The following is a 43,770-nucleotide window of genomic DNA, read 5'->3' as shown; positions in this document are numbered from 1 at the left end:
ACCGGTTCCGGTTGCTGAGGGGTGGGGCGCGGACGGTGTTGCCGCGTCAGCAGACGCTGCGGGCGGTGGTCGACTGGTCCTGGGACCTCCTCGACCGGGACGAACGCACCGTCCTGCGCAGACTCTCCGTCTTCGCCGGCGGCTGCGATCCCCTGGCCGCCGAGGCCGTCTGCGGCGCCGGACCCGCCCCCGGAGAACCCGGCCCGTACGCCTCCGACCGGCCCGGCGGCCCGTACGACTCCGACCGCGTCCACGAGCCGTACGCCTCCGACCGGCCCGGTGGCTCGTACGACTCCGGTGTCTCCGGTGTCCCCGACGGCCTCGCCCCGCCGACGGCCGATCCGCTCACCGTCCTCGGCTCCCTGATCGACAAGTCGCTGGTGGTCGCCGAGCCGTGCGAACTCCCCGAAGGCCCGGTGATGCGCTACCGGCTGCTCGAAACCGTCGCCGAGTACGCCGCCGAACGGCTCGCCGAGGCCGGGGAGACCGCCGCCGTCCACCGCCGCCACCTCGTCCACTACCGCGAGCTGGCCCGGACCACCGACCCCATGCTGCGCGGCCCCCACCAGCGCGCCGCCCTCACGGTCTTCGGCGCGGAGTACGAGAATCTGCGGACCGCGCTCCGCCGGGCCGTCGCCGCCCGGGACGAGCACGAGACACTCGTTCTGGTGCTGTCCCTGTCCTGGTACTGGCAGTTGAAGGACCTCAGGACGGAGAGCTACCACTGGAGTACCGCCGCCCGCGAGCTGGGCCCCGACCCCTTCGCCCCCGGTACCGCCCCCGCCGGGCCCGTACCGGAACGGCTGACCGCCGCCCCGCCGCCGCTGCCGCCCGCTCTGCTCGCCGAGGCCCGGCGGGCCAACGACGTCCTGCGGACCGTCAGCGTCCACCGCGACGCCGATGTCTGGACCTCGCCCGAGCAGTCGGCGAGGCTGCGCCGGATCACCGAGGTCTACCGGCCCGGGCTGCCCCAGCTCTGCAACTACCCCGCCAGCCTCTGGTTCTTCGGTGTCCTGCTGACCGGCGATCTGCCCCGGCTGCGGATCGTCTTCGACAGCTATGTCGAGTCGTGCCGGAACTCCGGCGACGAATGGGGGCTGGCCTTCGCCCTCCAGGCCCGGTCCGGGATCGTCGCCAACGGGGCCACCTGGCCCGGGGACGCGCTCGCCGACGCGGACGAGGCGCTGGAGATCTTCGGCCGGATCGGCGACGACTTCGGTACGGCCGAGGCGCTGTCGTCCCGGGCCGAGGCCCGGGAGCGGCGCGGTGATCACACCGGAGCGGCGGAGGACTTCCTGGCCGCCGTCGAGCAGGCCGAACACATTGGCGCCGACGGCCAGGTCGCCCTGCTGCGGGCCCGGTACGGCGCGGCGCTGACGGAGCTGGCGGGGCCCGACGCCGTACGGGGCGAGGCCATCCTCCGCGAGGTCGTGACGGCCCAGGGCGACCGGATCCACGAGGCGACCGCGGTCTCCCGGATTCTGCTGGGGCTCTGGCTGGGGCGCACCGGGCGGCGGGACGAGGCCCGTTCGATGCTGACCGGGGTGGTGGCCCTCTTCGGCGGCAGCATGCTGCTGGTCTTCGAAGGCATGGTCCAGGGGTACATCGCCTGGCTCGACCATCTCGACGGCCGCCACCGGGGGGCGCTCGACGCCGCGGTCGGGGCGCTGCGGGCCGCGGAGCAGCCGCTCTGCGCCACGGTGGCCCCGCAGTTGCGCGCCACCCATGCCGTGACGGTGGCGGGCGCGCTGGCCGCCGTTCACCCGGCCCGTGTCGGGGAGGCCGTACGGCTGCTCGCGGCGGCCGACGCGGCCCGGTCGGCGCAGCCGCTGGCGGGCTGGGAGCGGGACGCCCGGCTGGCCGTGGAGGCGGAGCTGCGGGCCGTCGCGGGGGACGCCGCGTTCACCGCCGGGTACGAGAGCGGCGGCGGCCTCTCCGTGGAGGAGGCCGCCGCCGGGCTGTGACCACCGCCGTCCGGTGGCGGTACCGGGGCCGGTGGTGGGCCGGGTCGCCGCCGGTTCAGCTCTTGGTGCGGAACTTGGCGACGGCGAGCGGCGCGGTCACGGCGGTGATCAGTACGCTCCAGCCGAGGGTCATCAGTACGGCCTCGGCCACCGGATCGCCGTTGATCAGGGCCCGGGCCGCGTCGGCCAGGTTCGACAGCGGGTTGTACTCGGTGAACGACTCCAGCCAGCCGGGCATCGTCTCCGGCGGCGCGAAGATCGACGAGCCGAACTGGAGCGGCATCAGGACGATCATCGCCATGCCCTGGACGGCCTGCGGTGTCTGCATGGCGATGCCCAGCAGGATGAAGATCCACATCAGGGACGCGCCGAACAGCAGGGAGAGCCCCATGGCGGCCACGACTTCCAGTACGGACGTCTTGACCTCCATCCCGAGCAGGAAGCCCATGCCGAGCAGGATCAGCATCGCGATCAGCATCCGGCCGATCTCGACGACGATCTTCGCGATCAGGACCGAGGAGCGGGCGATCGGCATGGACCGGAAGCGGTCCATCACCCCCTTCTTGAAGTCGTCGTTGACGCCGGTTCCGACGGCCATGGCGACGTTCATGCCCATCATGGCCATCAGTCCGGGGACGACGTAGTTGACGTAGTGGTCCTGATTGCCCTTGCCGGAGATCGCGCCGCCGAAGACGTAGACGAAGAGCAGGGTGAAGACGATCGGCATCAGCAGGACGTCGAACATCGACTCCGGATCGTTTCTGATCTGGAGGGCGTTCCGGCGGACCAGGGCGCTGATGTGCCGGAGGTGGGCGCGGAGCGGGATCCGGCCCTCGTCCGCAAGCTTTCCGCCGGGCTGCCGCGCTTTCGGCGCGTTCTGTGCTTTCGGTGGGTTCGGGTTTGTTGTCGCGGGTGCCCGGCCGTCGCCGGTGTCCGGGGTCGTACGGGTACTGGTGCTCATGCCGCCGCCCTGTCTTCGTCGCGGTCGTTGTGGGGTTCCGTGGTCGCGGGCGCCCCGGTGATGGCGAGGAACACCTCGTCCAGGCTGGGGAGCTGGGTGCCGATGTCGGCGAGGTCGAAGCCGCGGTCGGCGAGTACCGCGATCACGGCGGTGAGCTGGGCGTCCGCCAGCAGCGGTACGTGCAGGGCGGTGCCGCCCGCGGCCACGGTGGAGCCGCTGATCCCATCGAGTCCGGTTTCGGCGAGCGCCCGGGCCATCGGCGCGAGGTCCGCCGGGTTCACCGGGGTGATCTCCAGGGTCCGGCCGCCGACCTTGGCCTTCAACTGGCTCACCCCGCCTTGTGCGACGACCCGGCCGCGGTCGATCACGGTCAGTTCATGGGCGAGTTGTTCGGCCTCTTCCATGTACTGGGTCGTCAGCAGCACGGTCGTCCCCTCGCCGACCATGGCCCGTACCTCGTCCCAGACCTCGTTGCGGGTCCGCGGGTCGAGACCGGTGGTGGGTTCGTCGAGATAGAGCACGGTGGGACGGCCCACCATGGAGGCGGCCAGATCGAGCCTGCGCCGCATGCCGCCGGAGTACGTCGCCGTGGCCCGCCGCCCGGCCTCGGTGAGGGAGAACCGCTCCAGGAGTTCGTCGGCGCGCTGCCGCGCGGTGCGGCGGGGCAGATCGAGCAGCCGCCCGATCATGTAGAGGTTCTCCCAGCCGGGCAGCTTCTCGTCCACGGAGGCGTACTGGCCGGTGAGTCCGATCACCCGGCGCAGGGCCCGGGGCTGGCGTACCACGTCGTATCCGGCGACGGTGGCGGTCCCGGAGTCGGGGATCAGCAGGGTGGAGAGGCAGCGGACGAGGGTGGTCTTTCCGGCGCCGTTGGGGCCGAGCACTCCGAGTACGGTGCCTTCGCGGACGTCGAGGTCCACCCCGTCGAGGGCCTTGGTCGTGCCGTAGTGCTTGACCAGCCCCCGCACCTCGACGGCGATTCCCCCGGCGCCCGGGGTCTTGTCGATGAGCGTCATGCCGTCCACGATGACGGGCGCCGCCGACAGGTCACCGACAGCTCACCGACACGGCCGGGGACGGCCCGACGGCCCGCCGGCGGGGGAGGGCCAGCGGGCCGTCGTCTTTACCGCGATGGTCCGAGGGAACCGAGTACCCCCTCAGGGCCCGGCTCCCGGAAAGGACGGGCGAACCTTCTCAAGCCGCGTGCCTCGGGGTGCCTCGTCCTGCCCTCGCGCTGGAGAGGGCGAGTGAGCCGAAGGGGCGCGCGGATTTCAGCAGGGAGAACGCGCGGAGATCGCGAGGTACGAGCGATCGAGCACGATCGACCGATGAAAACCGCTGAAGCGCCCCGGAGGTGAACCGAGCCACTAATGAAACGTGTGTTCTTCCTGGGGGAACGTTCCGCCTGATACGTCGTCCGCGAAGGCTTTGGCCGCGTCGCCGAGGGTGCGGCGGAGGTTGGCGTACTGCTTGGTGAATCGCGGTACTTTGCCGCTCGTGAGGCCCGCCATGTCGGTCCAGACGAGGACTTGTGCGTCGGTGCCGGGTCCGGCGCCGATGCCGATGGTGGGGATGTGGAGTGAGCGGGTGACTTCGGCGGCGAGTTCGGCGGGGACGAGTTCGAGTACGACGGCGAAGGCTCCGGCTTCCTGGGCGGCTTTGGCGTCGCGGAGCAGTCGGTGGGCGGCTTCGTCGCCCCGGCCCTGGACCCGGTATCCCATGGTGTTGACGGATTGTGGGGTGAGGCCGAGGTGGGACATGACGGGGATGCCGGCTTGGACGATCAGTTCGGTCTGGGGGAGGGACCGTTCGCCGCCTTCGAGTTTGACGGCGCCGACTCCGGCTTCTTTGACGAGGCGGGTCGCGTGGCGGAGTGCCTGGACGGGGCCTTCTTGGTAGGAGCCGAAGGGCAGGTCGCCGACGACGAGTGCGCGGGTGGTGCCGCGGACGACGGCGGCGGAGAGCAGCGTCATCTCGTCCATGGTGACGGGTACGGTGGTGTCGTAGCCGAGGTGGGTGTTGCCCATGGAGTCTCCGACGAGGATGACGGGGATGCCCGCTTCGTCGAAGACGGACGCGGTCATCGCGTCGTAGGCGGTGAGCATGGGCCACTTCTCGCCGCGTTCTTTGGCGGTGGCGATGTCGTGGACGGTGATGCGGCGCGTCCTGGTGCCGCCGTACAGCGTTGTGACGTTCTTGACGTCTTTTGTGGTACCGCTGTCGGCGGCGGCCTCGCGGGCAGCCTGAAGCGTCATGACCTACGGCTCCTTATGTCATCTCGTGGCGCCCTGACGGCGTCCCCGGATCACCCCCCATGGTGGCACTTCGTGCCGTGCTCTGGAAAGGGCGGGGCGCGCCGGGCGGTGCGGCGCGCCCGGCCGTCTGGTCGGTGTCCGGTGGGGTGTGCCGGGGGTCGGGTCCGGTGTTCCGTCCCCACCTGGGCGGATATGGGGGAACCGGTGGGCCCGCGTGGGGCGTCGTGGTGGAAGAAGGACCGCCCCGGGGCGGTGGACGAAGTACCGTCATCGCCTAGTGTCAGGGCCGAAGCCCGGTGCGTGACGGCGCGGAGACGCGTGACGGCGCGAATACGCAGTTGCAGTGAGGACGGCGGCGGATGGTTCAGGCGTACGAGACGGATACGGGGAGCGCTGGTCCGGAGGATCCGGGGCAACCGGTCGCCGGATCCGGGTCCCGGTTCCGGCGCCTGCGGACCATCGGCCCGTTCCGGCCGTGGCGGGCGGAGGGTGACGGCGGGAAGGGCCCTTGGCGGCGTGGGCTGGTGATCGCCGGTTGTGCCGTCGCGGTGGCGTTGCTGACGGCGCTGCACGCGCAGATTCCGAACCGGATAGGGAATCTCGGGTCTCTGTCGGAGACGTTTCTGCCGTGGCTGGTGGTGTTCACGGTGCCGCCGCTGCTGGTGGCGGCGTTGTGGCGGCGTTCGGGGACGGCGTTGCTGGCGCTGCTGCTGCCGGTCGTGGTCTGGCTGAATCTCTTCGGCGGGCTGATCGCGGACAAGTCGGCGGGTGGTGGGGATCTGACGGTCGCCAGCCATAACGTCAACGCGGGGAACCCTGATCCGGAGGGCACGGCGCGTGAGGTGGCCGGGGCGGGTGCGGATGTTCTGGCGTTGCAGGAGCTGGCCCACGGCCAGGTGAGTGCGTATCGGAACGCGCTCTCGGGGACGTACAAGTACCACTCGGTCCAGGGCACGGTCGGGCTGTGGAGCAAGTATCCGCTGAAGCAGGTCGCCCCGGTGGACATCCGGATGGGGTGGACCCGGGCGATGCGGGCCACGGTCGCCACCCCGCAGGGCGATGTCGCGGTCTATGTGGCCCATATGCCGTCCGTGCGGGTCAAGATGAACGCCGGGTTCACCGCCAACGAGCGGGACAAGAGCGCGGACGCGCTCGGTGAGGCGATCGCCATGGAGGAGACCGCTCATGTGGTGCTGCTGGGTGATCTCAACGGCACGATGAACGACCGGGCGCTCCGGGCGATCACGTCGCAGATGCGGTCGACGCAGGGCGCGGCGGGTGACGGTTTCGGTTTCAGCTGGCCCGCGTCGTTCCCGATGGCCAGGATCGATCAGATTCTGGTGAAGGGGGCGGAGCCGGTGGGTTCCTGGACGCTGCCGCGTACGGACAGTGACCATCTGCCGATAGCGGCGAGTATCAAGCTGCGCTGACGGGCCGGGCCCGTACGCGTGAGGCCGTCCCGGGACCGTCCGGGGCGGCCTCTTCTTCGCTCCTCGAAGTGAACAAAGTGTTCACAACGTTTCGTTGGCAATAAAGTGTTGACGGGGTGGGGCGCGGCTGCGTACGGTCCGGAGTATGGACGAATCCGCCGGTACGGCCTCCGATGTCTTCAACCCCGCCGCGCCCGCCGCCGCCCGGGCGGCCCGGGAGTTCGCCGCCCTGGCGCGGATCGACGAGCGTCATGCCTCGACCGAGGTGCGCCGCCGTCGGCACGTCGGTCAGCCGATGGTCACCCCGCATGAGGCGGTGGCCCTGACGGTGGCGCTCGCGGCCGGTCCCGGGCTGCTGGAGGAGGGGGAGCCGGAGATCGACCGGAACGATCTCGTGGCCGCCCTCACCCTGGTCGCCAGGGCGCGCGGCGATCTGGACGTGCTGGAGGAGTCGCTGCTCTCGATGGCCCACGGCCGGGGGCTCACCTGGCAGGAGATCGCCTTCGGGCTCGGCCTCGGCAGTACCCAGGCGGCCCGGCAGCGCCATGAGCGCCTCCGGGCGCGGGTGGCGGGCCGGGACTGACCCCGGCCCCCGGTCCCGGCCCCGGTCCCGGCTGGTTCCGGGCGGTACGCCGACGCCCCCGCCGCTCCGGTGACGGAAGCGTACGGGGGCGTACGGCGTGTACGGGGGCGTACGGGACGAGCGCTCGGCCCGGCTGCCGGTGGGCGTCAGGCGTGTTCCCGCCACCGGTTGGTGATGGGCAGCCGCCGGTCCTTGCCGAACCCCTTCGCGGAGATCTTGGTGCCCGGCGGGTACTGCCGCCGCTTGTACTCGGCGGTGTCCACCAGCCGCAGCACCCGGGCGACGAGTTCCTCGTCGTACCCGGCGGCGACGATCTCGGCCCGGCCCCGGTCCCGGTCGACGTACAGCTCCAGGATTCCGTCGAGGACGTCGTAGTCGGGCAGCGAGTCGGTGTCGACCTGGTCCGGGCGCAGCTCGGCGCTGGGCGGCTTGGTGATCGACGCCTCCGGGATCGGCGGGGTCTCACCGCGTTCGGCGGCGACCCGGTTCCGCCACCTGGCCAGCCGGAACACGGTCGACTTGTAGACGTCCTTGATGGGCCCGTACGCGCCGACGGAGTCGCCGTAGAGGGTGGAGTAGCCCACCGCCAGCTCGGACTTGTTGCCCGGGGCGAGGACGATGTGGCCCTCCTGGTTGGAGACCGCCATCAGCAGGGTGCCGCGCAGCCGGGACTGGAGGTTCTCCTCGGCGAGGCCGGTGAGTCCGAGCGCCCCCATATAGGCGTCGAACATCGGCTCGATGGAGACGGTACGGAAGTGCAGCCCGGTCCGGCGGGCCAGCTCCGCCGCGTCGCCCTTGGAGTGGTCCGACGAGTACTTCGACGGCATCGAGATCCCGTGGACGTGCTCGGCGCCCAGCGCGTCCACCGCGATCGCGGCCACCAGCGCCGAGTCGATCCCGCCGGAGAGCCCGATCACCACCGAACGGAATCCGTTCTTCAGGGTGTAGGCGCGCAACCCGGTGACCAGTGCCGCGTACACCTCGGCGTCGTCGTCGAGGCGCTCGGCGCGGGACCCGGCGGCCGGTTCGGGGGCGTAGGGCGCCACCGGCTCGGCCGAGATCGTGACGTGTTCGATCCGCAGCCCGTCGTCGACGGTCCCGGCCGGTACCGGGCCCGCCGCCTCCAGGTCCAGATCCACGATCATCGTGGTCTCCTCGAACTGCGGAGCCCGGGCGATCACCTCGCCCGCCGCGTCCACGACGATGGAGTCCCCGTCGTAGACCAGCTCGTCCTGCCCGCCGATCATGGCGCAGTACGCGACCGGGCAGCCCGCCTCCTGGGCGCGCTTGCGCACCAGTTCGAGCCGGGTGTCGTCCTTGTCGCGCTCGTACGGCGAGGCGTTGATCGAGACCAGCAGCCCGGCCCCGGCGGAACGGGCGGCGGGCACCCGGCCGCCGTCCTGCCAGAGGTCCTCGCAGATCGCCAGCGCCACATCGACGCCCCCGACCCGGATCACCGGCAGCGTGTCGCCGGGCACGAAGTAACGGAACTCGTCGAAGACGCCGTAGTTGGGGAGGTGGTGCTTGGCGAAGGCGAGCACCACCTCGCCGCCGTGCAGTACGGCCGCCGCGTCCCGGGGCGCGCCCGCGGGCTGGCCGTACTTCGGCTGGGCGGTGTCGGAGCGGTCGAGATAGCCGACGATCACCGGTACGCCGCCCAGCCCCTCGTCCGCGAGCCGGGCCGCGAGGGCGCGCAGGGCGTCCCGGGAGGCGTTGACGAAGGACGACCGCAGGGCGAGGTCCTCGACGGGGTAGCCGGTGAGCGTCATCTCCGGGAAGGCCACGAGATGCGCGCCCCGCTCGGCCGCCTGCCGGGTCCGGCGGACGACCGCGTCGGCGTTGCCGCCGAGGTCGCCGACCGTGGAGTCGATCTGATTCAGGGCGAGACGTAGTTGAGGCACGGCCTCAGTCTAATCGTCTTTCTGACGCGATGTCCCGGCCGGGCGGTGTGGGCCGCCCCACGCGGGCGGTACGGGGGCGGGGCGCCGGGCTCGTACGGCGGCGGTCGGCCCCGGGCCCGTACGCGGCCCGTACGGGGTCCCGGTTCGGCGCGGACGGTCCGCCGCCGCGCCCCTCGGCCGGGCGCGCGGACGCCGCCGGGGGCGGGGCGGCCCACCCCCGGCGGCGTTCCGCGGGGGCTGTTACCTCCGGTAGCCCAGGACCGTCATCATGCCCGCCTCCGCGTGGTAGACGTTGTGGCAGTGGATCATCCACAGGCCCGGGTTGTCCGCGTCGAAGTCCGCGGTCAGCGTGCCGTTGGGGAGGATGACCGCGGTGTCCTTCCGGGCCCCGCCCGCCGTGTTCGCCACGGCGAAGGTGTGGCCGTGCAGATGCAGCGGGTGCCACATCTCCGTCGGGTTGCGGAAGACCAGCCGGACCCGTTCGCCCGCGCGGACCTCGTGGCGCTGGTCGGCGGTGTACGGCTTCTTGTCGAACGCCCAGTCGTACATCTCCATCCCGCCGGTCAGCTCGATCCTGATCTCGCGGTCCGGCTTGCGGGCGGGCAGCGCCACCGACGCGTGGGCGCGCAGCTTGTCCCCGGTGAGCACCCGCCGGGTCAGCTCCGCGGGCCGTACGTTCGCCGCCGGGGCCGCGCCGCCGCCGGTCCGCAGCAGCGCCAGCGCTGTGGCGTTCTTGCCCTCGGCCAGCGCCACCAGCGGAAACACCCCGTCGCCCGCCGTCACCAGGACGTCGTACCGCTCGCCCATGCCCAGCAGCAGGGCGTCGGTCTCCCGCTGGACGACGGGGAAGCCGTCCGAGTGGGTCACCGTCATCCGGTGGCCGCCGAGGGCGATCCGGAAGGCGGTGTCACCGCCCGCGTTGATGATCCGCAGCCGGATCCGGGTGCCGGGCTTCGCGGTGAAGGAGGTGGGCGCCTGCGGCGTCCGGCCGTTGATCAGATAGTGGGGGTACGCCACGTCTCCCGCGTCGCCGCCGAGCAGATCGCTCTTGGCGCCCATCATCATCCGCGAAGGACCGTCGCCGGGCCCCGGCGACTTCGTCGCGGCCGTCTTCCGGCCGCCCATCCCGGTCATGCCGTGGCCCTCGTGACCGCCGCCGCCCATGCCCTTGCTCAGCTCGGCGAGTACCGCGTCGGGCGTGGAGCCGTCGATGCCGTCGACCCAGTCGTCGAGGACGACCACCCACTCCTCGTCGTACTTCAGCGGCTCCTTCGGGTCCTCCACGATCAGCGGCGCGTACAGCCCCCGGTCCTGCTGGACGCCCGAGTGGGGGTGGAACCAGTACGTGCCGGGATGCGGCACGGCGAACCGGTAGTCGAAGGTCGCGCCCGCCTTGACCGGCGCCTGGGTCAGCCCCGGCACGCCGTCCATGTCGTTGCGGAGGGCGAGCCCGTGCCAGTGCAGGGACGTCGTGTCGGGCAGATTGTTGGCGAGGGTGAGGGCCAGGGTGTCCCCGGCGGTCACCCGGACCTCCTGGCCGGGCAGCCGGTCGCCGTACGCCCAGGTCCGCACGGACCGGCCGCCAATGTCCAGGGTCGCGGCCGTGGCCGTCAGCCGGACCTTGCGCTCCGGGCCGTTGCCCCGCTTCGCCTCGGCCGCCTTCACCTCGGGGCCGTCCGGCGCCACGAAACCGCCGGGCGCCCCGGCCTGCTTCGGCGCGCCGCCCCGGCCGCCGCCGTTGTGCCCGGCGTGGCCGCCCCCGCCCCCGCCGCCGTCGCCGGAGCAGGCGGCCAGCGCGGCCGAACCGGCCACGGCGAGGGACGCGCCCAGCAGGGCGCGGCGATTGAGGAACTTGTTCGTACTCATGGCAGAAACACCTCGTGCTGTCGGTAATGCGATGACCGGCCCCGGTCCGGGCCGTACGGATCCGTCACACGGGCCACCCCTTCCGGGCGGCCGCGTGCTTCTAGATCCGCAGCACCGACAGCTGTGCGAGACGTATCCGGGGCGGTGGCGGCGGCGGACCCGCCCGGGCCGCGACGGAGGTGACCCCGGCGCGCGGGGCGAGCCCCGCCGTACCGCGTCGCCGGAGCCAGGCCCCGGCGACCACGAGCAGGGCGCAGCCGAAGACCCCGAGGACGGCGAGACAGACCGTGGTCGGGTCCATCGAGCCGGGCCCGGGTACGGCTCCCCGGGCGACGGGCAGCACCACCGGGGGCCGCGCCTCGGCGGCTCCGGGGGCCCATGAGACGGGGGAGGCGTGGGAGACGGCCGAATCGAGGGCCGCGGCCGGGGTGTGTACGTCCCCCTGTGACGTCAGCGGCGGCATCGGCGACGCAGAGGGCGTCGTATGCGCGGCCGGAGTCGTACCCCCGCCGTGTCCCGACGAGGGGTGGCCCACGGTGTGCATGGTGACCACGCCGAAGAGCAGCGCGAGGAAGAGCGTCAGCCGCCCCGCGTGCCTTCCGTGACCCCTCACCATGATCCGCATACTACCCCCACCGGGTATACGGGCGGGGGTCGTCGGGGCCGGTTCGGTCAACTGTGCGGGATCATGGACGGATGATCCCCGCACTCATAGCCGTCGGCGCCCTCGTCTACACCGCCTGGCTCCTCGAAGTCGTCCTGGCGACGGGGCTGGACCCGGTGGGGACGTACGTCAGTGAACTCGCGGCCGAGGACCAGCCCTTCGGTACGTTCTTCCGGAGCGCCGACCTGGCCGCCGGTTCCCTGGTCCTCGCGGGTGCCGTCTGGGCCCTGGTCCGCGCGGTCCGGGGTCCGCGCGAACCCTGGACCCTGATCGGCTGGGCGGGTGTCGCCTTCTTCGGCGCCGCCACCGCCGTCGACTCCCGGCTGCCGCTGAGCTGCACACCCACCGCCGACCCGGAGTGCGCCGCCCGGGAGGCCGCGGGCCTGGTGCCCGCCACCCACACCGCGCACGCCGTCAGCAGCTCGCTCGCCATGACCGGGGCCCTGATCGGCATCGTCGGACTCACCTTCGCGGCCCGCCGCTACGGGCGGCTGCCCGAGGTGGCCCGGTTCGGCCCGGCCCTCGTCGTCCTCGAACTGGCCGCGACCGGCTGGACCCTGGGCTCCATCGCCGCCTTCGAGGCCGGGCACGGGACCTGGGGCCTGGGCGTCGGGCAGCGGTTGCAGGTCCTCTTCGTGGCCGTCTGGCTGGGGCTGCTGGCGCTGTCGCTGGCCCGGGAGACGAAGCCGGACCCGGGGACCGGTCCGGCCCGGGAAGCGGATCCGGGTACCGGGCGGCCGGAGGCGGTGACGGGGTGAGGGACGGGTCGATGTTCGTCCGGGTCGGCGGCATACCGCACCATGTGGCTGTGGCGGGCGAGGGGCCCGTCGTCGTGCTCAGTGCCGGGCTCGGGCTCGGCTGGTTCGACTGGGACCCGGTCGTCCCGCTGCTCACCCCGTACCGCACCGTCGTCCGCTTCGACCGTCCCGGCCACGGGCTCAGCGCCCCGGCGGGCGCCCCGCCCACCGCCGCGGGGGAGGCCCGGCGGATCACCGGGATCCTCGACGCGCTGGGCCTCGGGGACCGCCCGGCCACCGTCGTCGGCCACTCCGTCGCCGGCTTCCACGCCGAGGCGTACGCCCGGCTCCACCCCGGCCGGACCACCGGCATCGTCCTGGTCGACTCCAGCGTCGAGGAACGGGCCGTCGCCCCGGCCGTGCCCGCCCTGCGGACCGCCGCGGCCCGCGCGGTCGGCGGGGCGCTGGGCGCCCTCGGGGTCCCGGCCGCGTTCGGGCCCCCGGTACGGCGGCTCGCGGTCCGCGTCTCCCGTACCGGCGGCGGCGATCCGGCCCCCGCCGAACTGATCCGCGCCGTCTACGGCACCACCCGCGTCCTGCGCGGCGCCCTGCTGGAGAACGCCCACTACACGGCCGTCGCCGCCGAACTCCTCGCCCTGCGCGAGCGCCGCCCGCTGCCGCCGGGCGCGCCCGTGACCGTACTCGCCGCGACCGCCGGGGGGCGGCGCTGGACCGCGCGGCAGCGGGACCTCGCCCTGACCCTGGACGCCCGGTTCCGCGCCATCGGCCCGTCCGGGCATCTGATGATGCTGGACCGCCCGGACGCGGTCGCCCGGGCGGTCCTGGAGTCGGGGCCGCCACCGCCCGGCGGGGGCGCCGGGAGCGGCCGGGGTCAGGAGGACCGGGCGTAGACCCGCTCCGCCCAGCCCGCGAGCTGGTCCTCCGACAGATGCTGCGCCAGATCCGCCTCACTGATCATGCCGACCAGCCGCTTGTCCTCGATCACCGGCAGCCGCCGGATCTGGTGCTCCTCCATCTCGTGCAGTACGTCGTCCACACCCGCGTCCGCCGCGATCCAGCGCGGCGTGCCCCGGGCCATCTCCCCGGCGGTCACCTTCGCCGGGTCGTGCCCGAGCGCCACACAGCCGACGACGATGTCCCGGTCGGTGAGGATGCCGCAGAGCCGTTCGTCGGCGTCGGCGATCGGCAGCGCCCCGACATCCAGCCGGGCCATCAGCTGGGCCGCCCGGTCGAGGGTCTCGTGGGCCGGGATCCACTGGGCCCCGGGGTGCATGATGTCCTTGGCTGTGGTCATGGCGTTCGCGTCTCCTCACGGTCGGCGTGCGACACCGTCCCCCGGGGTCGGCGGGCCGGTGCGCCGGTACGTTCCCCATGGTGGTTCCGCCGTTCGGGTGAGGCGACCGCGCTGAGCCGAACGGGTGACGCCGACGGCGTCCGGCCCGGCCGGGGACCGGAACGGACCGGAGTGGGAACGGACGGCACGAGGAGAGAGGGGGACCGGGAGCGATGCCCCGGCTGACCTTGCGTATCACCGGAGAGGAGCTGCCCGGCACCGACCTGGGCGGCTTCCACCACATCCATGTCGGGGCCCAGCGCCGCCGCGAGCCCGATCAGCTGGTACGGGCCGAAGCGGGTACGACGGCGGTCTTCGAGATCCCCGTGGAGACCGTGACCGGCACCGACGGTGCCACCGACTTCCGGGGGCCGTACGTCCAGGGCCCGCGCGGCGCCCGGTTCGTCTATCTCACCTGGGGCGAACTGCCGCCGGACGGCACCTTCGCGATGTTCCGCCGAGCCAAGATCTTCCTGGCCGATCTCCCGGCGGAGGCGGCGGCCGGAGGGGTCGCCGAGACCTGGGTCGGGCTCACCGACGAGCGGGGGATGCCCCGGTGCGCCGGGCTCAGGCCCCCGCTGATCAGCTGGACGCTGAGCCGGCCCGACGGGGACCGCCGCGAGGCTCCGGGGCCGTAAGGCCGCCCTCTGATACGGGAGGCGTACGGCCCCGGAGCCCGCGCCCGGCTCCACGACGGTCCGGACGGTGCCGTAGCGACGCCCCGGGCGGTGCCGCTACGGCGCGGGCGCGGAGCCGTGACGGCGCGAACGGAGCCGTAGGCCCGGCGCACTACGAACGCGGCCGGGTGCCCCGTTCCTTCAGCAGATCGGCCATCAGATCCAGCTCGGAACGCTGGCCCTGCACCATGCCCTCGGCGAGCTGCCGCTGCGCCCCGGGGGAGCAGAGGTCCACACACCCCTCGGCCATGTCGACGCCGCCCTTGTGGTGGGCGGTCATCAGCTGGAGGTACTCCACCTCGGCCGCCTTCCCCTTCAGGGTGCTCAGCCGCTCCAGCTGTTCGGGCGTGGCCATCCCCGGCATCCGGACGTCATTCGTCTTCGCCGTGTGCCCGTCATGGGCGTCGCTGCCCGACATCCAGGCCATCGGCTCCCGCTCGGGCGCGACCGGCGTGAGCCCCCACTGGTCCAGCCAGCCGAGCATCATGCCCCGCTGATTGGCCTGGGTGTTGATGATGTCGTACGCCAGCCGCCGGATCTCCTCGTTCTCCGTCCGGTCCCGGACGATGAACGACATCTCCACCGCCTGCTGGTGGTGGACCGACATATCGCGGGCGAACCCGGCGTCCGCCGAGTCCGTCGCCGGGGCGGCGGACCCGGACCCGGAATCACCGCCGCCCGCCGACGCCACCGTGGCCGCCCCGGCGAAGATGAGGGCGGCGGCCACGGCCGTGGCCGCGATCCAGCGCGTCCCGTTCATCACGGTCACTTCCCGGTCACCCCGCCCGAGCAGGTGGCGCCCTTCTCCGGGGTCTGCTCACCGAGGACGTACTTGCCGAAGAACTTGTTCACCCGGGGGTCGTCCGCCGACTCCACCGTGAGCTGCTTGCCCCAGGCCGTCAGCATGATCGGGCCCGTCTGGTCCTTGTACGGGCTCATCAGGGAGTAGGCGGTCTTCCCGACCTTCTTCTCCAGCTTCTCCACATCGGCCTTGGCCGCCTTGTCGGTGTAGGTGACCCAGACCGCGCCGTGCTCCATCGAGTGGACGGCGTTCTCGTTGGGGATCGGCTCCTTGTAGACCTTGGCGTCGCAGTTCATCCAGTTGGTGTGGTGGTCGCCGCCGACCGGGGGCTTGTCCGGGTAGCTCACGGCGCCCTTCACATGGTTGGCGGTGAGCTTCTTGGCATCCCACACCTTCTCGCCCGTGATGGGCTCCTTGCGCTCCGCGACGGCCTGCTTCTCCTCCGCGTTCTCCTGGTTGATCACATAGACGCCGAAGCCGACGAGACCGGCGACGACCACACCGCTGATCCCGATCGTCACGATCCGGTTGCGCCGCTCACGGGCGGCCTCCAGCTTCCGGGCCGCCTCTATTCGGGCTCTGCGGTCGTGGGCCGCGTTGTTCTTGGTGTAGCCGGGGGAGTTCTTACGGGAAGTCATGGGGGTGAGTCCTTCGTCAAGGGGGGATCCGCTGCCACATGAGGCTGCGAGCAGCGGCGGGAAGAGGCAAGAGGCCGACCGGAACCCATCGGACGCGATGCGATCCGTGGTTCGGTTTCCGGTCCGTCGTCTCTTCCTAGATCCGCAGCACTTGGAGGACGTGCAGGCCGGGCGCGCGCGGCCGGGCGTCGGTACGGGCCGGGCCGCCGGGGCCGGAGGGAGTCGCGACACCCGGTCGCGGCTCCCCGGCGAGCGGCGCGGTGTCCAGCGGCGGCGCGGTGAGCACCGCCGCGCCCACGACGGGATGGAGCCCGCACGGGCCACCGTCGTTGGGGCAGACGAAGGAGGGCAGACCGTCGGGCGGCAGGGAGCCGGTCACCGAGATGACCCCGAGCCCCCGGTCGCGCTCCGGGTGATGGCCGTCGGCGGCGATGCTCAGACAGAGCACGAGCGCGCCGATGAGCGTCGCGGCGGCACTCAGCAGTGCCACGGGACGCGTACAGCGGCTGAGGCGGCGGAGCCGGGGACCCCCCATAGCCGCTGATCGTAGCGACGGTCGCGGGCGGGCACCTCACACGGGGCGGAAATCACCGTCCCGGGAGCCGGTGAACCGAGCCGGAGACACGCCGGAGGCACGGCGGCGGGCACCGGCCCCGGCCGCTCCGGCGGCGGTTCGCGGGCGGGCGCGCGGGGCGCGCGGAACGGCCCGTACGGCCCGGTGGGAGCGCCTTCGTGTCCCGTACGGCCCGGCGGGCGCACCCGTCACGGGGGCCTCGGGGTCGTCGCCGACGGGACTCTGACACACAATGGGGCTCGGCCCGGGTACGCAACCTGCCGGAAACCCGTGGGTGCGATGCTCCTCGTGGTGTTCAGGTGCTTCGGGCGCGCCCGGGGGAGCGCGCCGGGCTCGACCGGCAACGATTGGGTGGAAGAGGAAGCCGCAATGGACAAGCAGCAGGAATTTGTGCTCCGGACCCTGGAGGAGCGCGACATCCGCTTCGTGCGCCTGTGGTTCACCGATGTGCTGGGCTTCCTGAAGTCCGTCGCCGTCGCCCCCGCCGAACTCGAACAGGCATTCGATGAGGGGATCGGTTTCGACGGCTCCGCCATCGAGGGATTCGCCCGGGTCTACGAATCCGACATGATCGCCAAGCCGGACCCCGGCACGTTCCAGATCCTGCCCTGGCGCGCCGAGGCCCCCGGCACGGCCCGGATGTTCTGCGACATCCTGATGCCGGACGGTTCACCGTCCTTCGCGGACCCCCGCTATGTCCTCAAGCGCATGCTGGCGAAGGCGTCCGACCTCGGGTTCACCTTCTACACCCACCCCGAGATCGAGTTCTTCCTGCTGAAGGACAAGCCGGTCGACGGCAGCCGCCCCGTACCGGCCGACAACTCCGGCTACTTCGACCACACCCCGCAGAACGTCGGGATGGACTTCCGCCGCCAGGCGATCACCATGCTGGAGTCCATGGGCATCTCGGTCGAGTTCAGCCACCACGAGGGCGCCCCGGGCCAGCAGGAGATCGATCTGCGGTACGCCGACGCCCTCTCCACGGCCGACAACATCATGACGTTCCGGCTGGTGATGAAGCAGGTGGCACTGGAGCAGGGCGTCCAGGCGACGTTTATGCCGAAACCGTTCAGCGAGTACCCCGGCTCCGGGATGCACACCCATCTCTCCCTCTTCGAGGGCGACCGGAACGCCTTCTACGAATCCGGCGCCGAGTACCAGCTCTCCAAGATCGGCCGCTCGTTCATCGCCGGACTCCTCCGCCACGCCGCCGAGATCTCCGCCGTCACCAATCAGTGGGTCAACTCCTACAAGCGGATCTGGGGCGGCTCGGCCCGCAGCGCCGGAGCGGGCGGCGAGGCCCCCTCGTACATCTGCTGGGGCCACAACAACCGCTCGGCGCTGATCCGGGTCCCGATGTACAAGCCGGGCAAGACCGGCTCGTCCCGGGTGGAGATGCGCTCCATCGACTCCGGCGCCAACCCCTATCTGACCTACGCCGTGCTGCTCGCCGCCGGACTGCGCGGCATCGAACAGGGCTACGAGCTGCCGCCCGGCGCCGACGACGACGTCTGGGCGCTCTCCGACGCCGAACGCCGCGCGATGGGCATCGAACCGCTGCCGCAGAACCTCGGCGAGGCGATCTCCCTGATGGAGCGGAGCGAACTGGTCGCCGAGACACTGGGCGAACACGTCTTCGACTTCTTCCTCCGCAACAAGAAGCAGGAGTGGGAGGAGTACCGCTCCGAGGTCACCGCCTTCGAACTGCGGAAGAACCTGCCCGTCCTCTGACGCCCCGCGGCCCCGGGCGCCCGGTCCCGCCCCCGACATGCGGAAAGCGCCGGGGGCGGTGACCCTGGAACTGCGGGGGCGCGCAGTGCGGCGAAAGGGTGACCCCATGTCCGTGATGGACAAGCTGAAGCAGTTGCTGAAGGGCCACGAGTCAAAGGCGGACACCGCCGTCGACAAGGCGGGCGACACCTTCGACGCCAGGACCCAGGGCAAGTACAGCGGCCATGTCGACAAGGTCCAGGACCAGGTGAAGAAGCAGTACGGCGGGGGCGGCCAGGGCGGTGGCACCGGCGGCGCGCCCGGTGGCGGGGCCGGTCCCGGCGACCCGCCGCCGCAGGGCTGACGTACGCGGCGGAGACGGTACGCGGCCGGGACCCCGGTGAGTCCGGGGTCCCGGCCGCGTGGGTGTCTCCGCCGCGTATTTCGGCGAACTCGGGCCCGCTACCGCTCGGAGAGCGGCGACGGTGCCTCCTGGACCGCCCAGCCGTTGCCGTCAGGATCCGAGAAGAAGAGGAACGAGTTCCACTCCCCGCCCTTCCCCTCGGTCCAGCCGTTCTCCCCGAGATGCGTCACCTCGGAGACCTCCACGCCCCCGGCCATCAGCGCCTCCCGGGCGGCCTCGATGTCCGTGACGCAGAGCTGGAGTCCGCGTACCGAACCCGGCTCCCCCTGGGCCTGGGCCGGGTGGGGCGGGAAGCCGCTGTTCATGGCGATGGAACAGCGCGAACCCGGCGGCGTCAGCTGGACCACCCGGATTCCGGGGGCGACCTCCTGGTCGAGATCGGCCCGGAAACCGCAGCCCTCGACGTAGAACCGCTTGGCGCGGTCGAGGTCGGACACCGGCAGATTGACGACTTCCAGGGTGATGTCCACGGCGGGACTCCTTCGTGTCGGTGGGTTCGTTGAGGCTGGGACGGGTGAGCGGGTCAGCCGGTGGCGGCGGGGAAGCGGAAGCGGGTCTGCGCGTACGGATCCTTCGCGAAGCCGAAGACCGTACGGGGCGCGACCCGGAACGCCGGGGCCGGGCCGCCGTCCCCCACGAGGACGCCGTCACCCACCTCGAACGTCCAGTCCGGGCCGTACTTCGCCAGATACGCGCCGGCCAGCGCGCGGAGCCGGTCCGGGTCCGTCAGCGGGACCGCCGTTCCCTCCACCACCAGATCGTGGCCCTCGGTCAGGGAGCTGTTCCCGGTGGTGAGGACGACCTCCGCGTTGTTCCGGAGATTGCGCGCCTTGCGCTCGTCCGGGCCCGTACAGAAGTGCAGGGCGCCGTCGAGCCAGACCGCGATCAGCGGGGTGACGTGCGGGCGGCCGTCGGGCCGCACGGTCGACAGCCAGAACACCTCGGCCCCGGTGAGCGTCCGTTCGGCCGCCGCCCAGTCGAGGGGGTGGGCGGCGGGGTCGCTGAAGCGGGGGTCGATCTCGGTACGCGGTACGGATGAATCGGTCATGACGTGCCTTTCCTGCTGAGGGTCCTGCCGACGCCCGGGTGCGTCGTGTGATGGACCGGAACGGGTACCGCGACTCATCGGTGAACGCGCCGCCGACGCATTTAATCACTCATATGTTCGATTGCCGATGTGCTCAGTCTGGCACGAACGGACGCCGTCCGCCGGGAGTTCGGGATCATCCGATCGCGTGTCGTACACCGTGCGCGGAGCGTCCCGTACGGGTCCCGACCCCGGCCGTCCCCCGGTCCTCGTCCCCGGCCCGCGACCCGCCGGAGCCCCGCCGGAGACCCGGATCACGGTGACTCCGGATGAGCGACCCACGGGACTTTGGCTAGGCTCGATGCCCTGACCAACACCCTGGGACGGGAGCGGCGGAATGACGACGGTGCCGGTACCGGGACGCCGAAGCAGTACCTTCACCCGACTGCTGCGGTACGGATTCACCGACCCCGCCGCCGCCGGACAGCTGCTCGCCCTCCCCGCGCTCGCCCCCGTCGGCGCCGACGGCCTGCTGCTCGACGCGCTCGGCGCCACCGCCGACCCCGATCTCGCCCTCGCCGGACTCGCCCGGATCGTCGAGGCCCAGCCCGACGGCGACGACCGGGTACTCATCGACACCCTCACCACCGCCAAACCCCTGCGCGACCGACTCCTCGGCGTCCTCGGCGCCTCCGAGGCCCTCGGCGACCACCTCGCCCGGCACCCCGGCGACTGGCGGGCCCTCGCCACCTACGAATCGGCCGACCTCAACCCCGGCGTACCCGAGTTCGAAAACTGCCTGGCCGACGCCGCCGACCCCGTCTCCCTGCGCGTCGCCTACCGCCGCTGCCTCCTCGCCATCGCCGCCCGCGACGTCTGCGGCACCACCGACGTCGCCCAGACCGCCGCCGAACTCGCCGACCTCGCCGTCGCCACCCTCCGTGCCGCGCTCGCCATCGCCCGCGCCGCCGCCCCCGAGGACGCGGGCCACTGCCGGCTCGCCGTCATCGCCCTCGGCAAATGCGGCGGCCGGGAACTCAACTACGTCTCCGACGTGGACGTCGTCTTCGTCGCCGAACCCGCCGGAGGCGCCGACGAGAACACCGGACTGCGCGCCGCCACCCGGCTCGCCTCCCACCTCATGCGGATCTGCTCCGAGACCACCGTCGAAGGCACCATCTGGCCCGTCGACGCCAACCTCCGCCCCGAAGGCCGCAACGGGCCCCTCGTCCGCACCCTCTCCAGCCATCTCGCCTACTACCAGCGCTGGGCCAAGACCTGGGAGTTCCAGGCCCTCCTCAAAGCCCGTGCCGTCGCCGGGGACCCCCTCCTCGGCGAGGAGTACATCGAAGCCCTCTCACCCATGGTGTGGCAGGCCGCCGAACGCGAGAACTTCGTCCCCGACGTCCAGAAGATGCGCCGCCGCGTCATCGACAACATCCCCGCCGCCGAGGTCGAACGCGAACTGAAACTCGGCCCCGGCGGGCTCCGGGACGTCGAATTCGCGGTCCAGCTCCTCCAGCTCGTCCACGGCCGCAGCGATACCGGCCTCCACAGCGGCAGCACCCTCGACGCCCTCCAGGCCCTCGCCGAAGGCGGCTACGTGGGCCGCGTCGACGCCGCCCAGCTCGACGACGCGTACCGCTTCCTGCGCGTCATGGAACACCGGATCCAGCTCTTCCGGCTCCGCCGCACCCACCTCGTCCCCGAGGACCCCGCCGAACTGCGCCGACTCGGCCGCTCCCTCGGCTTCCGCGCCGACCCCGTCACCGAACTCAACCGCGAATGGCGACGACACGCCTCCGTCGTCCGCCGACTCCACGAGAAACTCTTCTACCGGCCCCTCCTCGACGCCGTCGCCCAACTCGCCCCCGGCGAGGCCCGCCTCAGCACCAAAGCCGCCGGACAGCGCCTCGAAGCCCTCGGCTACGCCGATCCGGCCGCCGCGCTCCGGCACATCGAGGCCCTGGCCTCCGGTGTCACCCGCAAAGCCGCCATCCAGCGCACCCTGCTGCCCGTCCTCCTCGGCTGGTTCGCCGACTCCGCCGACCCCGACGCCGGACTCCTCGGCTTCCGCAAGGTCTCCGACGCCCTCGGCAAAACCCCCTGGTACCTGCGGCTGCTCCGGGACGAGGGCGCCGCCGCCGAGAACCTGGCCCGGGTACTGTCCGCCGGACGGCTCGCCCCCGACCTGCTGCTCCGCGCCCCCGAAGCGGTCGCCATCCTCGGCGACCCCGGCGGGCTCACCCCCCGGACCCGGGCCCACCTCGAACCCGAGATCCTCGCCGCCGTCGGCCGCGCCGACACCGCCGAGGCGGCGGTCGCGGCGGCCCGCGGCGTCCGGCGCCGCGAACTGTTCCGTACCGCCGCCGCCGACCTGATCGCCTCCTACGGCACCGAGGACAACCCCGCCGAAGCCGACACCGGCGCCCTCGTCGACCAGATCGGCGGCGCCCTCACCGACCTCACCGCCGCCACCCTCGCGGGCGCCCTCCGGGCCGCCGTACGGGCCCGCTGGGGCGATGAACTCCCCACCCGCTTCGCCGTCATCGGCATGGGCCGCTTCGGCGGCCACGAACTCTCCTACGGCTCCGACGCCGACGTCCTCTTCGTCCACGAACCCCGCGAAGGCGTCGACGACCAGGAAGCCGCCCGCGCCGCCGGACTCGTCGTCGAGGAGATGCGCCGACTCCTCCAGCTCCCCACCGCCGACCCGCCGCTCCTCATCGACGCCGACCTCCGCCCCGAAGGCAAGAGCGGCCCCCTCGTCCGCTCCCTCGCCTCCTACGAGGCGTACTACCGCCGCTGGTCCCTCGTCTGGGAGAGCCAGGCCCTCCTGCGCGCCGAACCCATGGCCGGTGACCCCGGCCTCGGCGCCCGGTTCATGGCCCTCGCCGACCCCCTCCGCTACCCCGCCGAAGGACTCGGCGACGACGCCGTACGCGAGATCCGCCGCCTCAAGGCCCGGATGGAATCCGAACGCCTGCCGCGCGGCGCCGACCCCACCCTCCACACCAAACTCGGCCGGGGCGGCCTCAGCGACGTCGAATGGACCGTCCAACTCCTCCAGATGCGCCACGGCTGGTCCGAACCCGGCCTCCGCACCACCCGCACCCGCGAAGCCCTCGCCGCCGCCCACGCCGCGGACCTCATCGCCGCCGAGGACGCCCAGATCCTCGACGAGGCATGGGTCCTCGCGACCCGGGTCCGCAACGCGGTGATGCTGGTCCGCGGCCGTCCCTCCGACACCTTCCCCTCGGACACCCGCGAACTCTCCGCCGTCGCCCGCTACCTGGGCTTCGCCCCCGGCCACGCGGGCGACATGCTGGACACGTACCGCAGGGTGACGCGCCGGGCGAGGGGAGTGGTGGAGACCCTCTTCTACGACACGTGATCGCCTCCCGCTGAGGGTTCCCGCGACCCGGGTCCCGCCCGGCGGCCTGGTGTTGTTCGCGGTCTGCGGACCGTGGGTGGCCTGTCTCGCAGTTCCCCGAGCCCCTGGTTGCCCTCCTGACCGCCCTCCGAAAGATGCAGGCCCCTCTCACCGGAGGCGAAAACCTATTCAGGGGCGGCGCCGGGGAGAGGCTTTTAGGGGCGCGGGGAACTGCGCGACCAGCCACGACGGTGGTGCGGACCGCGAACAACGGAAGGGCGCTGGACGGGACCCGGTAGTTCGGGCGGTGCCGTGGAGGGCCGAGGCGCTGGGGGTCCCCCCATTGCCGAAGGCATAGGGGGCGGAACTGCGCGACAAGCCACGGCCGGGCCGCAGACCGCCGACGACATCAGGTCGCCGGGCGCGGCCCGGTGCTCAGGAGCGACTCCGTGTACGCCGCCAGGCGCGTCGCGGACGTGGGGTTGAGGGACTTGAGCGTGAGCGGGACCGGCTTGTGGCGGTCGAGGGCGGTGAGCGGGGCGTCCGGGGGGTGGTCGATCCACCGGACGACGGGCGCCACCGCTTCGGACACCTCGCGGGCGAACAGCCGCGAGAGGAGCTTGAGCGACGCCCGGACCACCGGCGCCGGATGGTTGTCGGCGCCGCTGCGGGTGAAGCCGGGGTGGTAGAGGACATAGCGCGCCCGGCTGCCGGAGTGCTCGGCGAAGGCGACGCCCAGCAGGTCGTTGGCGCGGCCGGCCTGGAGCTGGGCGCGGACCTGGCCGTAGTCGTGGGTCAGCTGGGGGTCGGCCCAGTGGATCCGGCCCGCCGTGTTGCCGACGCCGGCGACGTTGACGATCACCGGGGCGGGGGCGGCGTCCAGCAGGGGGGTCAGCAGGCGGCCGAGGAGGTAGCGGCTCAGGTAGTAGAGGGCGAAGGTGGATTCCAGGCCCTCGGCGGTCTCCCGGCGCTTCGGGTGGACCCGGTTCGCGAACAGGGCCAGCGCGTCGAGGGATTCGTACCGTTCGTGGATCTCGGCGGCGACCCGTTCGTTCTCGGCGATCGACGACAGGTCCGCCCGCAGAAAGCTCAGCTGTGGGTGCGCCGTCTCGGCGAGCAGGGCGCGGCCCTTCGCCTCGTCGCTGCCGATCACGGTGACACGGTCGCCCGAGGCGAGCCGTGCCAGGGCCGTCGCGCGGCCCATGCCGTCGGTGCCACCGCTGATGAGCACGGTCTTCGGTGGTTGGTCGGGCACGGGGTCCTCCATAGGGTCGGTACGGACCGCTCCATCGTGAGCCGCCCCGTCACAGGCCGAAAGAAGGCACTTCGATGTCCGGTACGAACACTGGTGTTCCTTCGGTGCTCGCCCATGAACTCCCTCAGCCGGTGCCCGCCGGCGAACTGGCCGCGTGCCCGGTCGGGGACGTCTTCCGGCGGGTGGGCGACAAATGGAGCATGTTGCTGGTGATCCTGCTCGGCGGGCGTCCCTACCGGTACAACGAACTGCACCGGTCCGTGGAGGGCATCAGCCAGCGCATGCTGACCCGCACCCTGCGCGGTCTGGAGGCCGACGGGCTGGTCCGGCGGGATGTCCGGCCGACCGTGCCGCCCGGGGTGGAGTACAGCCTGACCCCACTGGGCCGTACGCTCCTGGAGCCGCTGTCGGCGCTCGCGGACTGGGCGGTACGCCACGAGGCGGAGATCAACGAGGCCCGGGAGCGCTACACGCCGTAGATCCGCGCGGACGGGACTTCGCGCCGGGCTTCCCGCCGGGAAAAACCGGTTGGTGCCCTGCCGCGTCCCCGGGTAGCGTCCCCGGCATGTGTGGAATCGCAGCGGGGACCGCCGCTCTGACCCGTATCCGCCGCTCCTAGCGGCGGATTCCCTCCTGTTCGCAGGTTTTTCGCCGCTTCAGCGCGTACGCGCCGGGCGGTCATCTCGTGGCGCCCGGCTCCCTCGAAGCCGCGGAGACACTTTCCTTGCACTCGCACCACCGGCCGGGTCGTCATGAACTGGGCCAGAACTTCCTCGTCGACCGGGCCGTGATCGACACCTTCGTCCGTCTCGTGGACCGCACCCGCGGGCCGATCCTGGAGATCGGGCCGGGGGACGGCGCCCTCACCCTGCCGCTCCAGGGGCTGGGGCGCGAACTGACCGCCGTGGAGATCGACGGCCGCCGGGCCGACCGGCTGCGCCGCCGAACCGGCCCCGCGACCACCGTGGTCACGGGGGACTTCCTCCGCCGTCGGCAGTCCTCCGCCCCGCATGTCGTCGTCGGCAATCTGCCCTTCCACGCGACGACCGCGATGCTCCGCCGGATTCTGCGGTCCCCGGGGTGGACCGATGCCGTCCTGCTGGTGCAGTGGGAGGTCGCCCGGCGCCGGGCCGGGGTCGGCGGGGCCACCCTGATGACCGCGCAGTGGTGGCCCTGGTACGAGTTCGGGCTCGTCGGCCGGGTGCCCGCGGCCGCGTTCCGGCCCCGGCCGAACGTCGACGGGGGCCTGCTCACCATGGCCCGGCGCCCACGCCCCCTGGTCGCCGAGCACGACCGGGCGGCCTATCAGGACCTGGTCGCCCGGGTGTTCAACGGGCGGGGGCGGGGACTGGCCCGGATCGTCGGCCACGCCGTACCCGAACTGCCCCGGCGGACCGTCGAGGGGTGGCTGCGGCACCACCGTGTCCCGGCCGACGCCCTGCCGAAGCACCTCACCGCCGGGGAGTGGGCCGAACTCCACGCGCTGCGCCGGGACTGACCGGGCGGCCACGACCCGGGCCGTTCCCCGGCCGGACCGGACGGGGAACGGCCCCTCGGGGTGTCGCCGACGCGCCCGGGAGGCATATTCGGTTGCCCACCAGGACGGTGGTGGATGCAATGACCGGCATGATTCGCCGGAGCGCCCGGCCCGGCCCGCCCCGGCCGCCGACGCTCCGGGTGAACCCTGACCGCATCGCCACCCGGGAGACGTCCGCGTATGACCGATACAACCATGCAGCCATCGCCGTCCGTACGGATCGGCGCCCTCGTTCCCCTGACCCGGCCCGGCTGGGTGACGGCCGGGCGGCAACTGCTCGCCGGGCTGGAGTTCGGCGTCCACGAGGTCAACGAGGGCGGGGGGATCGACGGCAGACCGTTGGAGCTGGTCGTCCGCGACACCGCGGCCGATCCCGTCCGCGCCGGGGCCGCCGTGGACGAACTCGCCGGGCTGGGGGTGGCCGCCCTGGCGGGGGAGTACCACAGCGTCGTCGCCCGGACCGTCGCCACCAGGGCCGATGCCGTCGGTGTGCCGTATCTCTGCTCGTCGGCGGTGCTCGACACGCTCACCGACCGACCGGCCGAAGGGATCGCGCGCCTCGCCCCGGCACAGTCCCGGGGCTGGCGGATCTACGGGGACTTCCTGCTCGGCGCCGGTCATCGGCGGATTGCCGTCGTGACCATGCCGAGCGTCTACTGGGCGACCGGGACCCAGGTGCTGCGGGACCACTTCGCGGCCCACGGCGGTACGGTCACCGAACTCGGCCCGGACCCCCGCACCCCCGGGGCCCTCTGCGACGAACTCGCCGACAGCGGCGTCACGGCGCTGCTGCTGCTCGTCGGCCATCCCGACCCGGCCGTGGAGATCGTCACCGCCGTCCGCCGCGATCCGAGGCTCGCCGGGCTGCTGATCGGCGCCCCCGCCGGACAGCCCGAGTTCGCCGAATGGGCGGAGCTGCTGGGTGACGACGGCGCCGCGATCCCGTTCCTCCGCTATCTCCCGGAACGGCTGGGGCCCCTCGGCGTACGCGTCGGGGCCGTCCTTGCCGAACGGCTGGGCGAGTCGCCCTCCTTCGTCGCCTTCGAGGGGTACGACACGATCGCGGTCCTCGCCGAACTGCTGCGGACCCGGGGCACCGACCGGGCGCGGATCGCCGGGGGCTGGCCGGAGGTCGAGACCGAGGGCACCCGGGGGCGGATCCGCTTCTCCCGCCCGCCGGGGCTCGGCATCTGGCAGTGGGCCTGGTCCCCGATCCAGGTCGCCGACCGGGATCCGGCCGAACCGGGACGCTTCCGGGTGCTCCACACCGGCTGACGGGTGAAGGGGGAGTCGCGGCCGGGGCGGGTGGCGGCTGAAGGGTTTATCGAATTCCTTCGCCTCGTCCGCCACTTCCGTAACTCTCCTCTCATCCGGCTCGATTACTTCGGATAGCTCACCTCTCTCAGGCGCCCCGTGTGAACGTCGAAGACAAAGCCCCGGATGGAGTGCTTGTGCGGAATGAAGGGATCCGCTTCGATCCGGCGGATCGACTGGCGGACGTCGTCGTCCAGATCGGCGAAGGACTCCGGTGACCACGGCGGACGGATTCCCGTGTCGGCCGCCAGCTCGGCTTTGAATTCATCGTCTTTGAAGGTCTGCATTCCGCAGTCGGTGTGATGGATCAGCATGATCCTGCGGGTGCCGAGCAGCCGCTGGCTGATCACCAGGGACCGAATGGCGTCCTCCGTCACCGCACCGCCCCCGTTCCGCACGATATGGGCGTCGCCCTCCTTGAGGCCCAGGATCGCGAAGATGTCCAGCCGGGCGTCCATGCAGGCCACGACCGCCAGGCGGCGGGCCGGCGGCAGGGCGTGCGGGCCGCCGAACGAGGCCGCGTATCTGACGTTGTTGGCGAGATACTCGTCCACCACGGAGCGTCCGGCGTCTTCGCGTGTATTTGGCATCGAATTCTCTCAATTCCGGAAGCCGGACAGCATCGTCCGGATAGGTGCGTTTTCCGTCCCCTGAGAGAACCTACCCATCCGGAATTCGAACAGGAAAGTTTCTGGCGTGGATACGCCACCGACGGCCCAGAGCGGCGGGTCGGCTTCACATCTGATCCGAAGAAGGGTGGAAGTCTACTGGTGTAGACCTCTTGTGCGGTCCCTGGTGACACGGTTACGTTGCTTCCCGCACTGAGCCCTTCCCCGGGGGAAACGTCACTTCTGTACTCGAACAGAGGAGTTGCGTCCATGGTGAAACGTCTCGGACTCGCTTTGGCGACCGTTGCCGCGTCCTTCGGTCTCGTCCTCTCCACCGCCCCCACCTCGTCCGCGACTTTCGTGTGGTACGTCGACAGCCACCACTCCAGCTTGCTTTCCTGCAACACCGCAGGCCAGGCGGGCGCCCACAAGTGGGGTGTGATCTACCGCTGTGATCCCTTCCCCTACAAGCCCGGTGTGTGGGAGCTCTGGGTCCGGCGCTGACCCCGCGCGACCCCCGCGCGATCTCCCGTACGCACGGACGGCCGTCCTCCGCGCCCCCCTGCGGAGGCGGTCGGCGCACCCCCGGCCCTCGGACGGACGGATGACCGGCCGCTGGGATGACCGGCGAGAGGCCCTAACCCGCCTCGGCGATCGTCTCCACCGGGGCGACCACGAGCCCGGACGGCACCGCCATCGCTCCGCCCCGGTCCGCCGGAGGCGTCGTACGGCCCCGGGCGAACTCCCGCTCGTAGCCCGGCCCGCCCAGCTCCGCCCGGGCACCCGCCTCCACCCGGGCCACATCGCCCCGCTCACCCGACGGCAGCGGTACGCCCACCGACTCCCGGAGCGCCGCCGCCGCGCCCAGCAGCGCCGCCGCCCGCGCGGCGTCGCCCGACAGCAGCCGGGCCGCCGCCAGCCCTTCCAGGGCCAGGGCCACCGCCCGGGGATCGCCCCCGGTACGCGCCACCGCCAAGCCCTCCGACTGGAGCCGCAGCGCCTCCCCGGCCAGCCCCCGGGCCTCGGCCACGAAGCCCAGCTCCGCCAGGACCAGCGGCGGCACCTCCGGCTCGTACCCCATCTCGCCGTGCAGCCGGACCACGGACCGCAGATGCTCCTCGGCGTCCCCGAGCCGCCCCTCGCGCCGGGCGCCCAGCGCCAGCCCTATCTCCGCGTACTGCTCCCCGAAGACATCGCCCTGCTCCACGGCCAGCCGCCGGGCCCGTTCGTGCAGTTCACGGCAGCGGGGCAGATCCCCGGTCAGCAGGGCGATCCGGCCGAGCCCGGAGAGCTGGAACGACACATCGGGCCAGAGCCCCAGCTCCTCCGCCGTCCGCAGCCCGTCCCGGTGGAGCCGGGCCGCGTCCGCGTACTCGCCCAGCGCCTCCGCCCTGGTCTGGAGCGCCACCAGCGCCTGGAGCCGCCCCCAGCCGTCGCCCAGCTCGCCGAAGAGCGCGAGACTCCGCTCACCCAGGTCGCGGACCGCCGTGAAGTCGCCCCGCAGCTTCGCCTGGAACGCCAGACTCGCCAGCGCCGCCGCCGTACCCCAGGTGTCGCCCAGCCCCCGGAACCCGGCCAGCGCGGCCCGGGCCAGCTCACGGCCGGGGCCCGGGTCCCCGACGCCGTACAGATGGGAGCCCAGGAACCAGCGCGCCCAGGCCAGTCCGGCCGGGTCCGGTACGCCGTCGTACGCCGACAGCGCCGCGCGGTACTCCGCCTCCGGGTCCGCCGTACCGGCCAGGGCCAGCCGCATCCCGCCCAGCCGCGCCGCCGCCGCCGCGATCGCCCGCCGCCGCTCCGGCCCCAGGGGGACCGAAGCCGTCCCCCCGGCGACCGGGCCGCTCCCGGCGGGGCCGCCGCCCGTCCCGGACCCGCCGGGAGCGGAATCCGCAGCGGCCCGTCCATAGTGCCCCGCTACGGAATCCGCGAGTGCCGCCCCTGGGAGGCGGACAACGGAATCCGTGGCCGGAGCGCCGTACGGCGACGCGTTCCGTACCACCGCCCGCACGGCCGCCGCCGGGCCCGGGTCCGCCGGGGCCGATCCGTACCCCGTCGCCGCCGCGACCGCCAGGGCCCGCTCCAGCCGACGGGCCGCCTCCGCGTACCGGCCGCGCAACCGCCAGTACCAGGTCAGGGCGTTGACCAGCCGGAGCGCCCGGTCCGCGTCGCCGTCCCGCTCGGCACCGTCCAGGGCCGTACGGAGATTCGCCCGCTCGGCGTCGAGCAGCCGCAGCCACTGCCGCTGGCCGTGCCCCCGCAAATGAGGCTCCGCCCGCTCGGCGAACGCCGTGTAGTAGTCCCGGTGCCCGATCCGCGCACCGGTCAGCTCGCCGTGGTCCCGCAGCCGGTCCAGACCGTACGCGGAGACCGACTCCAACAGCCGGTACCGGGGCCCGTCCGGGGTGTCAGCGACCACCACCAGCGACGCCTCCACCAGCCGGGCCAGCAGCTCCGGCACCTCCGGCCGCGCCACACCGTCACCCGGGCAGACGGCCTCCGCCGCCGCCAGTGCGCAGCCGTCGGCATGGACCGCGAGCCGCCGCAGCACCGCGCGCTCCGGCTCCCCGAGCAGCTCCCAGCTCCAGTCGAGAACCGACCGCAGGGTGCGCTGCCGGGCGGGCGCGCCCCGTACCCCCGGACCGAGGACATGGAAGCGGTCGTCCAGCCGGGCGGCCAACTCGGCCGGACCCAGGACCCGGACCCGGGTCGCGGCCATCTCCAGGGCCAGCGGCAGACCGTCGAGCCGACGGCAGATCGCCGCCACCGCCTCCGCGTCGGCCGGGCCGATCACCGGCCGGGCCGCCGCCGCCCGGGCCCGCTCCGTGAACAGGGCCGCCGCGTCCGCCCCGGCCAGCGGCGCCACCTCGCGCAGCCACTCCCCGGCGACCCGTAGCGGCGACTGCCCGGTGGCCAGCACCGTCAGCCCCGGCGCCACCGGCAGCAACTCCGCCACCAGTGCCGCGACCGGCTCCACCACATGCTCGACATTGTCGAGGACCAGCAGCGCCGGACGGCCGCCCAGCGCCGTCGCGATCCGGTCCGCCGCCGACGGCGGCCCCGGTGAGCCGTCGCCCGCCGCCGTGACGACGTCGTCCCGTACCCCGAGCACCCCGGCGACCAGTTCGGCCGGGGCGGTGTCCCCGGGATCCGCCGCCGGGGCCAGCGCCGCCAGCTCCACCAGCCGTACGCCGCCCGGGAACACGGCCTCCAGACCGGCCGCCACCGCCAGCGCCAGCCGGGTCTTGCCCACCCCGCCCGGACCCGTCAGGGTCACCAGCCGATGCCGGGTCAGGGCCGTCCGCAGCTCCGTGACGTCGCCGTCCCGGCCGATCAGCCCGGTCAGCGCGCGGGGCAGGTTCGACGGCGGCCTGGCCGAGGTCGTCGCGGGCGCCGGTACGGCGGCCAGCGCCGGGTCCTGGGCGAGCACGGCCCGGTGCAGGGCGGCCAGTTCGGGACCCGGATCCACCCCCAGCTCGTCGGCGAGCCGCCGCCTCAGCTCGGTATAGCTGTTCAGCGCCGCGTCCTGCCGCCCGGCCAGATACAGGGCCCGGACATGCGCCGTACGCAGCCGCTCCCGCAGCGGATGAAGGGCCACCAGCTCACCGAGATCATCGGCGACCAGGGCGTGTTCGCCCAGTTCGAGCCGGGTCTCCGCCTGCTCCTCCAGTACCGTGAGCCGCTGTTCGGCCAGACGTACGGCATCGGCCCGGACGAACTCCTCGTCGGCGAAGTCGGCGAAGGCCGGACCGCGCCAGAGCGTCAGCGCCTCGGCGAAGAGCGCGGCACGGTCCCCCGGCCCGGCCGCCGCCCGGGCCCGGGCCGTCAGCTCCGTGAAACGGTCCGCGTCCACGGACCCGCCGCCGGTCAGCAGTTCGTACCCCGGGGCGCGGGAGACCACGAGTTCCCGGCCGCCGGGCTCGGCGGCCTCCAGCGCGCGGCGCAGCTGCCAGACCTTGTTCTGGAGCGCGGCGGCCGGATTGCCGGGCGGCCGACCGCCCCAGACGTCGGCCACCAGCCGGTCGGCGGAGACCGGCCGCCCCCGGTGGACCAGCAGGGCCGCGAGCAGTCCCCGCACCTTCGGCTCGGGCACCCGTACCGCCCGCCCGTTGGACGTCCGGACGGTCAGCGGGCCGAGCACTCCGAAGAACATGCCCTCACGCTAACCGGGCCCCGCGGGCCCCGCATCGGACCTTCGACCTGGTCACCGAGTCGTACGCCTCCGCCCGCCCGACCGGGATCGGGACCCGGATCGGGACCGGGACCCGGAGTTCGGCGGGAGCCGCCGAGAGACGACCGGGAGAGAACCGAGAGCACCGCCGCACACGCTGGGGCTCCGCCGACGACCTCATCGGAAGGAAGACCATGTCCTCGACCCCGACACCCGATCCGGCCCCGGGTACGGCGCCCCCGAAGGCCGGAGCCAGGGAGTGGGCCGGGCTCGCCGTACTCGCCCTGCCCACCCTGCTGCTCGCCCTCGACCAGAGCGTCCTCTTCCTGGCGCTGCCGCATCTCGCCGAATCCCTCGCCCCGACCGGCACCCAAACCCTGTGGATCATGGACATCTACGGGTTCATGATGGCGGGCTTCCTGGTCACCATGGGCACCCTCGGCGACCGGATCGGCCGCCGGAAGCTGCTGATGGCCGGGGCCGTCGCCGTCGGTGCCGCGTCCCTGCTGGCCGCCTTCTCGACCAGTGCCGAGATGCTGATCGCCACCCGCGCCCTGCTCGGTGTCGCCGCCGCGACCCTGATGCCGTCCACCCTGGCGCTGATCGGCAACATGTTCCGCGATCCGCACCAGCGGGGCCGCGCCATCGCCGTCTGGGCCAGCTGCTTCATGGGCGGTACGGCGCTCGGACCGGTCGTCGGCGGAGTGCTGCTGGAGTACTTCTGGTGGGGCTCGGTCTTCGTCCTCGGCGTCCCCGTGATGCTGGTCCTGCTGGTCACCGCCCCACTCGTACTGCCGGAGTACAAGGCACCGGACGGCGGCCGGATGGATCTGCCGAGCGTGCTGCTCTCCCTCGGCGCGATCCTGCCGGTGATCTACGGACTGAAGGAGATCGCCCGGGCGGGCTGGGAGCCGGGACCCCTGCTCGCGACGGCCGCCGGGTTGGCGGTCGGCGCGCTCTTCGTCGCCCGCCAGCGCCGGCTCAGCCATCCCCTGCTCGACCTGGGGCTCTTCCGGCACGCCGTCTTGGCGTCCTGGCTGCTGATCCTGCTGCTCACGATGGCCGGGATGGGCGGTATGTATCTCTTCATCACCGGCTATCTCCAGATGGTGGAGGGGCTTTCGCCGTTCGAGGCCGGGGCGTGGATGGTGCCGTCGGCGCTGGCGTCCGTGGTCGCCGCGACCCTCGCGCCCACCCTGACCCGGCGGCTGCCGATGGGCGCCGTCATCGGCGGCGGCCTCGGCCTCACCGCCACCGGCTATCTGGTGATCGCGTTCGTCGATCCGGCCGGTGGACTGCCGCTGCTGGTCACCGGCTTCGTGATCAGCTTCTTCGGTACGGGGCCGATCGGCGCCCTGGGGACCGATCTGGTGGTCGGCTCGGCCCCGCCGGAGAAGAGCGGATCGGCCGCGTCGCTGGGGGAGACCAGCGGTGAGTTCGGGGTCTCCTTCGGTCTGGCGGCCTTCGGCAGTCTCGGCGGTGCGCTCTACACCGCCTGGGTCGAGGTGCCCGACGGGCTGACGGCCGAGCAGTCGGAGACCGTACGCGGTGGGATCGAGGGCGCGTTGACGGTGGCCGGACAGCTGCCCGGCGGGCTGGGCGACCAGGTCGTGGCGGCGGCCCGGGAGGCGTACACCGGCGGGCTGAACGTGGTCGCCGTGGTCTGTGCCGCCCTGGCCGTGGTCACCGCCGTGGCCGCCGCGACCGCGTTGCGGCGGGTCGGCGCGGCGGGCCGGGGGATCCCGGCCGCGACGGAGCCGCCGCACCCGGACGGCACGACGGAACCGGACCCGGCCGCGCCGAAGGGCCCGGAGTCGGGGCCCGGTCCGGTCGCCGGGACCGGGTTCGGCCCCGGTCCCGGCCAGGAGCGGACCGGTGCCCCGAGCCGCTGAGGCGCAGCCTCCCGTACCCCGCCGCCGGTACGTCCGCGCCCGCCGGGCAGGCGCGGACGGTCACCGGCGGCGGCGTTCGGCCGCGGTTCACCGGACGCGGTGGTACGTCCGCACCAGCACCCCGTTGCCGAAGGTACGGACCTCGTCCAGCGCGAAGTCGGTGAGGGAGGCCCCCGACCCGAACATCGGCATCCCCGAGCCGTAGACGATCGGATAGGTCTTGATCACCAGCTCGTCGATCTCGTCGATCAGCTCCCCGGCGATCTTCGAACCGCCGCAGAGCCAGATGCCGAGACCGCTCTCCTCGGCCTTCAGCTCGCGGATCCGGCCGACCGGGTCGGCGCCGATCAGCTCCACATTGGGGTGCGGCGATTCGGTGAGGGTGCGGGTGACGACGTACTCCCGCATATGCCCGTACGGGCTGGGCAGCCCCGCGTCGAGGCCGAGCTGATAGCTGCCCCGGCCCTGGATCACGGTGTCGTACCGCTTGTTCGGGGCGTCGAAGCCGAGCAGCCGCCGTCCCTCGGCGGAGATCGTCTCGGGGTAGTCGCCGGTGAGATGGGCGAGTACCTCCTCGTCCACGTACTTCATCATCGCGCTCGCGTCGCCCGAGGGGTCGCCGATGAAGCCGTCGATGGAGCAGGCGATGAAGTAGGTGAGCTTGCGCAAGCGCGTGCCTTTCGTCGGATGACTGTGAAGGGCGGCCGCCGGCAAGGCGGCGCCCGGGGTCCGGATCGCTCTGACGTCCGAACCACTTCATTCATAGTGCTCCATCTGTAGTGGTTGCGCAAGGGCATTCCGCCGGAGCCCGGGAAGCCGGTGGTGGTGCGGGGCCGGGCGGGGAGGGGATGGGCATACGACGACGGCGGGGCCGGACCCCTGGATGGGGTCCGGCCCCGCCGTGATGGCAGCTCGGGCGCGTGGCGCCGGTGGATTACGTTCGTACGGGCCATATCCTGCGGCGCGGCTCCGGCTCGCGTACCGGCACCTTCGGCAGTCGGTGCGGCAGCGATCCGTACCAGAGGTACGACAGCAGGAAGCCGAACCCCAGACAGAGCACCCCGCCCACCGCGTCCAGCCAGAAGTGGTTGGCGGTCGCCACGATCACCACCAGCGTCAGGGCCGGATAGAGCAGCCCGAGGATCTTCGCCCAGGGCGCCTTGGCCACCATGAAGATGATCAGCCCGCACCAGAGCGACCAGCCGATATGCATCGACGGCATCGCCGCGTACTGGTTCGACATGTTCTTCAGATCGCCCGAGGCCATCGAACCCCAGGTCTCGTGGACCAGGACGGTGTCGATATAGCCCTGCCCCTCCATCAGCCGAGGGGGAGCGAGCGGATACAGATAGTAACCGACCAGGGCGACGGCGGTGGTGGCGAAGAGCACCAGCCGGGCCGCCGCGTACCGCCCCGGATGCCTGCGGTAGAGCCACACCAGGACGCCGATGGTCACGATGAAGTGCAGCGTGGCGTAGTAATAGTTCATCGTCACGATCAGCCATGTCACGGAGTTCACCGCATGGTTGACCGCATGCTCGAAGTCGAGGCCAAGGGCCCGCTCGGCGCTCAGGATCCAGTCCGCGTTCTCCAGCGCCTTCGCCTTCTGCTCCGGCACGGCGTTGCGGATCAGCGAGTACGTCCAGTAACTCACCGCGATCAGCAGGATCTCGAACCATATCCGCGGGCGGCGGGGTGAGCGCAGCTCCTTGAACCGGGCGAACCGCGAACGCGGCGCCTCGGCGGCCCCGGCCGCTTCTCGCGCCTCGGTGGACTCGTCGGTCGTCATGGGTGACGTGCCGGTGGTCCGGCCTTCAATGGTCTTCACGGTCGTTTCACCCATGGGACGAGAGTCTGCCAGATACACGCCCACCGACCGATCATCCCTCGGTCCCGTTCGGGGCGCACACTCTCCACCCTGCGGACGACACCGGGGCCGGGATCCTCTCGGGGATCGCCCTGGTCAGGAATGTCCGCCGCCCCCTCAGGGGAGGCCGTCGAGCCGTGTACCACCAGCCCGGGCAGGCAGACGGAACCACTGTACGCGGCCGCAGCGGAACCGGCGGAACCCGGCGGAACCCGACGGGGTGGGGACGGGTCGGGGCGGGTACCCGGAGTACGTCCCCGGCGGTACCGGGGCCACGACCCGGCCGCCCTCCGGCGGGTACGGGGAGTGCCGGACCCGTCTCAGACCGCCCACCAGACACAGGCCGCGCCCGGGATCCTGACCGTACCCCCGCCGAACTCCAGGGCCGCCGACGAGAGCAGCGGACGGCCCGGGACCGGCAGCTCCGCCTCCGTGTCCAGGGTGTTCAGGGTGCAGACCACCCCCGGCCTGGCGAAGGCCAGCACCCCGGCCGGGGCCGCCAGCCACTCCAGGGCGCCGCCGTCGCCGAGGCCGGGCAGCTCCTTGCGGAGCGCCAGCGCCGAGCGGTACAGCTCCAGCGTCGACCGGGGGTCCCCGGTCTGGGCGGCCACCGAGAGTCCCGCCCATGCCGGGGGCTGCGGCAGCCAGCTGCCGCCGGGTCCGAAGCCGTACGGCGGGCTCGTCCCCGACCAGGGGATCGGCACCCGGCAGCCGTCGCGGAGCCCGTCCTGGCCGTCGCCCCGGAAGAAGGCCGGGTCCTGACGGACCGCGTCGGGCAGCTCGGTGACCTCCGGCAGCCCCAGCTCCTCGCCCTGGTACAGATAGGCCGAGCCGGGCAGCGCCAGCGTGAGCAGCGCGGCGGCCCTGGCCCGGCGCAGCCCCCGCTCCCCGCCGCCGTAGCGGGTGGTGTGCCGGACCACGTCGTGGTTGGAGAGCACCCAGGTCGTCGGGGCGCCCACCGACCCGGTGGCCGCCAGGGAACCGTCGATGACCCGGCGCATCGCCCCGGCGTCCCAGGCGCAGGTGAGGAACTGGAAGTTGAACGCCTGGTGCAGTTCGTCGGGGCGGACGTAGAGCGCCAGCCGTTCCGCGGTCGGCGCCCATGCCTCGGCGACCCCGATCCGCTGCCCGTCGTAGCCGTCGAGCAGCCGCCGCCAGGCGCGGTGGATCTCGTGCACACCGTCCTGGTCGAAGAAGGGGAGCACCTGCGCGCCGATCAGCTTCGCCTGTTCCCGCAGCCCGATGTCCGGCAGCCCGGCGGCCTTGACCATGCCGTGGGCGACATCGATCCGGAAGCCGTCGACACCGAGGTCGAGCCAGAAGCGGAAGACGGAGTCGAACTCCTCGCGGACGGCCGGCTGCTCCCAGTTGAGATCGGGCTGCTCGGGGGCGAAGAGGTGGAGGTACCAGGCGCCGTCGCCGGTCCTGGTCCACGCCGGGCCGCCGAAGACCGACTCCCAGTCGTTGGGCGGCAGCGCGCCGTCCGGGCCGCGCCCCGGCCGGAAGTGGTAGAGCGCCCGTTCGGGGGCGTCGGGGCCGCCGTCGAGGGCCGCCCGGAACCAGGGGTGCCGGTCGGAAGTGTGGTTGGGGACGATGTCGACGATCACCCGCAGCCCCAGCCGGTGGGCCTCGCGGACCAGGTCGTCGGCGTCGGCGAGAACGCCGAAGAGGGGATCAACGGCCCGGTAGTCCGCCACGTCGTAGCCGCCGTCGGCCTGCGGCGACGCGTAGAAGGGGGTGAGCCAGACGGCGTCGACACCGAGCCCGGCGAGATGGGGGAGCCGGTCGCGGACGCCCCGCAGATCGCCGATGCCGTCACCGTCGCTGTCGGCGAACGAGCGTACGTACACCTGGTAGATGACGGCGTCCCGCCACCAGTCGGAGGAGACGGCGGGGGAGTGGTCGCGACGGATGGGAGCAAGCTCCTGGGTCATGTACGTTCCCTCTGAAATCTATGGAAACAGTTATCAGCGGTGTCAACTGTGAACTGTGGTGATCTATGGGGATGTCGGCCGATGTGCGGCAGGTACCGGGGAGGTTCTGCCCCGTACGCCGATGGTCAACGCGCATCGTCCCGGCGTGGATACGGTCCGGGCGCGCGGGAGCTCGCGAAAACGCCCGGCGGGAAGCCGGTGGGAGCCCGGGGGAACTCATGGGGAGGGCCTGGAACCGGCCGTGCGGGACCGCGACCGCTCGCGGCGGCCGGGCGGGCAGGCGGGCGGGGGTACGGCGACGGGTGTACGGGTACGCCGCCTCGCACCAGGACGCCGGGCGGTCGTCGTGGTGCCGGTGGTGACCGGACCGGCTATCGGGGCGGTGGTACGGCTCCGGCCGGGGCCGGGAGCGGATCCGGAGCCGGGCCGGTACGAAGGTTCGGGGCCGGGTTCGGAAGCGACTCGGGACGCTTGCCCGGTGCCGATGGTGCCGAGGGCGCCAGCCGCGTCAGCCGTACCAGCAACTGCCCGAACGGCCCGTCCGCGGGCTCGTCCGTGAGCACCCCGCCGACCAGGGCCGCCATCTCGTCGTCGAAGGCCGCGCTCACCGCGCACAGCGCCGCGAAGTCATGGACGAGCTGAACCTCCAGCTCACCGCGCGGGATCCGCCGCCCGTCCAGCCACTGGAGGGCCGTCGACTCGGCCAGCGACACCCAGGACCGGATCACCAGCGCCAGCCGTACCGGCGGTTCGGCGATCCCGAGATGGGACAGGATCTGCTCGTACGCGGCCTGGCGCACCTCGTCGATCATCGCCTTGGCCCTGGTCGAACCGACCGCGGGCCCACCGCGCATCAGGGCCGAGAACCCCGGGCCGTGCTCGTCCACGAAATCGAAGTAGCGGCGCATCACCCGTAGCAGCCGGGCGCCCAGCGGCCCTTCGTGCGGCTCCTCGAACCGGCGCGCCAGATCGTCGGCGGCCCGGCGCAGCGCGGCTTCGTACAGGCTCTGTTTGCCGGGGAAGTAGTGGTAGACGAGCGGCCGGGAGATCCCGGCGGCGGAGGCGATCTCGTCGATGGAGACCTCGTCGGGCGAGCGGGCGCTGAAGAGTTCCAGCGCCACGCCGATCAACTGCTGCCTGCGCTCCTCGACGCCCATTCTGCGCCGCACCCCGGTCGTCATGACCACCAGCGTACCCATGGCGGTGCGTTCATCTGTTCTAGAGGTCGAACACCGGCGGCCCGGCCGGTACGACCGGGCCGCACCGGTATGACTGGAACCCCGCTGGTACGACCGGACTTCACCGGTATGACCGCGCGCCGCCGGTACGACCGGGCCGCACCGGTACGACTGCGCCCCGCCGGTATGACCGGGTGCCGGTCCTACCGCAGCGACCAGCCGCTGAACCGTACGGTCCCGCGCGCCCCGCTGCCGCCGTTCATGGCCGTCATGAAGAAACCGACGTCCTGGCCGTACGCCGCCCCGGGCGCGGTCACCGTGGCGATCGTCCGCCAGGTCGCGCCCTCGTCGGCCGACAACTCCCCGGTGTAGGCGGCGCCCGTGCCCCGGGTCAGCCGCAGCAGGACCGGTGCCTTGACGCCGGTGATCCGCCGGTAGGTGTCGAGGGTGCCGTCGCCGTTGGAGTCGTACGAGAGCACCACGCCCTGGCCCGGGGTGACCGCCAGATTGACGAATCCGGGCGCCCCCGCCCGGTCGAGGCCGTTTCCGGCGATGATCCCGGCCCGGGCCCAGCCGCTGGTGGCGGCCTGCGCGTCGACCCGGACCACCGCGACCGAACCGGGCCGGAAGACCCCCGCCCGGTAGGCCGTACCGAAGTGCGCGGTCCCCCGCCACAGGTCCGTCCCGCCGCCGTTGACCGCGAACCGGTCGCCCAGCTGGCCGAAGACGGCCGCGTTGTTGCTGTGGGTACGCCAGCCCGCGGCGAGCGGCGCCGCCATGTGCGCCTCGCCCTTCTGGGTCACCGAAACGGTCTCCCCGCCCGCGGGCCCGTACCGCACCTTCAGCCGGTACGGCAGCGCCCGCAGCGGCTCGGTCAGCGGCTCGTCCGGGGCCGTGACCGGCCAGGACACCGAGCCCGTCGAGCCCGCGGCGACCCCGGCCAGGGTCCGGGCGGCGGGCGCGCCGGGCGACAGTCCGGCGCCGGTGAGGGTCAGTTCGACCTTGCCGGTGGCCGCGAGCCCGCTGAGATTGCGGAAGACGGCGGTGAGCCGTCCCGTGCCGCCGGGCCGGAAGGCGGGCGGGTCCGTCGTCACCGTCGTCACCCCCTGGTAAGGCGCGGCGGCCAGCGCGTCCCGGACCCGGACGGCGGTCCGGTACGCGTCCCCGGTCGGCGCGGTCGGATAGGCCCCGCGGCCCTCGGTCCACGCCTTCTCGGCCGGGTACCAGTCGAAGGTCTTCCGGGCCCGCCCGGCCGCCAGGGCGTCCCCGGCCTCGGTCAGGAACGCCTCCCACTGGGGGATGTGGACATCGGCGATCAGCCCGTTCCAGTCGCGGTTGGCGTAGTTGGAGAGCGCGTCGGCGGCCGACCGGTCCGCCCAGGTGGTGATCAGCGTCCGGGCGGTCCGCTCCAGCACCGCCGCCTCCGCGGGGCTGGTCGCCAGCCGTTTGGCGTCCTCCAGCCACGGGCCGAGCAGGAAGGAACGGTGACAGCCCGCCATGGTGTCGGCGAGTCTCATCAGCCGCAGCCAGACCGCCGCGACCCCCCGGAACGCGGTCACGTCACGGCTCGCGTGGGCGGCCCGCAACGCGAACTGGAGGGTGCGCGAACGATTCGCCAGCGCCTGCCGCGCCAACTCGGTCACATCGTGCCGGTAGGTGTCGGAGCCCCGCAGCCCCGCACCCGTCTCCAGCAGCTTCGCGAAGGCCCGGTCGAAGCCCGCCGGGTCGAACGCCGTCCCGATGGCCGACGTCAGACTCGGCCGACGCAGGAAGTGCGAGTCGTGCGGCCGGCCGTCCGTACTGGTCAGCTTGTACGCGGTGGCCGCCAGCGCGCCGAACGCCGCCTCGGCCGCCGGGTCGGCGGCCCCGTAGCGGATCCGCGCGTACTCCCGGAACCAGGCGTCCCGGTCGATCTTCTCCCGCCGCCACGCCAGCTCCGAGAAGAGTTCGAGGGCCGCCGGATCCCGCTCGGCCGCCTCCGGCATGTACGCGGTGCCCACCAGCGCGCTGCCCGGCCGGTCCCGCCACGCGGTGAACCGGGCCGTCCAGCGGTCGGTGTTGGCGCCGATCGTGGTCCGGCCGCCGAAGTTGGGGATGGTGCCGAAGGCGTACGGCGTACCGCCCCACTCGGCCTCCCGGTCGGTGGTGGTGTCCAGATCGGAGAGCCCGTCCACGATGAGCACCCGCCCGGTGTCGATCGCGTCCAGCAGAGCCCGCCGGGGGTTGGCCTGCCAGCCGAGGATCACCCAGGTCGCGGCCGGGCTCGCGGCGCGCAACGCCCGCTCCACGGCCCGCGCCGCGTCCGCGACGGGCACGTCCCCGGCGCTGCCGCCCTCGTGCAGCAGATCCATCTTGAACATGTCGCAGGCCCCGAACAGGGCGCGCTGGTGCCGGTAGAACGCGGCGGCGGCCTTCGGGAAGACCGGGGTACGCGGATCGAGCCAGTCGGGGCGGCGCAGCCCGTTCCACACCCCCTGGGGGATCACCCGGGCACCGGGATTGCGGGCGGCGAAACCGTCGGGGACCGTACCGAAGTAGCCGGGGAACACCGGCCGCATACCCAGTTCGCGCAGCCGGTCGGCGATCCTGCGGCCCAGCTCGACCCGGGCCGCGAGGAGTTCGGCGGAGACCGGGCCGCCGTACTCGCTCATGTTCTGCAACAGCCACCACGCCTGGTGGGAGGGGGCCGGAAGCCAGGCCCTGGCCTCGGCGGCGGAGTAGCCGAAGTCCGTCAGCAGCCGCTGGTAGACGGCCTCCTGGCCCGGGGTGACCAGTACCTCGTTGCAGCCGTGCAGGGCGAGGACGTCGATCAGCCGCTCCCAGCGGGCCCAGTCCGCGTAGGGCGCGGTATAGCCGTCGTGGGTGTCGTTGTACGCGAACCGGTGCGGTACGGTCGCCGACCGCTCCAGCGCCGCACGGGGCGCGGGCAGCTTCTCCGGCAGCCCCAGCCGGCTCCCGGACCAGGAGATATGGGCCCGGCAGACATATTTGAGATACCAGTGGACCCCGGTCAGTACGACCGCGGGCGAGGTGCCGGTGACCGAGATCCGGCCGGTCTCACCGGTCACCGAGAAACGTTCCGGCCCGTCGGTCAGGGCGAGCCGGAACTGATCGGCGTGACGGGGCAGCAGCCGCCGCACCGCGGCCCGCGCTGCGGCGACCGAGGGCGCTGCGGCGACCGAGGGCGCTGCGGCGGGTGCGACGCGGTGCGGCGGACGGCCGGTGGGGGTCGTACGGGGGGCGGCGGCCGCGGGCCCGGCGACGGCGGCGCTTGCGCCGATCGCTCCCGCGGTACCCAGAACCGTACGTCTCGACAGCTCCAGCATCAGGCTCCTTGGCGCGAAACGATGTAACCCGTGTCACAGAGGTTTCGCCGCGCACGTTACCCGCTGTCCGCCCCCGCACCCGGCCGCGGCGCGCCCCGCCGCCACCGCGCCACCCGCCCGCTATTCCTGCGCCCCTACGAGCACCCTCAGTTGCCGCCGCCACTCCCCACGGGCGGCTGCCCCGGGGCGGCGGGGAAGCCGGGCGCGCCGCGTCAGTTCCGGGTGCCCCGGTCCAGATACGCCAGCACCGCCAGCACCCGCCGGTTGTCGTCGTCGGAGACCGGAAGCCCCAGCTTCGCGAAGATATTGGAGGTGTGCTTGGCCACCGCCCGCTCCGTGACCACCAACTGCGCCGCTATCGCCGCGTTGGACCGGCCCTGCGCCATCAGCTCCATCACCTCCAGCTCCCTCGGGGTGAGTCCGCCCATCGGCCGGTCCTGCGCCCGCCGCGACAGCAGTTGCGAGATCACCTGCGGATCCATCGCCGTACCGCCCCGCGCCACCCGCCGGACCGCGTCCACGAACTGGTCCGCGTCGAAGACCCGGTCCTTCAGCAGATAGCCGACCCCGCCGACCCCGTCGGCCAGCAGCTCCCGCGCGTACAACTGCTCCACGTGCTGGGAGAGCACCAGGACCGGCAGCCCCGGCCGGGCCCGCCGGGCCGCCAGCGCGCACTGGAGCCCCTCGTCGGTGTGCGACGGCGGCAGCCGGACGTCGACCACCGCGACGTCCGGCTCCAGCTCGGCCAGCGCCCGGCTCAGCTCGGGACCGGTCTCGACGGCCGCGAGGATCTCGAAGTCGTACGCCTCCAGCAGCCTCACCAGACCGTCGCGGAGCAGAAACAGGTCTTCGGCTAGGACAACGCGCAAGGAATCTCCATGGTGACCATGGTGGGACCGCCCGCGGGGGAGCTGACGGCCAGGACGCCGTCGAATGTACCGAGCCGCCGCTCCACCCCGCTCAGCCCCGATCCGGCGCCGATCACCGCCCCGCCCCGGCCGTCGTCGGTGACCGCGATCCGCAGCGCGCCCCGCTCGTACGAGATGTCCACCCAGATCCGGTGCGCGCCCGCGTGCTTCACCGCGTTGGTGAGCGTCTCACTGACCGCGAAGTACGCCGCCGACTCCACCGGCGCCGCCATCCGGCCCGGCAGCTCCACGTCCACCTCGGCCGGTACCGGCAGCCGCAGCGCCAGCGCCTTCACCGCGTCCCCCAGCCCCCGTTCCGCGAGTACCGGCGGATGGATGCCGCGCACCAGGTCCCGCAGCTCCGTCAGCGCCTCCGCCGACGACTCCCGGGCCTTGGCGATCAGCCGCTTCGCCCGCGCCGGATCCTTCTCGACCAGCGCCTCGATCGCGCCCAGGTCCATCCCCATCGCCACCAGCCGGGCCTGGGCGCCGTCGTGCAGATCCCGCTCGATCCGGCGCAACTCGGCCGCCGACGTGTCCAGCGCGTCGTGCCGGGTCTCCGTCAGCCGGTCGATCCGCCGCTCCAACTGCTCCTGCCGGTCCGGGGTGAGGACCGCCGCCACCACCAGGAAGTGCGCCCGGACCAGCTGCGGGCCGAACGCGAGCCCCGCGGTCAGCAGCCCGCCGCCGACCAGCCCGGCGAGCAGGGCCGTACCCCAGCCGCCGACCGGTACGAAGGTGAACCAGTGGGGCTCCTCCAGCGCCGTCACCGGCACCCACAGGCCACCGGCGAGCAGCAGCCCGTACACCCCGTGTCCGGCGAGACCGAACGCGAGCAGGGCG

The 43,770-nt window shown here is 72.8% G+C and carries 36 protein-coding genes (1 of these 36 cut by a window edge); 14 read left to right on the top strand and 22 right to left on the bottom strand.

Features of this window, described 5'->3' with window-relative positions; genetic code table 11:
• Positions 1 to 1,964 (top strand): hypothetical protein (locus AB0G74_RS18310; protein WP_361147238.1); only part of this gene is annotated, 1,964 nt, incomplete at its 5' end.
• 55 nt (positions 1,965 to 2,019) lie between these two features.
• Here AB0G74_RS18310 and AB0G74_RS18305 read toward each other — a convergent pair.
• The 3 genes from AB0G74_RS18305 to panB all read right to left on the bottom strand — a co-directional run bounded on the left by AB0G74_RS18305 (position 2,020) and on the right by panB (position 5,180).
• A complete protein-coding gene (locus tag AB0G74_RS18305) occupies positions 2,020 to 2,925 on the bottom strand; it encodes an ABC transporter permease (RefSeq protein WP_361147235.1) in 906 nt (301 codons plus the stop codon).
• Positions 2,922 to 3,941, bottom strand: coding sequence for an ATP-binding cassette domain-containing protein (locus AB0G74_RS18300; protein ID WP_361147232.1), 1,020 nt, complete (start codon positions 3,939 to 3,941; stop codon positions 2,922 to 2,924). The genes AB0G74_RS18305 and AB0G74_RS18300 overlap by 4 nt, the downstream gene beginning before the upstream one ends.
• Before the next feature lie 351 nt (positions 3,942 to 4,292).
• Entirely contained in the window at positions 4,293 to 5,180 is an 888-nt protein-coding gene (panB, locus tag AB0G74_RS18295) for a 3-methyl-2-oxobutanoate hydroxymethyltransferase (protein ID WP_361147229.1), read from the bottom strand.
• A 359-nt stretch (positions 5,181 to 5,539) separates the two neighbouring features.
• On the opposite strand from panB, the gene AB0G74_RS18290 reads away from it, so the two are divergent.
• Together AB0G74_RS18290 and AB0G74_RS18285 are read left to right on the top strand one after the other, a co-directional pair.
• Positions 5,540 to 6,610: an endonuclease/exonuclease/phosphatase family protein gene (locus AB0G74_RS18290; RefSeq protein WP_361147226.1), complete on the top strand. Its 1,071-nt coding sequence runs from the start codon at positions 5,540 to 5,542 to the stop codon at positions 6,608 to 6,610.
• 145 nt (positions 6,611 to 6,755) lie between these two features.
• Complete coding sequence (locus AB0G74_RS18285) at positions 6,756 to 7,193, top strand: DNA-binding protein (RefSeq protein WP_361147223.1); 438 nt, start codon at positions 6,756 to 6,758, stop codon at positions 7,191 to 7,193.
• Between the two features lie 146 nt (positions 7,194 to 7,339).
• On the opposite strand, the gene AB0G74_RS18280 is transcribed toward AB0G74_RS18285, so the two are convergent.
• The 3 genes from AB0G74_RS18280 to AB0G74_RS18270 all read right to left on the bottom strand — a co-directional run bounded on the left by AB0G74_RS18280 (position 7,340) and on the right by AB0G74_RS18270 (position 11,576).
• A complete protein-coding gene (locus AB0G74_RS18280; RefSeq protein ID WP_361147220.1) occupies positions 7,340 to 9,094 on the bottom strand; it encodes an NAD+ synthase in 1,755 nt (584 codons plus the stop codon).
• Positions 9,095 to 9,334: 240 nt separating this feature from the next.
• Positions 9,335 to 10,960, bottom strand: a complete 1,626-nt coding sequence (locus AB0G74_RS18275; RefSeq protein WP_361147217.1) for a multicopper oxidase family protein — start codon at positions 10,958 to 10,960, stop codon at positions 9,335 to 9,337.
• Positions 10,961 to 11,060: 100 nt separating this feature from the next.
• A complete protein-coding gene (locus AB0G74_RS18270; RefSeq protein ID WP_361147214.1) occupies positions 11,061 to 11,576 on the bottom strand; it encodes a hypothetical protein in 516 nt (171 codons plus the stop codon).
• Positions 11,577 to 11,656: 80 nt separating this feature from the next.
• Here AB0G74_RS18270 and AB0G74_RS18265 point away from each other — a divergent pair, with 80 nt between their 5' ends.
• Both AB0G74_RS18265 and AB0G74_RS18260 read left to right on the top strand, forming a co-directional pair.
• The gene (locus tag AB0G74_RS18265; protein ID WP_361147211.1) at positions 11,657 to 12,382 is read left to right on the top strand and encodes a DUF998 domain-containing protein; all 726 of its coding nucleotides are present in this window, start codon (positions 11,657 to 11,659) and stop codon (positions 12,380 to 12,382) included.
• A gap of 11 nt (positions 12,383 to 12,393) precedes the next feature.
• A complete protein-coding gene (locus tag AB0G74_RS18260; RefSeq protein WP_361147208.1) occupies positions 12,394 to 13,272 on the top strand; it encodes an alpha/beta hydrolase in 879 nt (292 codons plus the stop codon).
• Here AB0G74_RS18260 and AB0G74_RS18255 read toward each other — a convergent pair.
• Positions 13,254 to 13,676: a CBS domain-containing protein gene (locus AB0G74_RS18255; protein ID WP_361147206.1), complete on the bottom strand. Its 423-nt coding sequence runs from the start codon at positions 13,674 to 13,676 to the stop codon at positions 13,254 to 13,256. The two genes, AB0G74_RS18260 and AB0G74_RS18255, sit on opposite strands and share 19 nt — an antisense overlap.
• Positions 13,677 to 13,888: 212 nt before the next feature.
• Here AB0G74_RS18255 and AB0G74_RS18250 point away from each other — a divergent pair, with 212 nt between their 5' ends.
• A complete protein-coding gene (locus AB0G74_RS18250; protein WP_361147204.1) occupies positions 13,889 to 14,353 on the top strand; it encodes a DUF5990 family protein in 465 nt (154 codons plus the stop codon).
• 151 nt (positions 14,354 to 14,504) lie between these two features.
• On the opposite strand, the gene AB0G74_RS18245 is transcribed toward AB0G74_RS18250, so the two are convergent.
• The 3 genes from AB0G74_RS18245 to AB0G74_RS18235 form a co-directional block, all read right to left on the bottom strand.
• Positions 14,505 to 15,152, bottom strand: a complete 648-nt coding sequence (locus AB0G74_RS18245; RefSeq protein ID WP_361147201.1) for a DUF305 domain-containing protein — start codon at positions 15,150 to 15,152, stop codon at positions 14,505 to 14,507.
• Positions 15,153 to 15,157: 5 nt separating this feature from the next.
• Positions 15,158 to 15,832 (bottom strand): DUF3105 domain-containing protein, encoded by a 675-nt coding sequence (locus AB0G74_RS18240; RefSeq protein ID WP_361147197.1) that lies wholly within the window; start codon positions 15,830 to 15,832, stop codon positions 15,158 to 15,160.
• A gap of 136 nt (positions 15,833 to 15,968) precedes the next feature.
• Positions 15,969 to 16,367: a hypothetical protein gene (locus AB0G74_RS18235; protein WP_361147194.1), complete on the bottom strand. Its 399-nt coding sequence runs from the start codon at positions 16,365 to 16,367 to the stop codon at positions 15,969 to 15,971.
• Between the two features lie 408 nt (positions 16,368 to 16,775).
• Here AB0G74_RS18235 and glnA point away from each other — a divergent pair, with 408 nt between their 5' ends.
• Together glnA and AB0G74_RS18225 are read left to right on the top strand one after the other, a co-directional pair.
• Positions 16,776 to 18,137 (top strand): type I glutamate--ammonia ligase, encoded by a 1,362-nt coding sequence (gene glnA / locus AB0G74_RS18230; RefSeq protein ID WP_358829000.1) that lies wholly within the window; start codon positions 16,776 to 16,778, stop codon positions 18,135 to 18,137.
• A 106-nt stretch (positions 18,138 to 18,243) separates the two neighbouring features.
• Entirely contained in the window at positions 18,244 to 18,480 is a 237-nt protein-coding gene (locus AB0G74_RS18225) for an antitoxin (RefSeq protein WP_361147190.1), read from the top strand.
• Between the two features lie 98 nt (positions 18,481 to 18,578).
• Here AB0G74_RS18225 and AB0G74_RS18220 read toward each other — a convergent pair whose 3' ends face one another.
• Together AB0G74_RS18220 and AB0G74_RS18215 are read right to left on the bottom strand one after the other, a co-directional pair.
• Positions 18,579 to 19,010, bottom strand: coding sequence for a VOC family protein (locus AB0G74_RS18220; protein ID WP_361147187.1), 432 nt, complete (start codon positions 19,008 to 19,010; stop codon positions 18,579 to 18,581).
• Positions 19,011 to 19,063: 53 nt separating this feature from the next.
• Positions 19,064 to 19,588, bottom strand: coding sequence for a pyridoxamine 5'-phosphate oxidase family protein (locus AB0G74_RS18215; protein WP_361147184.1), 525 nt, complete (start codon positions 19,586 to 19,588; stop codon positions 19,064 to 19,066).
• Between the two features lie 376 nt (positions 19,589 to 19,964).
• Here AB0G74_RS18215 and AB0G74_RS18210 point away from each other — a divergent pair, with 376 nt between their 5' ends.
• Positions 19,965 to 22,961, top strand: coding sequence for a bifunctional [glutamine synthetase] adenylyltransferase/[glutamine synthetase]-adenylyl-L-tyrosine phosphorylase (locus tag AB0G74_RS18210; protein ID WP_361147181.1), 2,997 nt, complete (start codon positions 19,965 to 19,967; stop codon positions 22,959 to 22,961).
• A gap of 388 nt (positions 22,962 to 23,349) precedes the next feature.
• Here the strand turns inward: AB0G74_RS18210 and AB0G74_RS18205 are convergent, their stop codons facing one another.
• On the bottom strand, positions 23,350 to 24,195 hold the full coding sequence (locus AB0G74_RS18205) for an SDR family NAD(P)-dependent oxidoreductase (RefSeq protein WP_361147178.1): 846 nt from the start codon (positions 24,193 to 24,195) through the stop codon (positions 23,350 to 23,352).
• A 74-nt stretch (positions 24,196 to 24,269) separates the two neighbouring features.
• On the opposite strand from AB0G74_RS18205, the gene AB0G74_RS18200 reads away from it, so the two are divergent.
• From AB0G74_RS18200 to AB0G74_RS18190, 3 genes are all read left to right on the top strand, one after another.
• Positions 24,270 to 24,674 carry a helix-turn-helix domain-containing protein gene (locus AB0G74_RS18200; protein WP_361147175.1) on the top strand — a complete coding sequence of 135 codons (405 nt, stop codon included), beginning with the start codon at positions 24,270 to 24,272 and terminating at the stop codon, positions 24,672 to 24,674.
• Positions 24,675 to 24,919: 245 nt separating this feature from the next.
• A complete protein-coding gene (gene erm / locus AB0G74_RS18195) occupies positions 24,920 to 25,693 on the top strand; it encodes a 23S ribosomal RNA methyltransferase Erm (protein ID WP_361147172.1) in 774 nt (257 codons plus the stop codon).
• A 219-nt stretch (positions 25,694 to 25,912) separates the two neighbouring features.
• Positions 25,913 to 27,007: an ABC transporter substrate-binding protein gene (locus AB0G74_RS18190; protein ID WP_361147170.1), complete on the top strand. Its 1,095-nt coding sequence runs from the start codon at positions 25,913 to 25,915 to the stop codon at positions 27,005 to 27,007.
• A gap of 104 nt (positions 27,008 to 27,111) precedes the next feature.
• On the opposite strand, the gene AB0G74_RS18185 is transcribed toward AB0G74_RS18190, so the two are convergent.
• On the bottom strand, positions 27,112 to 27,636 hold the full coding sequence (locus AB0G74_RS18185; protein ID WP_361147167.1) for a carbonic anhydrase: 525 nt from the start codon (positions 27,634 to 27,636) through the stop codon (positions 27,112 to 27,114).
• Positions 27,637 to 27,924: 288 nt separating this feature from the next.
• Between AB0G74_RS18185 and AB0G74_RS18180 the strand changes: the two genes are divergently transcribed.
• Positions 27,925 to 28,158: a hypothetical protein gene (locus AB0G74_RS18180; RefSeq protein ID WP_361147164.1), complete on the top strand. Its 234-nt coding sequence runs from the start codon at positions 27,925 to 27,927 to the stop codon at positions 28,156 to 28,158.
• A gap of 133 nt (positions 28,159 to 28,291) precedes the next feature.
• Here the strand turns inward: AB0G74_RS18180 and AB0G74_RS18175 are convergent, their stop codons facing one another.
• The gene (locus AB0G74_RS18175; RefSeq protein ID WP_361147162.1) at positions 28,292 to 31,804 is read right to left on the bottom strand and encodes a BTAD domain-containing putative transcriptional regulator; all 3,513 of its coding nucleotides are present in this window, start codon (positions 31,802 to 31,804) and stop codon (positions 28,292 to 28,294) included.
• A gap of 212 nt (positions 31,805 to 32,016) precedes the next feature.
• Between AB0G74_RS18175 and AB0G74_RS18170 the strand changes: the two genes are divergently transcribed.
• The gene (locus tag AB0G74_RS18170; protein WP_361147159.1) at positions 32,017 to 33,714 is read left to right on the top strand and encodes an MFS transporter; all 1,698 of its coding nucleotides are present in this window, start codon (positions 32,017 to 32,019) and stop codon (positions 33,712 to 33,714) included.
• Positions 33,715 to 33,801: 87 nt separating this feature from the next.
• Here the strand turns inward: AB0G74_RS18170 and AB0G74_RS18165 are convergent, their stop codons facing one another.
• The 7 genes from AB0G74_RS18165 to AB0G74_RS18135 form a co-directional block, all read right to left on the bottom strand.
• Positions 33,802 to 34,383, bottom strand: a complete 582-nt coding sequence (locus AB0G74_RS18165; protein ID WP_361147156.1) for a dihydrofolate reductase family protein — start codon at positions 34,381 to 34,383, stop codon at positions 33,802 to 33,804.
• A 265-nt stretch (positions 34,384 to 34,648) separates the two neighbouring features.
• Positions 34,649 to 35,557 carry a phosphatase PAP2 family protein gene (locus tag AB0G74_RS18160; protein WP_361147153.1) on the bottom strand — a complete coding sequence of 303 codons (909 nt, stop codon included), beginning with the start codon at positions 35,555 to 35,557 and terminating at the stop codon, positions 34,649 to 34,651.
• Positions 35,558 to 35,901: 344 nt separating this feature from the next.
• A complete protein-coding gene (locus AB0G74_RS18155; RefSeq protein ID WP_361147150.1) occupies positions 35,902 to 37,515 on the bottom strand; it encodes a glycoside hydrolase family 13 protein in 1,614 nt (537 codons plus the stop codon).
• Positions 37,516 to 37,886: 371 nt separating this feature from the next.
• A complete protein-coding gene (locus AB0G74_RS18150; protein WP_361147147.1) occupies positions 37,887 to 38,696 on the bottom strand; it encodes a TetR/AcrR family transcriptional regulator in 810 nt (269 codons plus the stop codon).
• A 200-nt stretch (positions 38,697 to 38,896) separates the two neighbouring features.
• The gene (locus tag AB0G74_RS18145; RefSeq protein WP_361147145.1) at positions 38,897 to 42,019 is read right to left on the bottom strand and encodes an alpha-N-acetylglucosaminidase; all 3,123 of its coding nucleotides are present in this window, start codon (positions 42,017 to 42,019) and stop codon (positions 38,897 to 38,899) included.
• Between the two features lie 212 nt (positions 42,020 to 42,231).
• Positions 42,232 to 42,888 carry a response regulator transcription factor gene (locus AB0G74_RS18140; RefSeq protein WP_361147143.1) on the bottom strand — a complete coding sequence of 219 codons (657 nt, stop codon included), beginning with the start codon at positions 42,886 to 42,888 and terminating at the stop codon, positions 42,232 to 42,234.
• A protein-coding gene (locus AB0G74_RS18135; RefSeq protein ID WP_361147140.1) for a histidine kinase crosses the window boundary here: on the bottom strand, positions 42,873 to 43,770 show its 3' portion. 440 nt of this gene lie beyond the right edge of the window; 898 of the gene's 1,338 nt are visible here — the last part of the coding sequence; the start codon falls outside the window, past its right edge; the stop codon is at positions 42,873 to 42,875. Before AB0G74_RS18135 ends, AB0G74_RS18140 begins: the two co-directional genes overlap by 16 nt.

Source organism: Streptomyces sp. NPDC020875 (assembly GCF_040641415.1).
Classification (GTDB): Bacteria; Actinomycetota; Actinomycetes; order Streptomycetales; family Streptomycetaceae; genus Streptomyces.
Note: the sequence above shows the minus strand (reverse complement) of the source record. Positions and strands in the feature narration are given on the sequence as shown.

Coding starts and splice junctions, on each gene's coding strand:
- AB0G74_RS18255 (WP_361147206.1), bottom strand. CDS start 13,676: ATGACCACAGCCAAGGACATCATGCACCCCGGGGCCCAGTGGATCCCG.
- AB0G74_RS18155 (WP_361147150.1), bottom strand. CDS start 37,515: ATGACCCAGGAGCTTGCTCCCATCCGTCGCGACCACTCCCCCGCCGTC.
- AB0G74_RS18290 (WP_361147226.1), top strand. CDS start 5,540: ATGGTTCAGGCGTACGAGACGGATACGGGGAGCGCTGGTCCGGAGGAT.
- AB0G74_RS18200 (WP_361147175.1), top strand. CDS start 24,270: ATGTCCGGTACGAACACTGGTGTTCCTTCGGTGCTCGCCCATGAACTC.
- AB0G74_RS18240 (WP_361147197.1), bottom strand. CDS start 15,832: ATGACTTCCCGTAAGAACTCCCCCGGCTACACCAAGAACAACGCGGCC.
- AB0G74_RS18145 (WP_361147145.1), bottom strand. CDS start 42,019: ATGCTGGAGCTGTCGAGACGTACGGTTCTGGGTACCGCGGGAGCGATC.
- AB0G74_RS18285 (WP_361147223.1), top strand. CDS start 6,756: ATGGACGAATCCGCCGGTACGGCCTCCGATGTCTTCAACCCCGCCGCG.
- AB0G74_RS18245 (WP_361147201.1), bottom strand. CDS start 15,152: ATGAACGGGACGCGCTGGATCGCGGCCACGGCCGTGGCCGCCGCCCTC.
- AB0G74_RS18170 (WP_361147159.1), top strand. CDS start 32,017: ATGTCCTCGACCCCGACACCCGATCCGGCCCCGGGTACGGCGCCCCCG.
- AB0G74_RS18190 (WP_361147170.1), top strand. CDS start 25,913: ATGACCGATACAACCATGCAGCCATCGCCGTCCGTACGGATCGGCGCC.
- AB0G74_RS18305 (WP_361147235.1), bottom strand. CDS start 2,925: ATGAGCACCAGTACCCGTACGACCCCGGACACCGGCGACGGCCGGGCA.
- AB0G74_RS18270 (WP_361147214.1), bottom strand. CDS start 11,576: ATGGTGAGGGGTCACGGAAGGCACGCGGGGCGGCTGACGCTCTTCCTC.
- panB (WP_361147229.1), bottom strand. CDS start 5,180: ATGACGCTTCAGGCTGCCCGCGAGGCCGCCGCCGACAGCGGTACCACA.
- AB0G74_RS18275 (WP_361147217.1), bottom strand. CDS start 10,960: ATGAGTACGAACAAGTTCCTCAATCGCCGCGCCCTGCTGGGCGCGTCC.
- AB0G74_RS18185 (WP_361147167.1), bottom strand. CDS start 27,636: ATGCCAAATACACGCGAAGACGCCGGACGCTCCGTGGTGGACGAGTAT.
- AB0G74_RS18235 (WP_361147194.1), bottom strand. CDS start 16,367: ATGGGGGGTCCCCGGCTCCGCCGCCTCAGCCGCTGTACGCGTCCCGTG.
- AB0G74_RS18265 (WP_361147211.1), top strand. CDS start 11,657: ATGATCCCCGCACTCATAGCCGTCGGCGCCCTCGTCTACACCGCCTGG.
- AB0G74_RS18260 (WP_361147208.1), top strand. CDS start 12,394: ATGTTCGTCCGGGTCGGCGGCATACCGCACCATGTGGCTGTGGCGGGC.
- AB0G74_RS18300 (WP_361147232.1), bottom strand. CDS start 3,941: ATGACGCTCATCGACAAGACCCCGGGCGCCGGGGGAATCGCCGTCGAG.
- glnA (WP_358829000.1), top strand. CDS start 16,776: ATGGACAAGCAGCAGGAATTTGTGCTCCGGACCCTGGAGGAGCGCGAC.
- AB0G74_RS18175 (WP_361147162.1), bottom strand. CDS start 31,804: ATGTTCTTCGGAGTGCTCGGCCCGCTGACCGTCCGGACGTCCAACGGG.
- AB0G74_RS18180 (WP_361147164.1), top strand. CDS start 27,925: ATGGTGAAACGTCTCGGACTCGCTTTGGCGACCGTTGCCGCGTCCTTC.
- AB0G74_RS18215 (WP_361147184.1), bottom strand. CDS start 19,588: ATGACCGATTCATCCGTACCGCGTACCGAGATCGACCCCCGCTTCAGC.
- AB0G74_RS18225 (WP_361147190.1), top strand. CDS start 18,244: ATGTCCGTGATGGACAAGCTGAAGCAGTTGCTGAAGGGCCACGAGTCA.
- AB0G74_RS18250 (WP_361147204.1), top strand. CDS start 13,889: ATGCCCCGGCTGACCTTGCGTATCACCGGAGAGGAGCTGCCCGGCACC.
- AB0G74_RS18150 (WP_361147147.1), bottom strand. CDS start 38,696: ATGACGACCGGGGTGCGGCGCAGAATGGGCGTCGAGGAGCGCAGGCAG.
- AB0G74_RS18160 (WP_361147153.1), bottom strand. CDS start 35,557: ATGGGTGAAACGACCGTGAAGACCATTGAAGGCCGGACCACCGGCACG.
- AB0G74_RS18210 (WP_361147181.1), top strand. CDS start 19,965: ATGACGACGGTGCCGGTACCGGGACGCCGAAGCAGTACCTTCACCCGA.